The 55,850-nt window shown below is 67.7% G+C and carries 52 protein-coding genes (2 of these 52 only partly in view); 22 read left to right on the top strand and 30 right to left on the bottom strand.

Annotated features, from left to right (window positions below):
- The 3 genes in view from GGR43_RS05670 to lepA are tightly spaced (at most 7 nt apart) and all read right to left on the bottom strand, a layout consistent with a single transcriptional unit that may run on beyond the window.
- A protein-coding gene (locus tag GGR43_RS05670) for an asparaginase domain-containing protein (protein WP_188070987.1) crosses the window boundary here: on the bottom strand, positions 1-55 show its start. It extends 446 nt beyond the left edge of the window; the window shows 55 of its 501 coding nt (coding positions 1-55); the start codon lies at positions 53-55; its stop codon lies beyond the left edge, outside the window.
- Between the two features lie 7 nt (positions 56-62).
- The gene (locus tag GGR43_RS05665) at positions 63-368 is read right to left on the bottom strand and encodes an alkylphosphonate utilization protein (protein ID WP_188070986.1); all 306 of its coding nucleotides are present in this window, start codon (positions 366-368) and stop codon (positions 63-65) included.
- A complete protein-coding gene (gene lepA, locus GGR43_RS05660; RefSeq protein WP_188070985.1) occupies positions 368-2,173 on the bottom strand; it encodes a translation elongation factor 4 in 1,806 nt (601 codons plus the stop codon). The genes GGR43_RS05665 and lepA overlap by 1 nt, the downstream gene beginning before the upstream one ends.
- A 176-nt stretch (positions 2,174-2,349) precedes the next feature.
- On the opposite strand from lepA, the gene GGR43_RS05655 reads away from it, so the two are divergent.
- Entirely contained in the window at positions 2,350-3,123 is a 774-nt protein-coding gene (locus GGR43_RS05655; protein WP_246343363.1) for a CsgG/HfaB family protein, read from the top strand.
- 85 nt (positions 3,124-3,208) lie between these two features.
- Here GGR43_RS05655 and GGR43_RS05650 read toward each other — a convergent pair whose 3' ends face one another.
- On the bottom strand, positions 3,209-3,628 hold the full coding sequence (locus tag GGR43_RS05650) for a YbaY family lipoprotein (RefSeq protein ID WP_246343362.1): 420 nt from the start codon (positions 3,626-3,628) through the stop codon (positions 3,209-3,211).
- A gap of 137 nt (positions 3,629-3,765) precedes the next feature.
- Here GGR43_RS05650 and GGR43_RS05645 point away from each other — a divergent pair, with 137 nt between their 5' ends.
- From GGR43_RS05645 to GGR43_RS05620, 6 genes are all read left to right on the top strand, one after another.
- The gene (locus tag GGR43_RS05645) at positions 3,766-4,413 is read left to right on the top strand and encodes a phosphoribosylanthranilate isomerase (protein WP_188070982.1); all 648 of its coding nucleotides are present in this window, start codon (positions 3,766-3,768) and stop codon (positions 4,411-4,413) included.
- Positions 4,414-4,514: 101 nt separating this feature from the next.
- Positions 4,515-5,738, top strand: coding sequence for a tryptophan synthase subunit beta (gene trpB / locus GGR43_RS05640; protein ID WP_188070981.1), 1,224 nt, complete (start codon positions 4,515-4,517; stop codon positions 5,736-5,738).
- A gap of 2 nt (positions 5,739-5,740) precedes the next feature.
- The gene (gene trpA, locus GGR43_RS05635; protein WP_188070980.1) at positions 5,741-6,565 is read left to right on the top strand and encodes a tryptophan synthase subunit alpha; all 825 of its coding nucleotides are present in this window, start codon (positions 5,741-5,743) and stop codon (positions 6,563-6,565) included.
- Positions 6,562-7,416, top strand: coding sequence for an acetyl-CoA carboxylase, carboxyltransferase subunit beta (gene accD / locus GGR43_RS05630; protein WP_188070979.1), 855 nt, complete (start codon positions 6,562-6,564; stop codon positions 7,414-7,416). The genes trpA and accD overlap by 4 nt, the downstream gene beginning before the upstream one ends.
- Positions 7,417-7,455: 39 nt before the next feature.
- On the top strand, positions 7,456-8,784 hold the full coding sequence (locus GGR43_RS05625; RefSeq protein WP_188070978.1) for a bifunctional folylpolyglutamate synthase/dihydrofolate synthase: 1,329 nt from the start codon (positions 7,456-7,458) through the stop codon (positions 8,782-8,784).
- A 160-nt stretch (positions 8,785-8,944) separates the two neighbouring features.
- A complete protein-coding gene (locus GGR43_RS05620) occupies positions 8,945-9,394 on the top strand; it encodes a DUF6628 family protein (protein WP_246343360.1) in 450 nt (149 codons plus the stop codon).
- A gap of 10 nt (positions 9,395-9,404) precedes the next feature.
- Here the strand turns inward: GGR43_RS05620 and GGR43_RS05615 are convergent, their stop codons facing one another.
- A complete protein-coding gene (locus GGR43_RS05615) occupies positions 9,405-11,114 on the bottom strand; it encodes an AmpG family muropeptide MFS transporter (protein WP_246343359.1) in 1,710 nt (569 codons plus the stop codon).
- A 112-nt stretch (positions 11,115-11,226) separates the two neighbouring features.
- Here GGR43_RS05615 and GGR43_RS05610 point away from each other — a divergent pair, with 112 nt between their 5' ends.
- Together GGR43_RS05610 and rsmD are read left to right on the top strand one after the other, a co-directional pair.
- The gene (locus tag GGR43_RS05610; protein WP_188070977.1) at positions 11,227-12,348 is read left to right on the top strand and encodes a pseudouridine synthase; all 1,122 of its coding nucleotides are present in this window, start codon (positions 11,227-11,229) and stop codon (positions 12,346-12,348) included.
- Complete coding sequence (gene rsmD, locus GGR43_RS05605; RefSeq protein WP_188070976.1) at positions 12,348-12,896, top strand: 16S rRNA (guanine(966)-N(2))-methyltransferase RsmD; 549 nt, start codon at positions 12,348-12,350, stop codon at positions 12,894-12,896. Before GGR43_RS05610 ends, rsmD begins: the two co-directional genes overlap by 1 nt.
- Before the next feature lie 6 nt (positions 12,897-12,902).
- Here the strand turns inward: rsmD and GGR43_RS05600 are convergent, their stop codons facing one another.
- Complete coding sequence (locus GGR43_RS05600; RefSeq protein ID WP_188070975.1) at positions 12,903-13,283, bottom strand: Fe-S oxidoreductase; 381 nt, start codon at positions 13,281-13,283, stop codon at positions 12,903-12,905.
- 135 nt (positions 13,284-13,418) lie between these two features.
- Between GGR43_RS05600 and GGR43_RS05595 the strand changes: the two genes are divergently transcribed.
- The 4 genes from GGR43_RS05595 to GGR43_RS05580 all read left to right on the top strand — a co-directional run bounded on the left by GGR43_RS05595 (position 13,419) and on the right by GGR43_RS05580 (position 19,337).
- Complete coding sequence (locus tag GGR43_RS05595; protein WP_188070974.1) at positions 13,419-15,704, top strand: ATP-dependent helicase; 2,286 nt, start codon at positions 13,419-13,421, stop codon at positions 15,702-15,704.
- Between the two features lie 79 nt (positions 15,705-15,783).
- Complete coding sequence (locus GGR43_RS05590; protein WP_188070973.1) at positions 15,784-17,112, top strand: MFS transporter; 1,329 nt, start codon at positions 15,784-15,786, stop codon at positions 17,110-17,112.
- The gene (gene cysK / locus GGR43_RS05585) at positions 17,109-18,038 is read left to right on the top strand and encodes a cysteine synthase A (protein WP_188070972.1); all 930 of its coding nucleotides are present in this window, start codon (positions 17,109-17,111) and stop codon (positions 18,036-18,038) included. Before GGR43_RS05590 ends, cysK begins: the two co-directional genes overlap by 4 nt.
- A 15-nt stretch (positions 18,039-18,053) precedes the next feature.
- Positions 18,054-19,337 (top strand): cell wall hydrolase, encoded by a 1,284-nt coding sequence (locus tag GGR43_RS05580; RefSeq protein ID WP_188070971.1) that lies wholly within the window; start codon positions 18,054-18,056, stop codon positions 19,335-19,337.
- An 11-nt stretch (positions 19,338-19,348) separates the two neighbouring features.
- On the opposite strand, the gene GGR43_RS05575 is transcribed toward GGR43_RS05580, so the two are convergent.
- The 10 genes from GGR43_RS05575 to GGR43_RS05530 form a co-directional block, all read right to left on the bottom strand.
- Complete coding sequence (locus GGR43_RS05575; RefSeq protein WP_188070970.1) at positions 19,349-19,768, bottom strand: MerR family transcriptional regulator; 420 nt, start codon at positions 19,766-19,768, stop codon at positions 19,349-19,351.
- Between the two features lie 113 nt (positions 19,769-19,881).
- Positions 19,882-20,454, bottom strand: a complete 573-nt coding sequence (locus GGR43_RS05570) for a hypothetical protein (RefSeq protein WP_188070969.1) — start codon at positions 20,452-20,454, stop codon at positions 19,882-19,884.
- Between the two features lies 1 nt (position 20,455).
- On the bottom strand, positions 20,456-20,821 hold the full coding sequence (hisI, locus tag GGR43_RS05565) for a phosphoribosyl-AMP cyclohydrolase (RefSeq protein WP_188070968.1): 366 nt from the start codon (positions 20,819-20,821) through the stop codon (positions 20,456-20,458).
- A 36-nt stretch (positions 20,822-20,857) separates the two neighbouring features.
- Positions 20,858-22,072, bottom strand: a complete 1,215-nt coding sequence (locus tag GGR43_RS05560) for a class I SAM-dependent RNA methyltransferase (protein ID WP_188070967.1) — start codon at positions 22,070-22,072, stop codon at positions 20,858-20,860.
- The gene (locus GGR43_RS05555) at positions 22,069-23,466 is read right to left on the bottom strand and encodes an NAD(P)H-hydrate dehydratase (RefSeq protein WP_188070966.1); all 1,398 of its coding nucleotides are present in this window, start codon (positions 23,464-23,466) and stop codon (positions 22,069-22,071) included. Before GGR43_RS05555 ends, GGR43_RS05560 begins: the two co-directional genes overlap by 4 nt.
- The gene (locus GGR43_RS05550; protein WP_188070965.1) at positions 23,466-23,891 is read right to left on the bottom strand and encodes a hypothetical protein; all 426 of its coding nucleotides are present in this window, start codon (positions 23,889-23,891) and stop codon (positions 23,466-23,468) included. Before GGR43_RS05550 ends, GGR43_RS05555 begins: the two co-directional genes overlap by 1 nt.
- Before the next feature lie 43 nt (positions 23,892-23,934).
- Positions 23,935-24,651: an N-formylglutamate amidohydrolase gene (locus tag GGR43_RS05545; RefSeq protein ID WP_188070964.1), complete on the bottom strand. Its 717-nt coding sequence runs from the start codon at positions 24,649-24,651 to the stop codon at positions 23,935-23,937.
- The gene (locus tag GGR43_RS05540; RefSeq protein ID WP_188071185.1) at positions 24,648-25,484 is read right to left on the bottom strand and encodes a 4-(cytidine 5'-diphospho)-2-C-methyl-D-erythritol kinase; all 837 of its coding nucleotides are present in this window, start codon (positions 25,482-25,484) and stop codon (positions 24,648-24,650) included. The genes GGR43_RS05545 and GGR43_RS05540 overlap by 4 nt, the downstream gene beginning before the upstream one ends.
- A gap of 17 nt (positions 25,485-25,501) precedes the next feature.
- Entirely contained in the window at positions 25,502-27,277 is a 1,776-nt protein-coding gene (locus GGR43_RS05535; RefSeq protein ID WP_223177305.1) for a tetratricopeptide repeat protein, read from the bottom strand.
- A 31-nt stretch (positions 27,278-27,308) separates the two neighbouring features.
- Complete coding sequence (locus tag GGR43_RS05530; protein ID WP_188070962.1) at positions 27,309-28,961, bottom strand: electron transfer flavoprotein-ubiquinone oxidoreductase; 1,653 nt, start codon at positions 28,959-28,961, stop codon at positions 27,309-27,311.
- Between the two features lie 81 nt (positions 28,962-29,042).
- On the opposite strand from GGR43_RS05530, the gene GGR43_RS05525 reads away from it, so the two are divergent.
- The 5 genes from GGR43_RS05525 to GGR43_RS05505 all read left to right on the top strand — a co-directional run bounded on the left by GGR43_RS05525 (position 29,043) and on the right by GGR43_RS05505 (position 33,762).
- The gene (locus GGR43_RS05525) at positions 29,043-29,864 is read left to right on the top strand and encodes a uracil-DNA glycosylase family protein (RefSeq protein WP_188070961.1); all 822 of its coding nucleotides are present in this window, start codon (positions 29,043-29,045) and stop codon (positions 29,862-29,864) included.
- The gene (locus GGR43_RS05520; RefSeq protein ID WP_246343358.1) at positions 29,861-31,660 is read left to right on the top strand and encodes a lytic transglycosylase domain-containing protein; all 1,800 of its coding nucleotides are present in this window, start codon (positions 29,861-29,863) and stop codon (positions 31,658-31,660) included. The genes GGR43_RS05525 and GGR43_RS05520 overlap by 4 nt, the downstream gene beginning before the upstream one ends.
- A gap of 22 nt (positions 31,661-31,682) precedes the next feature.
- Entirely contained in the window at positions 31,683-32,210 is a 528-nt protein-coding gene (moaB, locus tag GGR43_RS05515) for a molybdenum cofactor biosynthesis protein B (RefSeq protein WP_188070960.1), read from the top strand.
- A gap of 116 nt (positions 32,211-32,326) precedes the next feature.
- A complete protein-coding gene (locus tag GGR43_RS05510; protein ID WP_188070959.1) occupies positions 32,327-33,145 on the top strand; it encodes a DODA-type extradiol aromatic ring-opening family dioxygenase in 819 nt (272 codons plus the stop codon).
- Positions 33,146-33,153: 8 nt separating this feature from the next.
- Positions 33,154-33,762, top strand: coding sequence for an alpha-ketoglutarate-dependent dioxygenase AlkB family protein (locus GGR43_RS05505; protein ID WP_188070958.1), 609 nt, complete (start codon positions 33,154-33,156; stop codon positions 33,760-33,762).
- Between the two features lie 268 nt (positions 33,763-34,030).
- On the opposite strand, the gene GGR43_RS05500 is transcribed toward GGR43_RS05505, so the two are convergent.
- From GGR43_RS05500 to pabB, 4 genes are all read right to left on the bottom strand, one after another.
- Entirely contained in the window at positions 34,031-34,180 is a 150-nt protein-coding gene (locus tag GGR43_RS05500; RefSeq protein WP_188070957.1) for a hypothetical protein, read from the bottom strand.
- A 171-nt stretch (positions 34,181-34,351) separates the two neighbouring features.
- The gene (locus GGR43_RS05495; RefSeq protein ID WP_188070956.1) at positions 34,352-35,554 is read right to left on the bottom strand and encodes a pyridoxal phosphate-dependent aminotransferase; all 1,203 of its coding nucleotides are present in this window, start codon (positions 35,552-35,554) and stop codon (positions 34,352-34,354) included.
- 102 nt (positions 35,555-35,656) lie between these two features.
- Positions 35,657-36,283, bottom strand: a complete 627-nt coding sequence (locus GGR43_RS05490) for an aminotransferase class IV (protein WP_188070955.1) — start codon at positions 36,281-36,283, stop codon at positions 35,657-35,659.
- A complete protein-coding gene (gene pabB, locus GGR43_RS05485) occupies positions 36,270-37,463 on the bottom strand; it encodes an aminodeoxychorismate synthase component I (protein WP_188070954.1) in 1,194 nt (397 codons plus the stop codon). Before pabB ends, GGR43_RS05490 begins: the two co-directional genes overlap by 14 nt.
- A gap of 408 nt (positions 37,464-37,871) precedes the next feature.
- On the opposite strand from pabB, the gene GGR43_RS05480 reads away from it, so the two are divergent.
- Positions 37,872-38,306 (top strand): DUF983 domain-containing protein, encoded by a 435-nt coding sequence (locus tag GGR43_RS05480; protein ID WP_188070953.1) that lies wholly within the window; start codon positions 37,872-37,874, stop codon positions 38,304-38,306.
- A 164-nt stretch (positions 38,307-38,470) separates the two neighbouring features.
- Positions 38,471-41,050: an ATP-dependent chaperone ClpB gene (gene clpB / locus GGR43_RS05475; protein WP_188070952.1), complete on the top strand. Its 2,580-nt coding sequence runs from the start codon at positions 38,471-38,473 to the stop codon at positions 41,048-41,050.
- Between the two features lie 113 nt (positions 41,051-41,163).
- Here clpB and GGR43_RS05470 read toward each other — a convergent pair whose 3' ends face one another.
- The 4 genes from GGR43_RS05470 to xseA all read right to left on the bottom strand — a co-directional run bounded on the left by GGR43_RS05470 (position 41,164) and on the right by xseA (position 47,014).
- Positions 41,164-44,061, bottom strand: a complete 2,898-nt coding sequence (locus GGR43_RS05470; protein ID WP_188070951.1) for a TonB-dependent receptor domain-containing protein — start codon at positions 44,059-44,061, stop codon at positions 41,164-41,166.
- Positions 44,062-44,349: 288 nt separating this feature from the next.
- Positions 44,350-45,300 carry a M23 family metallopeptidase gene (locus tag GGR43_RS05465; RefSeq protein ID WP_284278598.1) on the bottom strand — a complete coding sequence of 317 codons (951 nt, stop codon included), beginning with the start codon at positions 45,298-45,300 and terminating at the stop codon, positions 44,350-44,352.
- Complete coding sequence (locus GGR43_RS05460) at positions 45,270-45,494, bottom strand: DUF2093 domain-containing protein (RefSeq protein WP_188071182.1); 225 nt, start codon at positions 45,492-45,494, stop codon at positions 45,270-45,272. The genes GGR43_RS05465 and GGR43_RS05460 overlap by 31 nt, the downstream gene beginning before the upstream one ends.
- Positions 45,494-47,014 carry an exodeoxyribonuclease VII large subunit gene (gene xseA, locus GGR43_RS05455; RefSeq protein ID WP_188070950.1) on the bottom strand — a complete coding sequence of 507 codons (1,521 nt, stop codon included), beginning with the start codon at positions 47,012-47,014 and terminating at the stop codon, positions 45,494-45,496. The genes GGR43_RS05460 and xseA overlap by 1 nt, the downstream gene beginning before the upstream one ends.
- A gap of 6 nt (positions 47,015-47,020) precedes the next feature.
- On the opposite strand from xseA, the gene purD reads away from it, so the two are divergent.
- Complete coding sequence (gene purD / locus GGR43_RS05450; RefSeq protein ID WP_188070949.1) at positions 47,021-48,301, top strand: phosphoribosylamine--glycine ligase; 1,281 nt, start codon at positions 47,021-47,023, stop codon at positions 48,299-48,301.
- A 420-nt stretch (positions 48,302-48,721) separates the two neighbouring features.
- On the opposite strand, the gene sdhA is transcribed toward purD, so the two are convergent.
- From sdhA to sdhC, 3 genes are read right to left on the bottom strand one after another with little or no spacing between them, the layout of a single operon-like run.
- A complete protein-coding gene (gene sdhA / locus GGR43_RS05445; RefSeq protein WP_188070948.1) occupies positions 48,722-50,539 on the bottom strand; it encodes a succinate dehydrogenase flavoprotein subunit in 1,818 nt (605 codons plus the stop codon).
- Positions 50,539-50,928: a succinate dehydrogenase, hydrophobic membrane anchor protein gene (gene sdhD / locus GGR43_RS05440; RefSeq protein WP_188070947.1), complete on the bottom strand. Its 390-nt coding sequence runs from the start codon at positions 50,926-50,928 to the stop codon at positions 50,539-50,541. The genes sdhA and sdhD overlap by 1 nt, the downstream gene beginning before the upstream one ends.
- Positions 50,928-51,335, bottom strand: a complete 408-nt coding sequence (sdhC, locus tag GGR43_RS05435; protein WP_188070946.1) for a succinate dehydrogenase, cytochrome b556 subunit — start codon at positions 51,333-51,335, stop codon at positions 50,928-50,930. Before sdhC ends, sdhD begins: the two co-directional genes overlap by 1 nt.
- Before the next feature lie 204 nt (positions 51,336-51,539).
- Between sdhC and GGR43_RS05430 the strand changes: the two genes are divergently transcribed.
- A complete protein-coding gene (locus tag GGR43_RS05430; RefSeq protein WP_188070945.1) occupies positions 51,540-52,949 on the top strand; it encodes a methyl-accepting chemotaxis protein in 1,410 nt (469 codons plus the stop codon).
- Between the two features lie 465 nt (positions 52,950-53,414).
- Here GGR43_RS05430 and clpX read toward each other — a convergent pair whose 3' ends face one another.
- The 3 genes from clpX to GGR43_RS05415 form a co-directional block, all read right to left on the bottom strand.
- A complete protein-coding gene (clpX, locus tag GGR43_RS05425; protein WP_188070944.1) occupies positions 53,415-54,683 on the bottom strand; it encodes an ATP-dependent Clp protease ATP-binding subunit ClpX in 1,269 nt (422 codons plus the stop codon).
- Positions 54,684-54,838: 155 nt separating this feature from the next.
- Positions 54,839-55,474 carry an ATP-dependent Clp endopeptidase proteolytic subunit ClpP gene (gene clpP / locus GGR43_RS05420; RefSeq protein WP_188070943.1) on the bottom strand — a complete coding sequence of 212 codons (636 nt, stop codon included), beginning with the start codon at positions 55,472-55,474 and terminating at the stop codon, positions 54,839-54,841.
- 105 nt (positions 55,475-55,579) lie between these two features.
- On the bottom strand, positions 55,580-55,850 hold the end of the coding sequence (locus GGR43_RS05415; RefSeq protein ID WP_284278342.1) for a glycosyltransferase family 2 protein. It continues 689 nt past the right edge of the window; the window shows 271 of its 960 coding nt (coding positions 690-960); the start codon falls outside the window, past its right edge — the gene reads right to left on this strand; it ends in the stop codon at positions 55,580-55,582.

Raw genomic sequence — 55,850 nt, 5'->3', positions numbered from 1 at the left:
TGTCGATGGTGCCGCCGGTGGTCAGCACCAGGATTTTCGCGCCGCCATCGGCCATGGCCGCCTCAGCGCTTCTTCACGAACTCGGCGCGCAGCACGAGGCCCTTGATGCCCTCATGGCGGCAGTCGATCTCCTGCGGGTCGCCGGTCAGACGGATCGACTTGATGAGCGTGCCGCGCTTGAGCGTCTGGCCCGCGCCCTTCACCTCCAGGTCCTTGATCAGCGTCACCTGATCGCCATCGGCCAGCAGATTGCCGACCGCGTCGCGCACCTCGACGCTGTCGGCCGCCGCCTGCTTCGCCGCCAGTTCGGAGGCGGGGAGCCATTCGCCCGTTTCCTCGTCGAACACATAATCCTCGTCGCCGCTCATCAGCCTTCATCCCCCATGCGCAGCGCGGCGATGAATGCCTCCTGCGGAATCTGCACGCTGCCATATTCGCGCATGCGCTTCTTGCCCTCTTTCTGCTTTTCCAGCAGCTTCTTCTTGCGGGTGATGTCGCCGCCATAGCATTTGGCGGTCACGTCCTTGCGCAGCGCGGCGATGGTTTCGCGCGCGATCACCTTGCCGCCGATCGCCGCCTGGATCGGGATCTTGAACAGATGGCGGGGGATCAGGTCCTTCAGCCGCTCGCACATATGCCGCCCGCGCGCCTCGGCGGCGCCGCGATGGACGATCATCGACAGCGCATCGACCGGCTCGTTGTTGACGAGGATGTTCATCTTCACCAGATCGCCCTCGCGCATGCCGATCTGGTGATAGTCGAAGCTCGCATAGCCGCGGGAAATCGACTTCAGCCGGTCGTAGAAATCGAACACCACTTCATTGAGCGGCAGCTCATATTTGATCTGCGCCCGCCCGCCGACATAGGTCAGATCCTTCTGGATGCCGCGCCGGTCCTGGCACAGTTTCAGCAGCGCGCCGAGATATTCGTCGGGCACATAGATGGTCGCCTCGATCCACGGCTCGTCGATATGGTCGATATGGTTGGCATCCGGCATGTCGGCCGGATTGTGGAGCTGGCGCAGTTCGCCGTTGTTCATGTGGATATCGTACACCACCGACGGCGCGGTGGTGATGAGGTCGAGATCATATTCGCGGCTGAGGCGTTCCTGAATGATCTCCAGATGCAGCAGGCCGAGGAAACCGCAGCGGAAGCCGAAACCCAGCGCCGCGCTCGTCTCCATCTCGAAGCTGAACGAAGCGTCGTTGAGGCGCAGCTTGTGGATCGAATCGCGCAGCTTCTCGAAATCATTGGCGTCGACCGGGAACAGGCCGCAGAACACCACCGGCTGCACTTCCTTGAAGCCGGGCAGCGGTTCGGCGGCGGGGTTCTTCACCGTGGTGATGGTGTCGCCGACGCGGGTCTGCGCGATTTCCTTGATCTGCGCGGTGATGAAGCCGATTTCGCCCGGCCCAAGCTCCGGCAGCTGCTCGATCTTCGGGCGCATGCAGCCCACGCGGTCCACCAGATGCTCGGTGCCGCCGATCATGAACTTGATCTGCTGCCCCTTCTTCAGCACGCCGTTGATGACGCGCACGAGGATGACGACGCCGAGATAGGGGTCGTACCATGAATCGACCAGCATCGCCTTCAACGGCGCATCGCGGTCGCCCTTCGGCGCCGGTATCTTGGTGACGATGGCTTCCAGTATCTCGTCGATGCCGATCCCCGCCTTGGCGCTCGCCAGCACGGCTTCGGACGCGTCGAGGCCGATCACCTCCTCGATCTCCGCCTTCACCTTTTCCGGCTCGGCGGCGGGCAGGTCGATCTTGTTGATGACGGGCACGATCTCATGGTCATGCTCGATCGACTGATAGACGTTCGCCAGCGTCTGCGCCTCCACGCCCTGCGCGGCGTCCACCACCAGCAGCGCACCCTCGCAGGCGGCGAGGCTGCGCGACACCTCATAGGCGAAGTCGACATGGCCCGGCGTGTCCATCAGGTTCAGCTCATAGGTCTGGCCGTCCTTCGCGGTGTAATCCAGCCGGACGGTCTGCGCCTTGATCGTGATGCCGCGTTCCTTCTCGATGTCCATATTGTCGAGAACCTGCGCGGTCATCTCCCGCTCGGTCAGGCCGCCGCAGCGCTGGATGAGGCGGTCGGCCAGCGTCGACTTGCCATGGTCGATATGGGCGATGATCGAGAAATTGCGGATATGGGTGAGGTCTGCCATGGGGCGCCGATAGCAGGGGCGGCGGCTTATGTCACGAGGCGTCAAAACATACGCGCGGATCATGGTGAACCGGCTTGAGATTGCAACATCATGGCGATACGGTCACGGTCAGAACGGGGTCGTCCAGACATTGCTGACATCATCTTTCACATATTGACCTGATAGGGGGTATGACCATGAACAAGGCACAATTCCTGGCTGGGGCCTTCTCCGCCATCGCGCTGCTCGCGACGCCCGCCGTGGCGGCGGACAAGAAGGGATCCTCCGCGCGGCAGGCGCAGACCAAGGCGACGACGGAGATTCCGCGCTGCACCCGCAAGCTGGGCACGGTGGCGATCGTGGAGCCGGACACCCAGTGGTGGCGCGAACTGAGCCTCGGCAGCCCCGAGGCGATCCTGCGGGTGTTCATCCAGCAGTCGGGCTGCTTCACGCTGGTCAATCGCGGCCGCTCGATGGCCAGCCGCAACATGGAACGCGCGATGGCGGATTCCGGTGAATTGCAGGCCGGTTCCAACCTCGGCAAGGGGCAGGTGAAGGCGGCGGACTATTTCCTCCAGCCCGATATCGTCACCACCAACAGCAACAGCGGCGGCAATGCGCTGGGCGGCCTTGTCGGCGGTTTCCTGGGCGGGCGCACGCTGGGCGCACTGGCGGGCGGCATCTCGGTGAAGAAGAAGGAGGCGAACGTCACCCTGTCGATCGTCAACGCCCGCACCACCGAGGAAGAGGCGCTGGTCGAGGGCTATTTCCGCAAGTCGGACCTGAGCTTCGGCGCGGGCGGCGGCATGGGCTGGATGAGCGGCGTCGCGGCGGCCGGCGGCGGCGGCTATCAGAACACCGAGATCGGCCAGGTGATCGTGCTCGCCTATCTCGACGCCTACACCAAGCTGGTGACGCAGCTGGGTGGCCTGCCCGAAAACGCGGCGGCGGCGGCCCCGCAGGCGAAGTAACGCCCTGTTCCGCGGAAAATGAAGAGCAGCGCCCGGCCGGCTGACCGGGCGTTTGCTTTTTGGCGCACGGTATAGGCGGCAGCGTTCAGCCGGACACGCGCACCAGAAGCAAATCCACCCCCTGCCCCGGAGACGGCAGGTCGACATGCGTGTCGGTGATCCAGATCAGCCGTCCGCCGCCGTCGGTGATCCGGGCGGAAACGGCATAGCGGCCCCGCGCCTCGATCCGCGCGGGATCATAGTCGAGCGAGAAGGCGATCGGCACCTGCCGCCCGCCGGTGGCAAGCTCCGTCTCCGCGATCACCGGCGCGGCCACGTCCATCAGGCTGACATCGCTGATCCTGACCGTCACGCGCGCATCGGGCGGAAGGGCGATACGCTCGCGATAGAAAACGGTGCCGGACAGCGTGACGAGTCCGGGTGAAGCGGGTTGCACGGCGGCGCTCTCCCCCGGCGGTGTCGGCGCGCAGGCGGAAAGCGCGGCGATGGTCGAAATCAGGGCCATGACGTATCTCATTGCATCCTCCTTGCGTGACCATGAAAGGGACATTCGCGGGTTATGGCGGCAATCAGAGGCTGTTCGGGAGGTTTCGTCAATCTTGTCCCATGCATCTTCCCGCCCGATGGTCTAGAAGCCGCCCCATGTCCCGAATCGCGATCAAGATATGCGGCCTGTCGACGCCGGAGACGCTCGACGCCGCCATCGGCGCAGGGGCGAGCCATGTCGGTTTCGTCCATTTCGCCAAAAGCCCGCGCCATGTCGAGGCGGAGCAGCTCGCCGCGCTGGCCCGGCGCGTGCCCGGCCATGTGGCGAAGGTCGGCGTCATGGTGGAGCCGGAGGACGCGCTGCTCGACCTGATCCTGCGCGCAGGCAGCCTCGACGCGGTGCAACTGCACGGCAAGGAGCCGCCCGAGCGCGTCGCCGCACTGCGCGCGCGTTTCCCGCAGATCCGTTTCTGGAAGGCGGTGCCGGTCAAGACCGCCGCCGATATCGCCGCCGCCGACCGCTATCGCGATGCCGCCGACCTCATCCTGTTCGACGCCAGGACGCCCGACGGCGCGGACCTGCCGGGCGGCATGGGCCTGCGCTTCGACTGGACGCTGTTGCAGGGCCGCCCGCCCGCCGGGCCATGGGGGCTTTCCGGCGGGCTCGACCCCGCCAATGTGGGGCAGGCGATCCGCCTCACCGGCGCGCCGCTGGTCGATATCTCGTCCGGCGTCGAAAGCGCGCCGGGCATCAAGGATGTGGACAAGATCGTCGCCTTCTGCAATGCGGTGTTGCAATGTTGACGCCGGCTCTTCACCCCGCCCGTGCCCAGACACGATGGCGCTGACCGCTTCCCCCGACAGCGAAGCGATGCCCTCCATTTGTCTGCGAGACTGAAACGACCATGACCGATATTTCCAACGCCCCCAACAGCTTGCGCACCCAACCGGACGAGCGCGGACATTTCGGCCAATTCGGCGGCCGTTATGTCGCCGAAACGCTGATGCCGCTGATCCTCGACCTCGAAAAGGAATATCGCAAGGCGAAAGCCGACCCGGAATTCCAGCGCGAATTCGACTATCTGCTGCGCCATTATGTCGGCCGTCCCAACCCGCTTTATTATGCGCAGCGGCTGACCGAGGAACTGGGCGGCGCGAAAATCTATCTGAAGCGCGAGGAGCTGAACCACACCGGCGCGCACAAGATCAACAACTGCATCGGCCAGATCCTGCTGGCCAAGCGCATGGGCAAGACGCGGATTATCGCGGAAACCGGCGCGGGCCAGCATGGCGTGGCGACCGCGACGGTCGCGGCGTTGTTCAACATTCCCTGCACCATCTTCATGGGCGCGCTCGACGTGGAGCGGCAGCAGCCCAATGTATTCCGCATGAAGCTGTTGGGCGCGGAAGTGCGCGCGGTGGAAAGCGGCGCGCGCACGCTCAAGGACGCGATGAACGAGGCGCTGCGCGACTGGGTGGCGAACGTCCACGACACCTTCTACATCATCGGCACCGCCGCCGGACCCCATCCCTACCCGGAACTGGTGCGCGACTTCCAGAGCGTGATCGGTCGCGAGACGCGCGAGCAGATCATGGAAGCCGAAGGCCGCCTGCCCGACATGCTGATCGCGGCGGTCGGCGGCGGGTCCAACGCCATCGGCATGTTCCACCCGTTCCTCGACGACAAGGAGGTGGAGCTGGTCGGCGTCGAGGCGGCGGGCTACGGGCTGGAGTCAGGCCAGCACGCGGCCAGCCTCGCGGGCGGCTTCCCCGGCATCCTCCACGGCAACAAGACCTATTTGTTGCAGGATGAGGACGGCCAGATCGCCGAGGCGCACAGCATTTCGGCGGGGCTCGACTATCCCGGCATCGGGCCGGAGCACAGCTGGCTGCACGAGATCGGCCGCGCCCGCTACGAGCCGATCACCGATGACGAGGCGCTCGCCTCCTTCCAGCACCTCTGCCGCCTCGAAGGGATCATCCCGGCGCTCGAATCCTCGCACGCACTGGCCGCGGTGGAGAAGATCGCGCCGACGCTGGGCAAGGACAGGATCATCGTCGTCAACCTGTCCGGGCGCGGCGACAAGGATATCTTCACCGTCGCCAAGGCGCTGGGGGTGGAGATCTGACCATGACCGCCCATAAAGACGACCGCACCGCATCCGCCTTCGCCAGGGCCCGCGCGCAGGGGCGCGCTGCGCTCTCCATCTTCATCACCGGCGGCGACCCGACCCCGGCCCATACCGGCGCGGTCCTCGACGCGCTGGTCGAAGGGGGCGCGGACCTGATCGAACTGGGCATGCCGTTCACCGATCCGATGGCGGACGGCCCGGCCATTCAGGCGGCGAACCTGCGCGCGCTGAGCGCGGGGACGAAAACCACCGATATCCTCGCCATCGCGACCGCGTTTCGCACACGCCACCCCGACGTGCCGCTGATCCTGATGGGCTATGCCAATCCGATGATCCGGCGCGGGGCGGACTGGTTCGCGCAGGCGATCAAGGCGGCGGGCGTCGACGGCGTGATCTGCGTCGACATTCCGACCGAGGAGGATGACGAGCTCGGCCCGGCGCTGCGCGCGGCGGGCGTGCACTTCATCCGCCTCGCCACGCCGACCACCGACGCGGCGCGCCTGCCGGCCGTGCTGCAGGGCAGCGGCGGCTTTCTCTATTATGTCTCGGTCGCGGGCATCACCGGCAAGCAGCAGGCGGCGCAGGCCAGCATCGAGGCCGCCGTCGCGCATCTCAAATCCGGCACCGACCTGCCGATCGCGGTCGGCTTCGGCGTGCGCACGCCGGAACAGGCCGCCGCCATCGGCAAGGTTGCCGACGGGGTGGTCGTCGGATCGGCCATCGTCGACCTGATCGGCCGGTATGGCGCGGACGCCCCACCCCATGTGAAGGATTATGTCGCCTCGCTCCGCGCGGCGCTGGAACAGAAGGAACTCGCCCGATGAGCTGGATCAACCGGGTCCGCAAGGCCATTCCCTTCATCGCGAAGAAGGAGCAGAGCCCCGACAATCTGTGGCACAAATGCTCCGGCTGCGGCCAGATGATCTTCACCCGCGAATGGGAGGAGAATCTCTCCGTCTGCCCGAAATGCAACCATCATGGCCGCATCGGCCCGGCCGAGCGGTTCGCGCAGATATTGGACGAGGGCAGCGCCAGCCTGCTGCCCGTGCCGCAGGTGAAGGAAGACCCGCTCAAGTTCCGCGACACCAAGAAATATGCCGACCGCATCCGCGCCGCCCGCGCCGCCACCGGCGATCAGGACGCGCTGATCAACGCCAGCGGCACGATCGAGGGCGCGCCGGTGGTAATCGGCGTGCAGAATTTCGCCTATATGGGCGGGTCGATGGGCGTGGCGGTCGGCGCGGCCTTCGTGCAGGGCATCGAGGAAGCGATCGCGCGCAATTGCCCCTATATCATCTTTACCGCGGCAGGCGGCGCGCGCATGCAGGAAGGCATACTCTCGCTGATGCAGATGCCGCGCGCCACCGTCGCCATCCGCCAGCTGCATGACGCGGGCCTGCCCTATATCGTCGTGCTGACCGACCCCACCACCGGCGGCGTGACGGCGAGCTATGCGATGCTGGGCGATATCCAGATCGCCGAGCCCAATGCGCTGATCGGCTTCGCGGGCCAGCGCGTGATCGAGAACACGATCCGCGAGAAGCTGCCCGAAGGGTTCCAGCGCGCCGAATATCTGCTGGCGCACGGGATGCTCGACATGGTGGTGGACCGCAAGGACATGAAGCAGCGGCTGGCCCAGATCACCGCCTATCTGATGCCCCGCAAGGCGGCCTGACCCCGCCCCCTTTCCTTCCGACAGCCGGACCCATAGCCGATGGCCGATCACGCGGTTTCCGACGACCCCGACGTTCAGACCCAGCTCGACCGGCTCGACGCGCTGTCGCCCGGCGCGGACATATTGGGGCTGGATCGGATCAGCCGCCTGATGGAGCGCCTCGGCGACCCGCATCTGGCGCTGCCGCCGGTGTTCCATGTCGCGGGCACCAACGGCAAGGGATCGACCTGCGCCTTCCTGCGCGCCGCGCTGGAGGCGGAGGGGCGCAGCGTCCACATGTTCACCTCGCCCCATCTGGTGCGCTTCAACGAGCGCATCCGGCTGGGCGGCGCGCTGATCGGCGATGCCGACCTCGCCCGCTATCTCTCCCGCGTGCTGGACGTCGCCGGGGATGTCGGCGCCAGTTTCTTCGAGGTGACGACCGCCGCCGCCTTCCTCGCCTTTGCCGAGCATCCGGCCGACGCCTGCATCATCGAGGTCGGGCTGGGCGGCAGGCTGGACGCGACCAATGTGATCCGCACCCCCCTCGTCTGCGGCATCGCCCAGCTGGGCATGGACCATCAGGCGTTCCTGGGCGAGGGCATCACGCAGATCGCGGCGGAGAAGGCCGGCATCGCCAAGCCGGGCGTGCCGCTCGTCACCATGGATTATGAGCCGCATGTCGCCGCCGTCATCGCCGCGAAGGCGGCCGACGCGGGCGCGCGCTGGCACCCGATGAAGACCGCGTGGGACGCCGCCGTCTATCGCGACAGGCTGCATTATCGCGACGGCAAGGGGCGGATCGAAACCCCGCTGCCGCGCCTGCCCGGCCCCCACCAGCCGATGAACGCCGCGCTCGCCATCGCGATGCTGCGCCACCAGAACAGGCTGGAGGTCGGCGAGGCCGCGATCAAGGCCGCGCCGCTCTGGGCGACATGGCCCGCGCGGCTGCAACGGCTGGACAAGGGACCGCTGGTCGATCGCCTCAACGCCCATGCGCCGGGGCGGACGATCTGGCTCGACGGCGGCCATAATCCGGCGGCGGGCGAGGTCATCGCCCGCCATTTCGCCGCCAGCCTTGCGCCCGGCGAAAAGCTGGTGCTGCTGATCGGGATGCTCGCCAACAAGGAGATGGAGGGCTTTCTGGAGCCGCTGCGCGATCATATCGGCATGATCCACAGCCTGCCCATCCCCGGCCATGCCTGCCACCCGGTGGACGCCTTCGCCGCGCTGGCCGCGCGCTGGGGCATCGCCCATCGCGCCCATGACGATCTGGCCGAGGCGGCCGCCGCGATCGGGACCGGAAAGGGTGCGGAACCTCTGCTGATCGGCGGCTCCCTCTATCTTGCCGGGCAGGTGTTGCGCGCCAATGAGCAATATCCCGACTAGAGCCTTTTCAAGTCTAACGGCTGCATCTGGCGGATCGTAAGACATGGAAAACAAAGGATAATAGAGCCGATCCGATTCAATCCAGTCGGAACGGGCTTCATGATTATTGCAAATCATTATCATTTGTGTAGCATGGCTGTTCCACGCAAGGGAGCACAGCATGACCGCGCCTTTTCCCACCCCGCTCGCCGATTCCCGCGCCGCCGACCTGCGCCTGTCCTGCCCGGCCCGCACGGACGGGCCGCGCCTCCTGTTCCTGAAGACGGCGCGGCTGATGGCGATCGGCGGCGCCAACGACGCCCGCGCCGCGTCGGTGATGATGGGCTGGTTCGGCCGCAATTACCGCCGCCCGCTCATCCTCATCCGCGCGCTGATGCTGGAGATGGCGCGCATATCCGAACGGCGCATCCAGCTCGCCCCGCCGTGCAGCAATCGCCTGACCCGCGACGAGGCCACCATGCTGCGCGCGCTGGGCCGCCCGGAATGGCAGATCGACCGCTGCCATGACGATGCCTGCGCGCTGCTGTCGGTGGACAATGCGCTGGGCGCGGCGACCTGCTTTCAGGCAGTGGCGTCCTGCTTCGAGGATCTGGGCGCGCCCGTGCGCTGAACGGCGAGGCTCACTCCGCTGCCGCCCCGACCGCCGGGGACGGCGCTGCCGCCCGCCCGGCCCGCACGGTGCGCGCCCATTCGAGCAGGCACAGCACCACCGCGATGCCGCCCAGCGCGGTGGTGAACAGGAACACCGGATAATAGCCGTCCGTCTCGATCATCTGGCCGAGCGCGCCGCGCCCCAGCGTGCCGACGAGGAAGGTCAGCGACGACAGCAGCGCATATTGCACCGCGCTATAGCCCTTGGACGTGATCGACGAGAGATAGGCGACCAGCGCCGCCCCGGCGATGCCGCCCGCGATATTCTCGCCCCCGATCGCGACCATCAGCCGGGCGAGCCGCTCGTCCCCGCCCAGATGCTCGACCAGCCAGCTGAAGCCGGTATAGCGCGACACCGCGCTCATCCCCGCGCCGCCCAGCGACAGGTCCGCATAGAGCAGGTTGGTGAGCGCGGCGGTCAGCGCGCCGATGGTCATCGTCGCCATCCGCCCGATCGTCGCGAACAGCACGCCGCCCAGCGTCACGCCGAGCATCAGCGCGCCGACGCCGAAGAATTTCGACGCGACCGCGACCTCGCTCTTCGTATAGGCCAGCTCGCCCAGATAGAAGGGATAGGCGAAGGTGCCCCAGATGGTGTCGGTGATGCGGTAGGACAGCACCAGCGTCAGCACGAGGATCGCCGCCCAGCCCAGCCGGCCCATGATGTCGGTCAGCGGCAGGATGAGCGCGCGATAGCCATGGTCGAGCGCGGCGTCGGCCCAATGGCTGCGCGCCACGGCGGTGTCCAGCGTGCCCCGGCCGTTGCGCTGCATCCACGCCAGCACCGCCGCGATGATCGACGGGATGACGACCGTGGCGATGACGATGATCGGCCCCTGCACGCTGACGAACTCGACCGAGTCGGGCCGCGCCGCCGGGTCCGACCCCAGCGACAGGATCATGAAGCGCACCACGTCGCCCAGCGCCCACAGCCACAACAGGCCGACAACGCCCAGCGCGATCGCGCGGATCTTCGGGCGCAGCTCACCCGGCTCGCGCAATTGCTCGACGCTTTCGGTCATCGCCTCGGCGCGCGGATTTTCCGGCGCGAACAGGCTGACGACGCCCAGCCCGACGAGGATCGCGCCCATCAGCGCATAGACCGGCGGCCAGCCGAAGCCGTCGGCCAGGAACAGCGCCAGCGCGCCGCCGACCAGCACGGCGGCGCGATAGCCCAGCTGATAGACGGTCGACAATATCTCGACCGTCGCCGTCTCGTCGGCGACGTCGACGCGCCACGCGTCGATCACCACGTCCTGAGTCGCCGACGCGAAGGCGCCGATCCCGGCGAGCAGCGAGAACAGGCCGATCGCCCCGCGCGGGTCGAGCGTCGAGAGGATCAGCATGATCCCGCCCAGCAGCAGCTGCGCCAGCACGATCCATTGCTTGCGGCGGCCGAGCCGCTTCAGCACCGGCAGGGAAATGCGGTCGATCAGCGGCGACCAGAGGAATTTGAACGCATAGGTGAGGCCGATGAGCGAGAAAACGCCCATGGTTTCAAGGTCCACCTGCGCGTCGGAAAGCCACGCATAGAGCGTGCCGAGCAGCAACGCATAGGGCAGGCCGGAGGAAAAGCCGAACAGCACCATATAGGCGGTCTTGGGCTGGCGTATCGACCGTCCGAAGCGCGCCAGACCGCCGCCGATGCCCCGCCGCGCTGCGCTGCTTCCTTCCGTCAAACCCGTTCCCCTGAACTGAAACCGTCCTGCGACATCCTTGCGCTTGTAGCGAAAATCGGGACGCCCGCCAGCCCCGGTTGCGATCAGGCGCGGAGTCGGGCATGGGACGGGCATGAGACCGCCCCGCAAGCCCCCTTCTTCCCCCGGCCGCACGCCGCGCCCCAAAAAGGCGGAGCAGGGTCGCGCCACCTCCCGCCCCTCGCCGTCCGAGCAGGCGCGGCGCGTGGCGGAAAGCTGGGGCGTCGCCCCTGAGAACAAGCCCGCGCGCAAGAGCGGCAGCGGTCGCCCCGCCGCCGCTGGGACCAAGGCCGCCGCGTCGCGCCGGGACGGCAAGGCTCCGGCTGCCGCGCCCGCCCGCAGCAAAAATCGCACTGCCCGACCTGAAGCGCCCGCGCGCGCGCAGGCCCGGACCCGGCCCGGCGGCCAGCCCGGTCCAGCCACGCCCCGCCCTGTCCGCGCCCCGCGCTCGCCCGATCCCGCGCCGGTCCATCGCATCAAGGCGGCCAGCGAGCCGCAGCGCATCGCCAAGCTGCTGGCGCGTGCGGGCGTCGCCTCGCGACGGGAGATCGAGCGGATGATCGCGGAGGGGCGCATCGCCCTCGACGGCGTGCCGGTCGAAACGCCCGCGACGCTGCTCACCAGCCTGCGCGGCGTCAGCGTCGACGGCCAGCCGGTGGCGGACGCGGAGGCCGCGCGCCTGTTCCTGTTCCACAAGCCGTCCGGCTGCCTGACGACCGAGCGCGACCCGGCGGGTCGCCCGACCATCTACGACCGCCTGCCCGCGGGCCTGCCGCGCCTGATGCCGGTCGGGCGGCTCGACATGACCACCGAGGGCCTGTTGCTCCTCACCAATGACGGCGGGCTGAAACGCAGGCTGGAGCTGCCCTCCAGCGGGGTGGAGCGCACCTATCGCGCCCGCGCCTTCGGCGACATCAGCCAGGCGCAGCTGGAGGAGCTGATCGAGGGCATAGAGGTGGACGGCATCCGCTATGGCCGGATCGACGCCAATCTGGAACGGCGCACCGGGCGCAACCAGTGGATCGAGATGACGCTGACCGAGGGGAAGAATCGCGAGGTCCGCCGCGTGCTCGAACATCTGGGGCTGACGGTCAACCGGCTGATCCGCGTCCGCTACGGTCCGTTCGATCTCGCCGATTCGGCGCCGGGCGATCTGGTGGAGATCAAGCGCGGCGACCTCGACCGCTTCCTGCATCAGTTGAAGGAACGCGGCTGATGCGGATCATCGCCGGGAAATGGCGCGGCCGCCCGCTGGTCGCGCCGAAGGGCGATACCACCCGCCCCACGGCGGACCGCACGCGCGAGACGCTGTTCTCGATGCTGACGAGCCGCATCGGCGATCTGGAGGGGCTGGCCGTGGCGGACCTGTTCGCCGGGTCCGGCGCGCTGGGGCTGGAGGCGCTGTCGCGCGGCGCGGCGAACTGCCTGTTCGTCGAGCAGGATCGCGCCGCGCTCGACGCCCTGCGCGCCAATGCGGCGAAGCTCGGCCTCGACCGCCCGGATATCCGCGCGACCTCGGTGCTGACGCTGGGCAGCGCGCCGCGCCCGCTCGACCTCATCCTGATGGACCCGCCCTATGGCACTGGCGCGGGCGCGGTGGCGCTGGACAAGCTGAACCGGCAGGGCTGGATCGGCCCCGCCAGCTGGATCAGCATCGAAACCGACCGGCGCGAGGACGTGGCGGTCAAGGGCTTCGAGGTGGAAGCGGTGCGCGACATCGGCAAGGCCCGGCTGCACATCCTGCGCCCTGCTGCCCCTGCCTGAGGCGCGTCAACGCGCGCGCTTGCGAGTCGCTTTCTTAGCGGCCTTCGGACCTTCGCCGGGGTTGACGCAGCGGTCCTGCACATCGCCCTTGCAAACGGGATAATCGGCCTGCGGCGGCGGGGGCGGCGTCACATTGCCGCCGACCGTCACCGGATTGGCCGGGGAACCGGGCGTGGCCGCCGGATCGCGCGGCACGGCGGGGTCGGCGGGCTGGGCGTTGGGCGGCATGGTCACGGTGCCGGTCGGAACATTCGCATTGGGGTCGGGCGGCTGCTGCGCCGGATCGGGCGGTTGCTGCATCGGGTTCGGGGTCTGTTGCGGCGGCTGGGCGACGGCGGCGGAGCCGAGGCAAAGCGCAAAGGCGCCCATCAGCATCTTGATCTTCACTGCTTCTCTCCTCTTTTCTTTCCCCGCTTTTGAAGTGATTTGGGAACAGGGGGTTCAGCGCATCATAGCCCGATAGGTTCCCCCCGCGCCGAATCCGCCCTTGCCCCGCCTCTTCCTGTTCCCTAAATGTTCGGCATGACTCTTCCCGTTGCGCCCGCCCCCGATCCCGAACCGCCCTATCTCGCCGGGCTGAACGAGCCGCAGCGCAAGGCGGTGCTGACGACCGAAGGCCCGCTGCTGGTGCTTGCCGGGGCAGGCACCGGCAAGACGGCGGCGCTGACCGCGCGCCTCGCCCATCTCATCGCGACGCGGCGCGCTTGGCCGTCGGAGATTCTCGCCGTCACCTTCACCAACAAGGCCGCGCGCGAGATGAAGGAGCGCGTCGGCCGCCTGATTGGCGAGGCGGTGGAGGGGATGCCGTGGCTCGGCACCTTCCATTCCATCGGCGCGAAGATGCTGCGCCGCCATGCCGAGCTGGTGGGGTTGCAGAGCAATTTCACCATCCTCGACACCGACGACCAGTTGCGGCTGCTGAAACAGCTGATCCAGGCCGAGGGGATAGACGAGAAGCGCTGGCCCGCGCGGCAGCTGGCGGGCCTGATCGACCAGTGGAAGAACCGGGGCCTGACCCCGGCGGAGATCGACGCGGGCGAGGCGGAACCCTATGCCAATGGCGCCGGGCAGAAGATGTACGCCGCCTATCAGGCACGGCTGCTCGCATTGAACGCCTGCGATTTCGGCGACCTGCTGCTCCACCCGCTGACGCTGCTCCGCAAGGACCGGGAAGTGCTGGAGCTGTACCAGCGCCGCTTCCGCTACATCATGGTGGACGAATATCAGGACACCAACTCCAGCCAGTATCTCTGGCTGCGGCTGCTGGCGCAGACGCGCAAGAATATCTGCTGCGTGGGCGACGACGATCAGTCCATCTATTCGTGGCGCGGCGCGGAGGTCGCCAATATCCTGCGGTTCGAGCGGGATTTCCCCGGCGCGAAGATCGTCCGCCTCGAACAGAATTACCGCTCCACCCCGCATATCCTCGGCGCGGCGTCGGGCGTGATCGAGGGCAATTCGCAACGGCTCGGCAAGACCTTGTGGACCGAGATGGACGCGGGCGAGAAAGTCCGCGTCGTCGGCGTGTGGGACGGGCCGGAGGAAGCCCGCACCGTCAGCGACACGATAGAGGGGCTGCACCGCGCGGGCGAGGCGTTCGACGATTTCGCCATCCTCGTGCGCGCGCAGTTCCAGACTCGCGAATTCGAGGACCGCTTCATCCAGATCGGCCTGCCCTATCGCATCGTCGGCGGCTTCCGCTTCTACGAGCGGGCGGAGATTCGCGACGCGCTCGCCTATCTGCGGCTGGTCGCGCAACCGGCGGACGATCTGGCGTTCGAGCGCATCGTCAACGTGCCCAAGCGCGGTCTGGGCGACAAGGCGGTCGAGAAGATCCACCGCCTCGCCCGCGCCGAGGGGGTGCCGCTGCTCGCCGCTGCCGCGCATATCCTCGACACCGACGAGCTGACGCCGCAGGCCCGGCGCGCGCTCGCCAATTTCATCGCCAACATCGCCCGCTGGCGCGACATGGCGAGCCAGCTGCCCCATGCCGAACTGGCCCGCATCCTGCTCGACGAAAGCGGCTATACCGCGATGTTGCAGGCCGAGCGCACCGCCGAGGCGAGCGGGCGGCTGGAGAACCTCAACGAACTGGCGCGCGCGATGGAGGATTATGAAACCCTCGGCGCGTTTCTGGAGCATGTCAGCCTCGTCATGGACAATGACGCGGCGGAGGACGACCGCAAGGTCACGATCATGACCATCCACGCCGCCAAGGGGCTGGAGTTCAACCGGGTGTTCCTGCCCGGCTGGGAGGAAGGCGTGTTCCCCTCGCAGCGCGCGCTCGACGAAGGCGGGCTTTCCGCGCTGGAGGAGGAACGCCGCCTCGCCTATGTCGCGATCACCCGCGCGCGGCATCATTGCACCATCCTTCACGCCGCCAACCGCCGCATCTACGGGCAATGGACCAGCTCCATCCCGTCCCGCTTCATCGGCGAGCTGCCGGAGGAGCATATCGAGGAGGAGAGCAATGTCGGTGGCGGCGCGAGCCTGTGGCGCGCCAACTGGGCCGACCAGCCCGACCCGTTCCGCAATGTCGAGCGCGGCTCCGGGCGCGGCCCCGGATGGCAGCGCGCCCAGCGGACCAGCGGCATCGGCAGCATGGCCGTCGCCTCGCCGAAGGAGGCCTACAGCCCGGCGATATCGATGGCGGCCAGGCCGCGCGACGACATCGGCCTCGGCCAGCGCGTCTTCCACCAGAAATTCGGCTACGGCACCATCGCCACCATCGACGGCAACAAGCTGGAGATCGATTTCGAGCAATCGGGGCGCAAGCGGGTGATAGACAGTTTCGTGACGCCCGCATGACGCGGAAAACGAGCCTTTTTCAGGCACTGCCCGCAACAAGTCGGTTGATGCCGCCCGATCGCGGGTGCAAAGGGGCCGCATGACCAGCGTTTCCGCATCGTCCCCTGCCCCGGCGGCGTCCGCCCATCCGCTCCGCTATCGCGATTTCCGATATTATATATTGGCGCGGCTGTTCACGACGCTGGGCCAGTTTTCGATGATGATCGTCATCGGCTGGCAGACCTATTCGACCGCGCGGCTGACCATGGGCACCCACGCCGCCGCCGCGCAGCTCGGCTTCATCGGCCTTGCCCAGTTCGTCCCGGTCTTCCTGCTCTCGCCCGCCACCGGCTGGATCGCCGACCATTATGACCGGCGGCGCATCGTCATCCTCGCGGTGCTGCTGCAATTGCTGAGCGCGGCCATCCTCGCCTGGGCGACATGGGAGGAGAATATCTCGCTGCCGCTGCTGTTCGGGGTCGCCGCGCTGCTCGGCGTCGCGCGCTGCTTCAGCGGCCCGGCCTTCGGGTCGATGGTGCCGCGCCTCGTGCCGATGGAGGCGATGCCGCGCGCGCTCGCCTTCAGTTCGATGATCTGGCAGTTCGGCATGATCATCGGCCCGGCGCTGGGCGGCTATATCTTCGCCGCGTTCGCCGCCGGCCCCTATCTGCTGGCCGCGACGCTGTTCGCGATCGGCACCGCCGCCATGACCCTGATCCCGCCGCAGCCGCCGTCCGAAGCGGCGTCGGTCGACCGCCGCCCGTTGCGCCAGATACTGGAAGGCATCGCCTATGTGCGCGGCAACCGGCTGGTGCTGGGCGCGATCACGCTGGACCTGATGGCGGTGCTGCTCGCCGGGTCGACCGCGCTGCTGCCCGTCTATGCGCGCGACATCTTCCATGTCGGCGCGCAGGGGCTGGGCGAACTGGCCGCCGCGCCCGGCATCGGCGCGGCCTTCACCGCGCTGATCTTCGGCCTGCGCCCGCCCGAGCATAATGTCGGCAACAAGATGCTGATCGGCGTCGCCTTTTTCGGCGCGGCGACGGTGGTGTTCGGCCTTACCGCCTTCATGCCGTCCGGCATCGCCCGCTGGGTGGCGATGGGCGCGCTGTTCACCTGCGGCGTGGCCGACATGTTCTCAGTCTTCGTGCGCCAGACGCTGATCCAGATCTACACGCCCGACGAGATGCGCGGCCGCGTCGCCAGCTTCTCGCTCATCGCCATTTCCGCCTCCAACGAGCTGGGCGAAGCCGAATCCGGCTTCCTCGCCGCGTTGATCGGCCCCGTCAGCGCGGTTGTTGCGGGCGGGCTGGGTGCTATAGTGACCGTCGCGATCTGGGCGAAACTTTTCCCCGAAATCGGCAGGGCCAGACGCTTCGATGCCGTGGTGGACGATGGCCCCGCGACCGGACAGGAGAAAGAGCGATGAAGGCAGCAACTATCCTCGAAACCGTCGGCAACACGCCGCATATCCGCTTGAACCGCCTTTACGGGGATTTGCCTGCGGGCAGCGAGGTGTGGATCAAGTCGGAGCGGAGCAATCCGGGCGGATCGATCAAGGACCGGATCGCGCTGTCGATGATCGAGGCGGCAGAGATATCGGGCGCGCTCCGGCCGGGCGGCACGATCATCGAGCCGACCTCGGGCAATACCGGCATCGGCCTGGCGATGGTGGCGGCGGTCAAGGGCTACCGGCTGGTGCTGGTGATGCCCGAGAGCATGTCGGTCGAGCGGCGGCGGCTGATGCTCGCCTATGGCGCCAGCTTCGATCTGACGCCCAGGGAGCGCGGCATGAAGGGCGCGATCGAGCGCGCGCTCGAACTGGTCGAGCAGACGCCGGGCGCCTGGATGCCGCAGCAGTTCGAGAACCCGGCCAATGTCGAGGTGCATGTGCGCGCCACCGCGCAGGAGATCCTCGCCGATTTCGCCAATGATCCGATCGACGTGCTGATCACCGGCGTGGGCACCGGGGGACACCTCACCGGCGTCGCCGGCGTGCTCAAGCAGCGCTGGCCGCATCTCAAGGCCTATGCGGTCGAGCCCACCCTCTCTCCGGTGATCAGCGGCGGCGCGCCCGGTCCCCATCCCATCCAGGGCATCGGCGCGGGCTTCATCCCCGCCAATCTCGACACCCGGCTGCTCGATGGCGTGATCCAGGTCGATCCCGCCGACGCCAAGGAGTTCGCCCGCAAGGCCGCCCGTCTCGAAGGCATGCTGGTCGGCATCTCCTCAGGCGCCACCCTCGCCGCCATCGCCCAGAAGCTTCCCGACCTCGATCCCGGCTCCCGCGTCCTCGGCTTCAACTACGACACCGGCGAACGCTATCTCTCCGTCCCCGACTTCCTCCCCGAATAGGCAAAGGAAAACAGCGTGAGCGGCGGCGGTCAGGACGGAACCGGGACAGGCGGCCCGACCCGGCCCGCCGTCCGGCCGATGGAGGTGCTGGCGGCCTTGTGCCTGCTCCTCCTCCCGCTGCTGGGAAGCTGGTTCGCGCAGGGCCTTGCGCCCGGTCAGCCGGTAGAGGCGAGCGCGCCAGTCGCAGGCGTCCCATCCGCGCCGCTGCCGCCGCCGGTAGAGCCTGCGATCGTCCGCGATGTACCGCCAGACACCGCGCGTGCGATCAACGCGAAAATTCCCTTTTCGACCGCCCCCAATCCGGCGGCCCGCCCGTTCTTCTTTCAGGGCGCGCCTTTGGACCGGGAGCGCGCGATCGACTGCCTCGCCGCTGCGCAATATTATGAGGCGGGCAACGACCCGGCAGGCCAGCGCGCGGTCGCGCAGGTGGTGCTCAACCGGCTGCGCCACCCGGCCTTTCCCAAAAGCGTCTGCGCGGTCGTCTTTCAGGGGGCGGAGCGGATCACCGGCTGCCAGTTCACCTTTACCTGCGACGGCGCGCTGGCGCGCACGCCCTCGCCCGCCGCATGGGCCGATGCCCGGCGGCTGGCCGCGCGCATGCTGTCGGGCGAGGTGGAGCCGCGCGTCGGCCACGCCACCCATTATCACACCGACTGGGTGGTCCCCTATTGGAGCGCGAGCCTGGAAAAGATCACCGAGGTGCACAGCCATCTCTTCTTCCGCTGGCCCGGCTGGTGGGGCACGCCCGGCGCGTTCCTGCGCCGCGTGGAAACGCGGGAGCCGGGCATCGCCCTGATCGCCGCGCTGTCCCCCGCCCATGCGGGCGGCGGCGGCGTCGCGCCATCATCCTCCGATCCCCCGCCGCCCCGCATGCTGGCCGAGGATGCCCGCACCCTCGCCACTATCCGCCCGCTCTTCGCCGCGCAGGATACAGCATCTGCCACCGCCCCGGTGCGCCTGATCGCCGCCTCGCCCGCGCAGGACGCGTTCATCGTCGAACTGCCCGACCGGATGGCCGATAGCGACTATCCGGCGGCCGCGCGCACCTTCTGCGCCGGTCGCGCCCGCTGCCGGGTGATGGGCTGGCGCGCCGGGGCCTCGCCGCCCCGCGCCTTCCCGGTGCCCCGGACGACGCTGGCGTCGATGCTGTTCAGCTATATCCACGATGCGGAAAGCGGGCTGCAACGGCTGTTGTGGAATTGCGACCTGATGCCGCAGGCCAACCCCCGCAACTGCATGCGCGAGCGTATTCCCGTCGGGCAACTGAGCCGCAGCCTCGATGACGCCTCCGTCCGCTGAGGCAGAATGGGTCAGCCGGGCCGTTCCAGCTTCATCGTCGCCTCGACCAGCCCGATAAAGCCCACCAGTTCCTCGATCGCGCCGTCGATATCGGCGCGCTGCCGCTCCAGCAGCGCGACCCGCTCGCGGCATTTGCGCAGCGTCACCTCCCGCTGGGTGACCCGCCCGTCGTCCAGGTCGTAGAGGTCGATCATCTCGCGAATGTCCGTCAGGCTGAACCCGACGCGCTTGGCCCGCAAGATCCACGCCAGCCGCGCCCGGTCGCGCAGGCTGTAGAGGCGCGCCGCGCCCTTGCGCCGGGGCGAGAGCAGCCCTTCATCCTCGTAAAAGCGCAGCGCCCGAGGCGTCACGCCGAATTCGGCCGCCAGCTCCGAAATGCTGTAGGCGTCCTGCCGATTGCCGCCCGGCAGATCGACTCGCCCAAGGTCCATGCCATTCTGATCCATGGCCTCTAGCTAGAGCATTCTGAAGGCGGCTGGAACAGCCGACGGCTCGCAGAATGCGGAAACAGGACCATCTGGAAAGCCCACGCGCCGCGTCGATTTCATGCCGCCGGGCAGAGCGCCCCGCCGCCGCGCGCCTCGGCCGCCGCCGCGACCGATGCCTCCCGCGACACGCGCGGGAAGGACACGCCCTCCAGCGATCCGCGCTCCGAGCAGAGCTTGCGGCAGGCGCTGTCGAGCGTGCCGGGCAGCAGGATGCGGTCGCCCTCATAGCGCGCAACGATCAGGCAGGCGGAGCGGGAGAAGTTCAGGATCAGCTTGTCGCCGGAGGGCTTGGCATCGCCCTGCCCGTGGCATTCGATATTCTCGCCGAAGCTCGCCTCCAGCCCGAAGCGCATCGGCTCGCCCTCCTTTCCCTTGGGCGGCGGGAGGATGCACAGGCTGTCGCGCCCGGCCTCATGACGCTGGCGGTAGAGGCCGACCGGCGAAAGCTCCTGACCGTCGGCGACCACGCCTGCCGCGAGCGCCGCCCGCTCCAGCGGATTGACACCCGTCGCCGGGGCCGGGGCCGCCCCTTGCCGCGCGGCCGGGGGCGTGCGATCGCCCTCGCCCTGCCCCTGCGGCCCGCAGGCCGTCAGCAGCCCGGCGAGCAGGAGGAGCAGCGCGCGCCGCATCTCAATCCGCGATCCGTTCCAGCCCGTCCGCGCCGACGCGGCGGTAGAAGCAGCTGCGCTCGCCGGTATGGCAGGCGGGGCCGGCCGGGCGCGCGATCACCCACAAGGCGTCCTGATCGCAATCGATCCGCATTTCCTGCACGGCGAGCACATGGCTGGAGCTTTCGCCCTTCTTCCACAGCCTGCCCCGGCTGCGCGACCAGAAATGGGCGAAGCCGCTTTCCCGCGTCATCGCCAGCGCCTGCGCATTCATATGGGCGAGCATCAGCACCTCGCCGCTGTCGGCATCGGTCACCACTGCGGTGATGAGGCCGTTGGCGTCATATTTCGGATCGAGGGCGAGGCCGGTTTCGCGTTCGTCGGACATGGGTTTCTCTTAGGATGGATGGGCGAAAGGGACAAGTTACCGCCGGAAAATCGCCGCCAGTTCGACATGGGTGGACCAGCGGAACTGGCCCACCGGCTGTACGCTGTCGAGGCGATAGCCGCCCTCGGCCAGCATCTTCGCGTCGCGCGCGAAGCTGCCCGGATTGCACGAGATATAGGCGATGGCGGGCACCTGCGAGGCGGCGAGCTGCGCCGCCTGCTCGCGCGCGCCCGCGCGCGGCGGGTCGAGCAATATCGCGTCGAAGCGGTTCAGTTCCTCCACCGTCAGCGGGCGGCGGAACAGGTCGCGATGGTCGGCGGCGACCTGCCGCTGCGCGCGGTTGGCAGCGGCCTTGAGCGAAAGGACGAGGCCGCGCGCCGCTTCCGCCGCATAGACGCGCTTGCCCTCGCCCAGCGTCAGCGCGAAAGTGCCCATGCCGCAGAACAGGTCCGCCCACACCGCCGCATCGGCCAGCGCCGGGCGCACCGCCTCGGCCAGCGCGCGCTCGCCGTCCTTTGTCGCCTGAAGGAACGCATAGGGCGGGCTGGCGACCGCGATGCCGCCGAAGCTGATCGTCACCGGCTCCGGTTCGTAGCGGGTCTGCGGCCCATAGCCGTCATCGACGGACAGCCGGGCGAGGCCGTGCCGCTGCGCGAAGCCGGTCAGCGCCTCGGCCAGTTCCAGCCCATCGGCCTCCACGCCCTCGATCAGCAGGTCGACGCCCTGATCGGCCAGCGTCATCTTCGCCTGCACCGCGCGCCGGTCGCCCAGCATCGGCGCGAGCAGCGTGCGCAGCGGCGCCAGCAGCGCGAACAGCGCCGGATCCAGCGTCTCGCACATGCTGAGGTCGACGATGCGGTGGCTGTTCTCGCTGGAAAAGCCGAGCGCCACCTTGCGCCCGAACCGCCCCGCGCGCAGCGCCGCCCGGCGGCGGGAACGCGGCGGCGAGACGATGGCGGGCAGCACGACGCCGGCCTCCACCCCCTGCCCCACCAGCGCCCCGGCGACGCGGTCGCGCACATAGGCGGCATAGCTTTCATCGTCGAGATGCTGGAGCTGGCAACCGCCGCACAGCGGATAATGGCGGCAGGGCGGGTCGGCATGATGCGGCCCGAAATCGAGGCCGCCATCGATGCGCAGCCGGTCGCCGGGCGCGCTCATCGGCACATGGCGGCCATCGGCGGTGACGCCGTCGCCCTTGGCGGCGATGCGGATGATGGTCGGCCCGTCTGCTGTGGAGATATCTGTCATAGACAGGCCTTTATCGCCGATCCGATCCCATGCAACAGATCATCGGCGATAAAGGCGGGACCGGCGCGGCGCGCGGCCTCGCCGTGCAGCCAGACGGCCTCGCAAGCGGCGCCGAACGGATCGCCCGTCACCGCCAGCCGCCCCGCGCACAGCCCGGCCAGCACGTCGCCGGTCCCGGCGGTCGAAAGCCAGCTCGGCGCGCGGTCGGCGATGGCGGCGCGGCCATCAGGCGCGGCGATCACGCTGACCGGGCCTTTCAGCACAACGACCGCGCCGGAGCGCGCGGCGGCGGCCAGCGCCCGGTCGATGGGCGTGCCTTCGGCCAGATCGGGGAAGAGGCGGACGAACTCGCCCTCATGCGGCGTCAGGATCGCGCGCGGCGGCAATGCGGGCCATGCTCCCTCGCCCAGATGCCAGAGCGCGTCGGCGTCGACCGCCATCGCCTGCCCGGCTTCCAGCGCGGCGCGCAGCTTCTGCGCCGCCGCCTCCGTCCGGCCCAGCCCCGGCCCGACCAGCAGCGCGGCGATGCGCGGATCGGTGAGCGCGTCCTCGTCGCGGGAAGAGACGCGGACGATCGCATGGGGCGCATCGACGATCGCCTGCGCGCCGACCAGCCGCACATAGCCCGCGCCCGCCCGCGCCGCCGCCTCGGCCGAGAGCGCCGCCGCCCCCGCCATAGCGCCCGCGACCACGGCGACCAGCCCGCGCCTGTATTTATGCGCGTCGTCCGCCGGGGCCGACAGGCGCGGTTTTTCGAGGCGACGGACCGCCGCGCCGGGCGTCGCCATGCCGATATCGAGGCCGATATCGAGGCAGGCCATCTGATCCCAGCACAAGGCCGCCGGGCGCAGCATATGCGCCCTTTTCCACGCGCCGAGCGACAGGCAGAGATGATAATGCGGCACCGGCGACAGGATCGCGCCGTCATCGGTGGCGATGCCGCTCGGCAGGTCCACCGCATAGACATGGTTCGCCTGTTTCGCGAGATCGCACAGCCGCCCGGCAAGCGACGCGTCCAGCTCCCGCGTCAGGCCGGTGCCGAACAGCGCATCGACCAGCTGATGGGCAGGCGCGCAGGCCATGATGTCCTCGACCGGCCCGCCCCAATCGTCCCGCGCCCGCTTCGCGCTCTCCGTCGCCGGGTCCGCCATCGCCGCCACCCGCACCGGCACGCCATGCTCGCGCAGGCGGCGGGCGATCACATAGCCGTCGCCGCCATTATTGCCCGGCCCGCACAGCACCAGCACATCGCGCTTCGCGCCGACGCGCCACACCATCTCCGCCACCGCCCGCCCGGCGCGGACCATCACGTCATATTCGGGGATGCCGGTCGCGAACAGCGCCTGTTCCGCCGCGCGCATCTCCGCCGCGGTCAGGATCGCGCCGCCGCTCATCACCGTTTCAGCGTCGCTATGGACAGGCGATAGGCGTCGCGGCCGACGCGGAAGGTCAGCATGTCGCTCGTCTGCTCGGTCACCACGAAAGGCTCGGCGCCGTCGGCGATATCCACCCGGTTGCCGTCCGCCGAAATAGCGAAGCGGCGGAAACCGCCATCGGCCTGATGGATCAGGAAAGGACGCTCTTCCCCGGCCTTGGCGGGCAGCCATTCAAGCCAGCATTTGCCCGACAGCACATCCTTCCCATGCAGGCCGCAAGGCAGGGTGATAAGGTCGTCGCGCTTTTCCAGCACCTTGGCCGGGGCCTGTTCCTGCCCGCCGCCGCCGGTCCCGCCCGCGCCGTCGCCGCCGCAGGCGGCCAGCGCCAGCGACGCGACGATCGTCAGGGCGAAACCCGAAAAAGGCCTGTGGTGCGTCATCATTCCGCCTTCCGCTGCTGCGTCGGCTCTACCCCGCCCGCAATCCTCACGCAAGCAGCGCCCGGCACCGTTCCAGCACCGGTGCGAGGATATCGGCGAAGCGTTGCTGCCCCTCCGCCGTGCCCGCTATGTCCTGACGCAGCTCTATACCGAGATAGGGGTGCCCGCCGCCCTCGGCATGGCGGTTCATCGTCGCGTTCAATAGCCGGCCCGAATAGGGCTGCTGGTCGCCGACGACCAGCCCCGCCTCCTCCAGCATCGGGATGGCGAGGCGGGCGGCGCGGTCGTCCTCATTGTAGAGCACGCCGATCTCCCACGGCCGCTGCTGCTCCGGCGCGCTTTTGAGATGCGGCGTGAAGCTGTGCAGCGACAGGAGGAACGGGCGGCCCATCGCCGAAAGATGCTGCGTCAGCGCGTCATGATAGGGGTGGTAGAAGCGGTCGATGCGGGCCTGCCGGTCGGCATTCTCATTGCCCGCGATCACATGGCCGTCGCTGTGATGGGGGATCAGCCCGCGCGCATCCTCTTCCCGGTTGAGGTCGATGACGAGCCGCGACACCCCGCCCAGTATCGCGCTGCACGACAGCCGCTCGACCAGCAGCGCCGCGACCTCCGCCACGCCGATGTCGATCGCGATATGCGTGCCCAGCAACGCCCGGTCGATGCCGAGGTCGATATCGGCGGGCACATGGGCGGACGCATGATCCGCGACGATCAGGATCGGCGCCGTGCCGCGCGACAGCAGGGTGAAGGCCTCGCTCATCGCAGCGCCCCCGTCATCGCCCACCAGCCGGGATGGGCGCGGGCGATCGCCCGCTCCGCGCCGTCGCGCGCGGCCGCATCGCCGAACAGCGCGAAGCAGGTCGCCCCCGACCCGGACATGCGGACCATCTCCGCCCCCGCCATGCCCCGCAGCGCCTCCAGCACCGCCGCGATCGGCGGGACGAGGGCAAGCGCGCCCGGTTCCAGGTCGTTGCGCCAGTTCGCCGCGTCCTCGCCCAGCGGCCCGCGATCGACGCCGTCCCACTGACGGTAGACCGGCCCCGTCGGGCACGCGATGCGCGGGTTGACCAGCAGCACCGGCCGCCCCGTCAGCGCGGCGGCACCGGCATGGGGCGCCATCTCGTCGCCAATGCCGCGCCCGATCAGCGTGCGCGAGGTGAGGCAGGCAGGCACGTCCGCGCCCAGCGCACCGATCGCGGCGGTCAGCGCCGCCTCGTCCGCGTCCAGACACCACAGCCGATTGAGCGCCCGCGCGGCGGCGGCGGCATCGGCCGATCCGCCGCCCAGCCCCGCCGCCACCGGCAGGCGCTTGTCGAGCAGGATCGCCGCGCCCTTGCCGACGCCGAAATGCGCCTGCATCGCGCGGGCGGCGCGCAGCACCAGATTGTCCCCGCCCCCATCCAGTTCCCCCGCGAACGGGCCGGTCAGGCGCAGGCTCAGCTCCGATGCGGGCGCGGCCTCCACCCGGTCGCCATCGTCGACGAAGGCGAACAGGCTTTCGATCAGATGATAGCCGTCCGCCCGGCGGGAGCGGACATGCAGCGCCAGATTGATCTTCGCAAAAGCGGTTTCGGTGGCGGTTTGGGTCGTCATGATCTCGGCGGGCGCGGTCACGGCCGGGCGGCGGCGTCCGGTCCCTTTCCGTCGAGCTTGTCGGTCAGGCGCGCGCGCATGCGCGGTGTCCGCTGATCGTCCTCGTCCAGCCCGACCAGCGCCGCCTGCCAGGCGTAGCGCGCCTCGAACCGCCGCCCCATCGCCCACAGCACGTCGCCCAGATGCTCGTTGAGTTCCGGGTTGCCCGGCTCCATCTCGACCGCATTCTGCAGCAGCGGCAGCGCCCTGGCATGCCTGCCCGCGCGGAAATAGGCCCAGCCGAGGCTGTCGATATAGGCCGGTTCGCGCGGACGGATGCGGTTCGCCTTTTCCAGCAGCTCGATCGCGCGCGGCAGGTCCTCGCCCCGGTCCGCCAGCGCATAGCCCAGATGGTTGAGCGCCACCGCGCTGTCGGGCGCCAGCTCGACCACCCGTTCCAGCAGCGGCCGCGCCTCCGCCCATTGCCCCGCCTGTTCCAGCGCGCCGCCCAGTTGCAGCAGCAGCGAGGCATCCTCCCGTCCGCCCAACGCGTCGCGCGCCCTGCCATAGGCCTGCGCCGCGCCTGCAAAATCGTCCCGCTGGGCCATCAGGTCGCCCAGCAAACGCCAGCCGCGCGCATTGCCCTCATTCTGCGCGACGAGTTGCTGCGCCCGCGCGACCGCCTCGGCCTCGCGATCCTGCGCGACCAGCGCGCGCAGCCGCATCGCCTCGGCGTCGAACCAGGCCGGGGAGGACGGCGCCACCTTCGCCGCCTCGGCTTCGGCGATCTGCGGATAATCGGCCATCAGCGCGGCGCGGGCGACGGTCACGCGCACATCGTCGCTCTGCGGGTCGGCGAAACCGGCCATGCGCGCGATGCTGAGCGTCGCAATCCCCTCGCCCTGCCCGCGCAGATCGTCCACCAGCCGGGTCAGCAGCACGCCCAGCGCATATTGGGGGGTGAAGGCGCGCTTGCGGTACAGCTTGCCCACGCGCTTCAGCGCGGCGGCGGCATCGGGTCCGGCCCATGTCGCCTCGCCTTCGGCCAGCAGCCTTTCGGCAAGGTCGCGACGGCCCAGCTTCACCAGCCGGGCGGCGATCATCGCCTGTTCTTCTGCGCCCATGTCCTCGATGCCGTCGGCGGCATCGGCATAGGCCTGATCCAGCCCGTCCCTGTCGCCGCGCGCCAGGGCCAGCAACAGCAGCTGCTCCGCCCGGTAGCGGTTGCCGAACGCGGCCGACGCATCGTCGGGCACCGGCTCCGGCGGGCTGTAGCGCTTTTGCGCCAGCGACAGCCAGCCCCGCATGAACGGCGCGAGAAAGGCGAGATTGCCCTCCGTCTCCAGCCGGTCGATCCGCGCGGCGGCCTCGTTCCATTGGCGCCGGTCGAGCGCATCGGCCAGCAGCAGCACCGACCCGTCGCGCGACAATTGCTCCGCCGCGTCGAGGAGCCGCGCCGCCGCCAGCGCGAGCGGCCGGTCCCCCGCCAGCACCGCCTGGCGATAGCCGCGCCGCGCGACGTCCACGCTGCCGGGATCGGCGGCCAACGCCTCGCGGTAGGCGGCGACCGCCCGTGGCATCGCCCGGTCGATCTCGGCCAGCCGCGCCTGCGCATAGGGATGGAGGCGCAGGATCGGGCCTTCCTCGCCATCTGCGCCATCCGCATCGTTCGCCCCATCGGCGCCAGTGTCGGAACCGGCGTCGATCCCCGTTTCGGACCGGATGTCCGCATCCGGGGCGGCTTGCCCTTCCTGCGCGAACGCCGGGGCAGGCAGCATGAACGCACCCCAGAGCAGGGCGAGACAGGCCGCCATGTCCATCACCGCGCCGGGCGCGCGAGGGCGTTTACATATTGGGATAATTGGGCCCTCCGCCGCCTTCAGGGGTGACCCAGTTGATGTTCTGGGTCGGATCCTTGATATCGCAGGTCTTGCAGTGGACGCAATTCTGGGCGTTGATCTGGAAGCGGGGCGTGCCCTCCTCCTGCCCGACCACCTCATAGACGCCCGCCGGGCAATAGCGCTGCGCCGGTTCGTCGTAGAGCGGCAGGTTGTAGCTGATCGGAATGTCCGGGTCCTTCAGCTGGAGATGGCAGGGCTGGTCCTCCTCATGATTGGTGTTCGACAGGAACACCGAGGACAGCCGGTCGAAGCTGATGACGCCGTCGGGCTTCGGATAGTCGATCTTGCGGCAATGCTCCTTGCGCCACAGCTTGGTGTGGTCGGGCTTGTGCTTCATCGTGATCGGCAGGCCGATCTTCAGCACCCGCATCCACATGTCGATGCCCGCCAGCAGCGTGCCGAGCGTCGCGCCATATTTGGACACCGCCGGTTCGGCATTCTTGACCAGCTTCAGCTCGTCGGCAATCCAGCTCGACCGCACCGCCGCGCCATAGTCGCTCAGCTCATCCCCGGCCCGGTCGGCCACGATCGCCGCGAAGGCCGCGTCGGCCGCCAGCATGCCGGATTTCATCGCCGTATGCGTGCCCTTGATGCGCGGCACGTTGACGAAGCCCGCCGAGCAGCCGATCAGCGCGCCGCCGGGGAATTCCAGCTTCGGCACCGACTGCCAGCCGCCCTCGTTGATCGCCCGCGCGCCATAGGAGACGCGGCGGCCGCCTTCGAGATATTTGCGGATTTCCGGGTGCTGCTTCCAGCGCTGGAATTCCTCGAACGGGAAAAGATAGGGGTTCTTGTAGGAAAGCCCCACGACGAAGCCCAGCGCCACCTGCCCATTGGCCTGATGATAGAGGAAGCCGCCGCCATAGGCATCGGTCAGCGGCCAGCCCTGGGTGTGGATGACGAGGCCCGGCTGATGCAGGGCCGGGTCGATGTCCCACAGCTCCTTCATGCCCAGGCCATAGACCTGCGGCTCGCAATCCGCCTCCAGATCGTAGCGGGCCTTGAGCTGCTTGGTCAGGTGGCCGCGCGCGCCCTCGGCGAAGAAGGTATAGCGCGCGTGCAGCTCCATGCCCGGCTGATAGTCGCCCTTGTGGCTGCCGTCGCGGGCGACGCCCATGTCGCCGGTCGCCACGCCCTTGACCGAGCCGTCCTCGTTATACAGCACCTCGGCCGCCGGGAAGCCGGGGAAGATTTCCACGCCCAGCCCCTCGGCCTGCTCGGCCAGCCAGCGGCACAGATTGCCCAGCGAGCCGGTATAGGTGCCCTTGTTGTGCATGAAGCCGGGGGTGAAGAGATGGGGCATCGGGAATTTGCCCTTCTCGCTCAATATCCAGTGCTGGTTGTCGGTCACCGGAACCTCGGCGAGGCTGCATCCCATGTCGCGCCAGTCGGGCAGCAGCTCGTCCAGCGCGCGCGGATCGATCACCGCGCCGGACAGGATGTGCGCGCCGATTTCCGACCCCTTTTCCAATATGCACACCGAAAGCTCGCGCCCGGCCGTCTCGGCCAGCTGTTTCAGGCGAATCGCCGCCGACAGGCCGGATGGCCCCCCGCCGACTATGACGACATCATAGGTCATGGATTCGCGTGCGGTCATGTTCTTCTCCCACCGGTCATGCGCATAGTGTTTCTAGTGCTCCGGTTGGCGTGCAGTTCCAACGTTTCGACAATTGGCGCGATGACCCGTCTTGACGGCTTCGTCAAGACGTGGCCCAAGCATTTGATGCACGAGGGGCAATTCACCGATACCGGATTCGTTCGGGCGCAGCTTGACGGGCTGCTTTCCTGGTGGGCGACCGCCGGGGTCGACGGCGCGGTGAGCGAGGACAGCGTCGACTGGCTGCGCCCGCCGCCTCCGCGCGCGGCGCGCGCAATGCCGCAGGAACGCGCCTCTCCGCCGCAGGGCGCCGCCCGTCCCGAGGGCGTCGCGACGCCGCCGATGCCTGCCGCCGTGTGGCCGGACAACATGGCCGATTTCCGCGCCTGGCTGGCGCAGGCGCCCGATCTGCCCGAAGGCCGCTGGCCGGGGCGCCGCTTCCTGCCCATCGGGTCGGACGCCGCGCCGCGCCTGATGATCGTGCTCGCCGCGCCCGAAGCCGACGACGCGCCGGTGGAGGCGCAGCATATGCGCCTGCTCGACGCCATGCTGCGCGCGGCCGGGCTCCGCCTTGACGATTGCCACATCGCCACGCTCAGCCTGACCGCGCCGCCCGGCGGCAGGCTGGAGGCCGATGTGATCGCGCCGCTGCTGCGGCGGATGCGGCATCATATCGGGCTGGTCGCGCCGCAGCGGCTGATGCTGGTCGGCGATCAGACGAACCGTGCCTTTGCACCGACGAACGGTATGGAAAATAACGAGAATTTACCCTTTGTTAACCATATGGGCGGCATTGTGCCCTGTATTTCGATTCTTCATCCACGCCTGATCGTGGGGCAGCCGTCCGCCAAGGCGGAGGTCTGGAAATCATTGCGAAGCTTGTTCGGGGGCCGGGAACTTTGAGACATTTTCTGTTTGCTGTCAGCGCCGGTGCCCTTGCCCTGCACGCGGGCGGCGCGCGCGCGGAAGGCCCCTCCCTCACGCTCGACCTTTCGACGGACGGCACCAGCCCCACCGCCGCCCAACCCACACGCGCGCCCGACACGGCGAGCGCGCAGCAGGCCGTCCAGCCGCTGCGCGGCAAGGATGCCTATCGCGCCTTTTTCGGCGCGCTGCGCGCCTCCAACTGGACGGAGGCAAGGGCCCGCGCGATGCAGATGGACAGGGACGATCCCGTCCGCGCCGTCGCCCTTTCCGAACTCTATACCGCGAAGGATTCGCCGAAGGTCGAGCTGTTCGAACTGCTGGACCTGCTCAACCGCGCCAACTGGCTGCCCGATGCCGACCAGCTCGGCAAGCTGGCGAAGAAGCGCGGGGCGGAAATCCTGCCCGAAGGCCCGCAGGTGCAGAAGCTCGTCTATCTGGGCTCCGCGCCGCGCCGCCGCTATCTGCCCACGACGAAGCAGGATGCCGCCGCGCAGATGCTGGTCGGGCAGATCCAGCCCTATATCAACCGCGACGACCCGGCGGGCGCGGAATCGCTGATCGGCTCCGCCGAATCGCAGCTGTCGCCCGACGGCCTCGCCGAGGCGCGCCAGCGCGTCGCCTGGTCCTATTATATCGAGAATGACGACGCCAACGCCCGCCGCCTCGCGACGCGGGTGCTGGAAACCGGATCGACCAACGACTGGTCGGTGCAGGCATATTGGACGATCGGCCTGGCCGCATGGCGCCAGAACGACCCCGCCGCCGCCGCTCCGGCGTTCGAGCAGGTATCCCGCCGCGCCTCCAATGACGATATGCGCGCCGCCGGTGCCTATTGGGCGGCGCGCGCATGGATGAACGCGGGCCAGCCCGTGAAGGTCGCCGCGCTGATGAAGATGGCCGCCGCCCGCACCGACACTTTCTACGGCATGCTGGCGCGCGAGACGCTCGGCATGGCCGACACGCGCCCGGCCGCGCCCGCCCCCGGCGCCGAGGCCGCCGTCAAGAAGCTGGGCCGCGCGCCGACCATCCGCGCCGCGCTGGCGCTGCACGAGATCGGCGAGGACGGGCTGGCCGACGAACTGCTGCGCCGTCAGGCGGAACTGGGCGGCGCGGAGGATTATGACGCGCTGCTTGCGCTGTCCGAATCGCTCGACCTGCCGGCGACCCAGCTGTGGCTGGCGCAGCGCGGCCCGGCGGGCAGGCAGGCGGACCGCTACGCCCATTTCCCGCGCCCGAACTGGAAACCCGACGGCGGCTGGCGCGTCGACCCGGCGCTGGTCTTCGCCCATGCGTTGCAGGAATCGAACTTCCGCACCGACGCGGTCAGCCCGGCGGGCGCCCGCGGGCTGATGCAGGTGATGCCCGGCACCGCGCGCGACATGGCGGGCGGCGCGGTCAGCGCGAGCCAGCTCTCCACCCCCTCGACCAACATGGAATATGGCCAGCGCTATCTGGAGCAATTGCGCGACATGAGCGCGACCGGCGGCCTGCTGCCCAAGGTGATGGCCGCCTATAATGCCGGGCCCGCCCCGGTCGCGCGCTGGAACAGCGAAGTGAGGGACGGCGGCGACCCGCTGCTGTTCATCGAATCGCTGCCCTATTACGAAACCCGCGCCTATGTGAACATCGTGATGCGCAACTACTGGGTCTACCAGCAGCGCGACACCGGCAAGGCGGAGGCGCTGACGGCGATGGCACAGGGCCGCTGGCCGGTCTTCCCCACCATGCGCGGCGGCAAGACGGTGCAGATGAGCTACCGGATCGAACGCTGACCGTCCGCGCGGCCGCCCCCTCATGCCGATAGACGAGAGCATCCCCTTCACCCCGGTCCAGATCGCGATCCTGACCGTGTCGGACAGCCGCACGCCCGCGACCGACAAGTCCGGCGACGCGCTGGCGGAGCGGATCGTCGCGGCCGGCCACATTCTCGCCGCCCGCGCGATCGAGATCGACGAGCGCGAGCATATCGTCGCCCGCCTGCACGGCTGGATCGACGACCCGGCGATCGACTGCATCATCACCACCGGCGGCACCGGGGTGACCGGGCGCGACGTGACGCCCGAGGCGCTGGCGCAGGTGCAGGACAAGGAGATTCCCGGCTTCGGCGAGCTGTTCCGCTGGCTCAGCTATGCGACGATCGGCACCTCGACCATCCAGTCGCGCGCCTGCGCCTGCGTTGCGCGCGGCACCTATATCTTCGCGCTGCCGGGCAGCACCGGCGCGGTGAAGGACGGCTGGGACGGCATCCTCGCCACCCAGCTCGACAATCGCCATCGCCCCTGCAATTTCGTCGAACTGATGCCGCGCCTGCGGGAAGGGTGAGCGGGCGCAGGCGGTCGTCATCCATGCGGCGATGCATGGCCGTCATGCGCGGATAGGCGCCTTTCGGCCGCCCGGTCTCTCTGGACCCAGCCGGGGCCAGCCCCTATCTTGCGGGCATGAAACAACCGGCATTCTATATTCCGCATGGCGGCGGCCCCTGCTTCTTCCTCAACCCGGACGGCAGTTGCCCACCGATGTGGGAGGCGATGCGCGATTTTCTGGCGGGGATTATCCCGTCCCTGCCCGAACGCCCGCGCGCGATCCTCATCCTTTCCGCCCACTGGATCGCGCCGCGCTTTTCGGTGCTGACGGCGCCGCAGCCCGATCTGCTGTTCGACTATTACGGCTTCCCGCCGCACACCTATGAACTGCGCTGGGACGCGCCCAATGATCTGGCGCTGGCCCATCGCGCCGCCGCGCTGCTGCAAGCGGCGGGGTTCGAAACCGGGGAGGACGCGGCGCGCGGCTGGGACCATGGGGTTTTCGTGCCGATGAAGGTCGCCGTGCCCGGCGCTGACATTCCGGTCGCGCAGCTTTCGCTGCTCGCGCCGGATCGCGGCGAGGATTTCGACGCCGCGCTCCATACCCGCGCCGGGCAGGCGCTCGCCCCGTTGCGCGAGGAAGGCGTGCTGATCGTCGGATCGGGCATGAGCTTCCACAATATGCGCCTGCGCGACGGATCGGCGCTGGCCCATGCCGAAGCCTTCGACGCGGCGCTGGCCGAGGCGGTGAGCGATCCCGACCCCGGCCGCCGCGACGCCGCGCTCGCTTCATGGGCCGATTTGCCGATGGCGCGCATCGCCCATCCGCCGGGTGGTGAAGAGCATCTGATCCCGCTGATGGTCGCGGCCGGGGCGGCGGGCGGCGACCGGGGCGTCCCGGTGTTTCGCGACAAGGTGATCGGCTGGACGGTCTCCGCCTTCCGCTTCGGCTGAAGTCCGGCATGGCCGCCGCCTCACCGGTCCCGCTGGCGATCCCGTTACCTGGGGCCGACCTGCTCTATTGGCCCGATCCCGATCCGGGGGAGGACGAGCAACGCCTGTTCGCCCGGCTGCGCGACGGCATAGGCTGGCGGCAGGAAAGCATCACGCTGTTCGGCAAGACGCATTTGCAGCCGCGCCTCATCTGCTGGATGGGCGACCCCGGCTGCCGCTATCGCTATTCGGGCACGCTCTGGGATCCGCAACCATGGCATCCACTGGTCGCGGCACTGCGCGACCGCATCGAGGCGCTGAGCGGCGCGCGCTTCAACAGCGTGCTGCTCAATCTCTATCGCGACGGGCGGGACGGCATGGGCTTTCATGCCGACGACGAGCCGGAACTGGGCCCGCGCCCGGTCATCGCTTCGCTCAGCCTCGGCGCCGAGCGCGTGATGCACTTCCGCCATCGCCACGATCGCGGCGCACCGACCTTCCGCCTGCCGCTCGCGGGCGGCAGCCTGCTGCTGATGCGCGGGGACACGCAGGCGAACTGGAAACATGCGATCCCGAAACGGGGGCGCCCGACAGGGCCGCGCATCAACCTGACCTTCCGGCGGATCAGGCAGGCTTGAGGCGGCTGAGGGTTTGAAAGCCTTGCGAGCAGGTTAGGTAGACGTCCGCGCTTGGCTGATGGAAAACATCAGAAATCCGTTCGGGCTGAGCCTGTCGACCCGTTGGGCTTTGCCCGCCCTACGGGTCGACAAGCTCAGGACAAAAGGAGGTTAGAAGCCACTCTCAACCTTTTCTTCCCCGCCATGCCAGCACAGGCTGGCATCTGCGGAGATGGCGTGCGACACGGCCTGCGACCCCGGCCTGCGCTGGGGGGAGAAAGTCGGTTCTCTAAAAAGAAGCGGCCTCGCCGACCGCCACGACCGGCGGCGCGGACGGCGCGGTTTCGGCCCGCACGCCGCCGGAGGACAGCGCCACCGTCGCCGCCAGTCCGACGGCAAAGCCCGCCAGAAAGCGGCGGAACCAGTCCGCGGTCAGCATTTTTCCGATAGCCTTGATTCTCAACGTCCGTCTCTTCGCTGCCCCGACTCCCGGAACTGGGAAAGGGGATGCCGCGCTTATCCCGCGCAGCTGCTTACCAGAGCATGAATATGCACGGTTTCGGCGCACAAGCTGCCCCGAAACCGCGATGAAACGCCCGGCAAATGCCGCTTATTTGAGGGCGGCGCAGGCTTCCTGGATGCGGGTGCACGCCTTGCGCAGCACTTCCTCCGACGTCGCATAGCTGATGCGGAACGCAGGCGAGAGGCCGAAGGCGCCGCCATGCACGGCCGCGACGCCGTAATCGTCGAGGAAATAGTTGATGAGGTCCTCGTCGGTCACGATTTTCTGCCCCTTGGGGGTGGTCTTGCCCATCACGCCGCTGGCGTCGGGATAGACGTAGAACGCGCCCTCCGGCACCGGGCAATCGAGGCCCGGCGCGTCGTTCAGCATCGCGACGACCATGTCGCGGCGCTTCTTGAACGCAACGTTGCGCTCTTCGAGGAAGCTCTGGTCGCCGTTCAGCGCGGCCACAGCCGCCGCCTGGCTGATCGAGCAGGGGTTGGAGGTCGACTGCGACTGCAACTTGCGCATCGCGTTGATAATCCACACCGGGCCGCCCGCAAAGCCGATGCGCCAGCCGGTCATCGCGAACGCCTTCGAACAGCCGTTGACCGTCAGCGTGCGATCGTACAGGTCCGGGCACACCTGCGCGATGGTCGCGAAGGGCGTCGGCGCGTACCAGACATGCTCATACATGTCGTCGGTCAGCACCAGCACATGCGGATGGCGCAGCAGCACCTCGCCCAGCTCCTTCAGCTCGTCGGCGCTATAGGCCGCGCCCGAAGGGTTGGAGGGCGAGTTCAGCAGCACCCATTTGGTGCGCGGGGTGATCGCCGCCTCCAGCTGCGCGGCGGTGATCTTGTAGCCCTGGCTCGCCGGGCCTTCGATGAACACCGGCGTGCCGCCCGCGAAGTTGACGATATCGGGATAGCTGACCCAATAGGGCGCGGGAATGATCACCTCGTCGCCCTGCTCGACCGTCGCCACCAGCGCGTTGAACAGCGTGTGCTTGCCGCCCGCGTTGATGCTGATCTGGCTGCGCTCATAGACGAGGCCGTTGTCGCGCTTGAACTTGCCCGCGACCGCTTCCTTCAGTTCGGCTGTGCCGTCGACGTCGGTATATTTGGTCTGCCCCGCGCGGATCGCGGCGATCGCGGCTTCCTTGACGAAATCGGGCGTGTCGAAATCCGGCTCGCCCGCCGACAGGCCGATCACGTCCACCCCCTGACGTTTCAGCTCGATCACCCGACCGGTCATCGCCAGGGTGGCGGACGGCTGGATGCGGCCCAATGCGGCAGAGGTCTTGGTCATGAGGAACTTTCCTTACGAGTCCGGTGGAGAATCATGGGCGCCTTAGCCCAGCCCAATGCCAAGAGCAACCGCGCACCGGCCCGGCGACGGGGAAGCGACCGATCAGCGCAACAGCCGTGCCGCCGTCATCCCGCGTGCCGCATTGCCGATGAAAAAGCCGTGGTCGAGATCAAACGGGCGCAGGTCCCCTTCCACCGCCTCGCCGCAGGCGAGCAGGCTGGCGCGGAGCACGCCCGGCAACAGGCCGCGCGACAGCGGCGGCGTCACCAGCTTGTCGCCGCGCTCCACGAAGATGTTGGAAAAGCAGCCCTCGGTCAGGAACCCCGCCTCGTCGGTCATCACCACCTCGAAGGTGCCGCCTTGCGCCAGCGCGTCGCGATAGAATTGGCGGTCGGTGGTCTTGTGGCGCAGCCGCCAGTCGTCGGCGGGCACGGGGCGCGGCACCGCGCGCACCTTCATCACCGCATCGGGCCAGCTTTCATGCGGCCGCAGCTCGATCGCCAGCGCGCCCGAACGCGACACCATCATCCGCACCTTCGCCCGGTGCCGCACATGAAAGGTCGCCGCCTGCAATTCGTTGCGCGCGCCGTGCCGGTCGAACGCGAAGCCCAGCGCGTCCGCGCTGCCCTTCAGCCGCTCAAGATGGAATTCGAGCAGCGGCATGCCCTCGGACGGATCGAAGGATATGGTTTCGATGAGGTCGAACCCCGCCATCTCACCTTCGCTCATCGGCCCTCCCTGCCTGCGGGGAGGAGAGGAAACGTCCCTTGTCCAGACATTCATGCCATTCGTCCGCCGCCACCGAATCCGCAACCAGCCCGGAACCGAGGCCGATCACACCGTCATCCTCGCCATTTTTCACGGAAATGGTGCGTATGGCAACATTGAACAGCGCATCCCCCCGCGCATCGATATAGCCGATCGATCCGGTATAGGGCCCGCGCGGATGGCCTTCGGTCGCGTGGATGATCTCCATCGCCCGGATTTTCGGCGCGCCGGTGATGGAGCCGCAGGGAAACAGCGCCTCCAGCGCGTCCACCGCATCCAGCCCCCCGGCCAGCCGCCCGGTGACGGTCGACACCATCTGGTGCACCGTCGGATAGCTTTCCACGGTGAAGAGATGCGGCACCTGCACGCTGCCCGGCTCGGCGATGCGCGAGAGGTCGTTGCGCAGCAGGTCGACGATCATCAGGTTCTCCGCCCGCTGCTTGGGGTCGCCCGCCAGCTCCCGCGCCTGGGCGGCATCCCGCGCCGGGTCCGGATCGCGCAGCGCGGTGCCCTTCATCGGCCGCGTCGTCAGATCCCGCCCGTCGAGCGCGAAGAACAGTTCGGGCGAGAAACTGAGCAGCCAATGGTCGCCGGTAAAGACCAGCGCCCCGTGCCCGGCCGCCGCCCTCGGCCGGATCGTGCGATAGAAGGACAGCGGATCGCCGCCCACCCTGACCGTGCAGGGAAAGGTGAAATTGGCCTGATAAATGTCCCCGGCGACGATCGCCTCGCGCACCGCCGCGAAGGCGGCCTCATAGTCGGACCGGGCGATGACCGGCTCCGGCGTCGCGAAAGCCGTCTCGCGCCCGCCCGCCGCCTCCAGCAGTTCACCAGCGTCCACCTGCTCGCCGCGTGCGAACAGCCCGAACCAGAGCAGCGGGGGGTCGCCTGCGCGCCGGCGCGGATCGATGCGCCGCAGCCTTTCCTCCAGCGCCAGCCCGGCCTCGTAGGAGAGAAAGCCGGCCACGTGCAGCCCTTCCGCCCGCGCGGTGCGCAGCCGCAGGAGCGCGGGCCGCACCTCGTCCATCGTCCGCGCGACGACCTGTCCGACCGGATCATGGTAGAGCATCGCCCGACGCCCGCCCCCCGGCCGGGCATCGTCGATCAGCACGAACGGAACGGACCCTGTCAGACGACTCATGGCCGCCCTATCGCAGCAAGCCGCGCCAAGGGCCACTTTTTTGTTGGGGCTATGGGGCCGAAGCCGACGCGGCCAGCCAGGCAGAGATGATTACGCGGAGGCGTGGAGATAAGGCTCGCGAAGCATTGTTCCTCATGCGGGCGGCAGGGCCGAGGCGAAACGGGCACAAGGAGCCTGCGGCTCGATCCCTCTCCCCGTCTCCGCGCCTCCGCGTGAACTTATTTGCTCCCTGCGTCATGCCAGCGCAGGCTGGCATCTGGGAAGGCGGCGCGTGACATCGCCTGCGCCCCCAGCCTGCGCTGGGGTGACGGCAAAAACCCGCCTTCCTCCACCCCGATCCGCCACTTAGCGCCTCAACAGGACGCAAGCCGATTGCGCCGGACGTCCTCCCATCCTACATGCACGGACATGACGGAACAGCCTCTATCCCACAACCACGACGACACCACCCGCCCGCTGCGCCCGGCGATCCTGTCCGGCCTGCGCGGCAAATGCCCCGCCTGCGAGAAGGGGCCGCTGTTCGCGCGCTTCCTGAAGCCGGCGAAAAGCTGCGCCGGGTGCGGCGAGGCGCTGGACGGGCATGAGGCCGACGATTTCCCAGCCTATATCGTCATCCTGCTGCTGGGCCATATTCTCGTGCCGGTGATGATCGAGGTCAATCACGCGTTCGACATCCCCCTGCTATGGCAGAGCATCATCTGGCCGGTGATGGCGCTGCTGCTGGCGGTGGCGATGATCCAGCCGACCAAGGGCGCGGTCATCGGCCTGCAATGGGCGCGGCGGATGCACGGCTTCGCGGCGGCGCTGCCGGAGGAAAAGGACGCCGCCCCCCTGCGGCGCTGAACGGCGCGGCGGGAACGGTTCGAAACGAAGAGAGGGTTTGGGGAGTTAAGGAGAGGTCCGGCCCGGACCATGTGCAGGGCGATATCGGGAAGAAAATCGGGTGCTCCCCTTGTGTGGTAAAATTGCCACATTACCTTTGATGTCGAAAGGAACAGGGCAATCGCATGAACCTCGAAAAATTCACCGATCGCGCCAAGGGTTTTCTCCAGTCGGCGCAAACCGTCGCCATCCGCATGAACCATCAGCGGATCAGCCCCGACCATATCCTCAAGGCCTTGCTGGAGGACAGTGAGGGCATGGCGGCCGGCCTCATCAAGGCGGCCGGGGGCGATGCCGCCGCCGCGACGCGGGAAGCCGACGCCGCGCTGGCCAAAATCCCCGCCGTGTCCGGCTCCGGCGCGCAAAGCTCGCCCGGCCTCGACAATGACGCGGTGCGCCTGCTCGATTCCGCCGAGCAGATCGCGCAGAAGGCGGGCGACAGCTTCGTCACCGTGGAGCGGCTGCTGCTCGCCCTCACCCTCGCCTCCACCACCGCGGCGGGCAAGGCGCTCGCCAATGCGGGCGTGCGGGCCGAGGCGCTGAACGGCGCGATCAACAGCCTGCGCGGCGGGCGCACCGCCGACACCGCGACGGCGGAGGATCGCTATGACGCGCTCAAGAAATTCGCGCGCGACCTCACCGCCGACGCCCGTGCGGGCAAGCTCGATCCGGTGATCGGCCGCGACGAGGAAATCCGCCGCACCATCCAGATCCTCGCCCGCCGCACCAAGAACAACCCGGTGCTGATCGGCGAACCCGGCGTCGGCAAAACCGCCATCGCCGAAGGGCTGGCGCTGCGCATTTCCCATGGCGACGTGCCCGATACGCTGAAGGACCGCACGCTGATGGCGCTCGACATGGGCAGCCTGATCGCGGGCGCCAAATATCGCGGCGAGTTCGAGGAGCGCCTGAAGGGCGTGCTCGACGAGGTGAAGGGCGCGGAAGGCCACATCATCCTCTTCATCGACGAGATGCACACGCTGATCGGCGCGGGCAAATCCGAAGGCGCGATGGACGCGGGCAACCTGCTGAAACCGGCGCTGGCGCGCGGCGAGCTGCATTGCATCGGCGCGACCACGCTCGACGAATATCAGAAATATGTCGAGAAGGACGCGGCGCTGCAACGCCGCTTCCAGCCGGTGTTCGTCGGCGAGCCCACGGTCGAGGACACCATCTCGATCCTGCGCGGCATCAAGGAGAAGTACGAGCTGCACCATGGCGTGCGGATCACCGACGGGGCGATCGTCTCGGCGGCGACCCTCTCCAACCGCTATATCACCGACCGTTTCCTGCCGGACAAGGCGATCGACCTGATGGACGAGGCCGCCAGCCGCCTGCGCATGGAGGTGGAGAGCAAGCCGGAGGAGATCGAAAATCTCGACCGGCGCATCATCCAGCTCAAGATCGAGCGCGAGGCACTGAAGAAGGAAAGCGATCAGGCGTCGAAGGATCGCCTCGCCGCGCTGGAGGAGGATCTGGCGAACCTCGAACAGCAAAGCTCCGAACTCACGCAGAAATGGCAGGCGGACAAGGAGAAGATCGCGGGCGAGGCGAAGCTGAAGGAAGCGCTGGACCAAGCGCGCGCCGAGCTGGATCAGGCGCAGCGCGCAGGCGACCTCGCCAAGGCGGGCGAGCTGGCCTATGGCCGCATCCCCGACCTGGAGCGCCAGCTTGCCGAAGCGCAGGGCGCGACGCAAAGCGCGATGCTGCGCGAGGAAGTGACCGCCGAGGACATCGCCTCGGTCGTCTCGCGCTGGACCGGCATTCCCGTCGACAAGATGATGGAAGGCGAGCGCGAGAAGCTGCTGCACATGGAGCAGGAACTGGGCAAGCGCGTCATCGGGCAGGAGCAGGCGGTGCGCGCCGTCTCCACCGCCGTGCGCCGCAGCCGCGCGGGCTTGCAGGATCCGAACCGGCCGCTGGGCAGCTTCCTGTTCCTCGGCCCCACCGGCGTCGGCAAGACGGAGCTGACCAAGGCGCTCGCCGGCTTCCTGTTCGACGACGACAATGCGATGGTGCGCATCGACATGAGCGAATTCATGGAGAAGCACAGTGTCGCCCGGCTGATCGGCGCGCCTCCGGGCTATGTCGGCTATGAGGAAGGCGGCGTCCTGACCGAGGCGGTGCGGCGGCGGCCCTATCAGGTCGTGCTGTTCGACGAGGTGGAAAAGGCGCACAGCGACGTGTTCAACGTGCTGTTGCAGGTGCTGGACGACGGCCGCCTGACCGACGGGCAGGGCCGCACGGTCGATTTTTCGAACACGATCATCGTGTTGACGTCAAACCTCGGCAGCCAGTATCTCGCCAACATGGCCGACGGGCAGAAGGTCGAGGATGTCGAGCCGCAGGTGATGGACGTGGTGCGCTCGCACTTCCGCCCCGAATTCCTGAACCGGCTTGATGAGATCATCCTGTTCCATCGCCTGGGCGTGGAGCATATGGCGCCGATCGTCGACATTCAGGTCGGCCGCGTCGCCAGGCTGCTGAAGGACCGCAAGGTGAAGCTGGACCTGACCGAGGGCGCGCGGGCGTGGCTGGGCCGGGTGGGCTACGACCCGGTCTATGGCGCCCGGCCGCTGAAGCGCGCGGTGCAGAAATATCTGCAGGACCCGCTCGCCGAGATGATCCTGTCGGGACAGGTGCCCGATGGATCGACGGTGAAGGTCGGCGAAGGGGACGGGCAACTGGCGCTGGCGGTGGAATAATCGGCCTGTTGCGGTGGGGCAGACGTCCCCGCCTCCATTCGCCCAGAACTCATAACCACCAAAGAAAACGGGGCAGCGGATAGTGCGCTGCCCCGTTTCAGATTGGGAACCGGTCAGAATTTGACCGATGCGCCGATGAAGAAATACCGACCCAGCGGATCATAGGTGGCGGGGAAGGTGTTGCCGCTGTTCTCCGCCGTGCCGCCATAGTCGTTGCCGACGATCGGCGGCTTCTTGTCGAACAGATTGTTGATCCCGCCGCGAAGCTGGAAACCGCCCTCGATATCGAAGGTGCTGCTGAGGTCGAAATAGCTGCGCGCCTTGATGACCGGGACCACATAATCGGCCGGGTCGGCGCCGTTCAGCACGATGTCGTCCTTCGTCAGCTTGCCGATATAGCGCCAGCGCAGCAGCACGCTGAGTGGGCCGTAATCGAGTTGGCTGTTCTGGATGAACTGCCATTTGGGCTGCGGGCGCAGGCAGGTCTTGCCGACCAGCCCGACGCAGTCATAGGACGGGAAGATGTCCGCAGGCTGATCGACCGCCTTGATCGTCCGCGTCGCGTTGATGCCGAATTGCAGGCGGACATCCTGGCCGACGGTGAACTGATAGGCCGCCGCGAAGTCGATGCCGGTCCGCTTCAGCGAGGCCGCGTTCAGCGTGCTGGCGTCGACGCCCGTTTCCGTGCCGCCGCTGAGCGAACCGTTCAGCGGATTGCGGTTGATGAGCTGGCAGAAGAAGCCGTTGGGGTCCATCTCCTGCTCATAACAGGCATCGACGATCACCTGTTCGGAGAACTGGGTGATCGCATTCTTCACCTTGATGTTGAAATAGTCGACCGACGCGCTGAAGCCGGGCAGCTGGCGCGGCTGCACGACGAAGCCGATGCTGTAGGTGTCCGACTTTTCCGGCGTCAGCGTGGGGTTGCCGCCGGAATAATTGTTGATCTGGCCCGCGATCGGCCCGTTGACGGTGCCGATGCGGCCCGCCGGAACGCCGGTGTCGTAGCAGAGCTGCGTCAGCGCGGCATTGCCGACCGGATTGGCGCCCGCGCAGGGATCGGTTTCCAGATCGCCCGTGCCCGGCGTGCGGGGCTCGCCCAGTTCGCCCAGATTGGGTGCGCGGACGGCGCGCTGGTACAGGCCGCGAACGCGGAAGCCCTCCACCGGCATCCACTCGCCGCCGGCCTTGTAGGTCCAGTTGGAGAAGCCGTTGCCGAAGCTGCCGCCGGTCACCAGATTGTCGACGGTGCTGGAATATTTGGAGTAGCGCAGGCCGCCTTCGAACACCAGCGACTCGGCGAAGGCCACGCCTTCGAGCAGCGGGATGCTGACCTCGGCATAGACTTCCTTCACATTATATTTCGCGTCGACCGGCGATTGCGAGCCGAAGCCGGGCGCATTGCCCGCGATCAGGTTCGCGTCGGGCCGCGAAATGCTCTTTTCCCGGCGATATTCCACGCCCACCGCGAAGCCGGCGGCGGTCGAGGCGGTCGGCAGGGTGAACATCTCGCCCGCCAGCGACGCGCCGGTCACGAACTGCGTGGTCTTGTCGTTCGCTTCGAGATCGAGGCGGATGAAATCCCCCATCTCGGGCGTCAGATTGCCGGCGCCGAACAGGTTGACCGGAACGCAGCCGTTGCTGGGATCGATGCAGGTCGGCACGCCGCCAACGCTGCGCACCAGCATGCCCTGCTGGGTCTTGGCGAAATCGATATCGTTCAGATATTGCTGGCGGCGCTTGACCTGGCCATATTGCGCGAAGACCTCATAGTTGAGCCCGCCGCCCAGATCGCCCCGGAAACCGCCGACGAACTGCATCAGCTTGTTGCGATAGATGGAATCGCGCGTGCCGATCTCGGTGGTGCGGCGGCCGAACGCGACGTCCACATTGCCGTCGCCATCGGTATCCAGCGGTCCCAGCACGCCGCGCGCCTGATCGGACAGGAACGGGTTGTCGAGGTTGATCGTGAACGGATAGAAAAAGGTGCCGGACGGCGCCAATATGGTCTGCACCTTGGTGTCGACATAGGAGGCGCGGCCGAAGAAGGTCACCGCATCGGAAAATTCATATTTGAACAGCGCATGCGCCTGATAGCGCTCCTGCGGCACCTGGAACAGGTTGTAGGGGTTGAAGTTGAATGACCCCGCCACCGGCCCGAGGTCGCCATTGGGCGAGAACTGGGCATAGCAATTGCCGTCATCGATATCCGCCTGCGAGCAGATGGTCGGGAAAGTGTCGGCGATATTGCCAGGCGTGTCCGTCAGGCTGCCCGACGGCTGGAGGTCGGCCTGGCCGAGGGCGAATTCGGAAAAGCTGCGGCGGCCCTGATATAGCGCCTTCTGCTTCGTATAGCCGCCGTTCACGATAAAATGGCCGCGCCCTTCGGAAAAGCTGGTGCCATAGGTGAGGCTGCCGTCGAAGGTCCGCGCGTCGCCCCGGCTGGTGAGGCCATATTGCGCGTCCGCCTTGAAGCCGCTGAATTCGTCGTCCAGAATGAAGTTGACGACGCCCGCAACCGCATCGGAACCATAGACCGCCGAAGCGCCGCCGGTCACGACATCGACCCGCTTGATGAGGGCGGTCGGGATCATGTTGACGTCGACGATGCCGTCCTTGTCATAGGGGGTGAAGCGCTTGCCGTCGACCAGCACCAGCGTCCGCTGTTCGGTCAGGTTGCGCAGGTCGATCGTCGCGACGCCGGGGTTGCCGTTGTTAGTCTGGCCGCCGATGCCGGGCACGGCCTGCGGAATGTCGCGCAGCACGTCCTCGACCGACGCCGCGCCGGAGCGGTTGATCGATTCCGCCGACACGATCGAGATGGGCGAGTTGGACGTAAGATCCGGCCGCGCAATGCGCGAGCCGGTGACAACGATCACCTGTTCCACACCCGGATCCGCGCCTTGCGGTTCGTCCTGGGCGATCGCGATGGAAGGGGAGAGCATCGCCGACGCCAGGATGACAGGCGCGACTCCGCAACGCAGCCGAGCTGCAATATCGATTTTCTTCACTTTCCAGTCCCTTGCTCTGGACGGGAGCGGATAGACACCACCCCCTTTGCTTCACAAGGATACGAAAAGCCGTTTCAACCCGTCATCTTGCAATGAAGAGCCGAAAAGTGCCCGACAGCGACAGGCCCTTCGTATCACTGTCGTTCATTAGGCGTTCATCCCCCTGATCTGTAAAGGGGTAGTGAGACGGACTGCGTTCATTTTGATCCGCCCTTGTGGCTAAAAGGCCACAGAGTTGTAAAAAATTTCCATGGCCTTGCTGGGCGGCAGGGCTGGACCGCATGCCCCTCAATTGGCGGGCATTTCCCCGGCGATGCGCTGCGGGTCGAGGCGGGCGCCGTTCCACATCATGCCCCAGTGCATGTGCGGGCCGCTGGCCCGTCCGGTCGCGCCGACCGCGCCGAGCAACTGCCCCTGCCGCACCCTCTCCCCTTCCGCCACCGCGAGGCTGGAGCAATGGAGAAAGGCGCTGCTGAGGCCCATGCCATGATCGATGATCAGCAAATGGCCCTCCAGCGTGAAGGGCGTCCGCGCGGCCAGCACCACCACACCGTCGGCGGGCGCGCGGATCGGCGTGCCGGTCGGCGCCGCGACATCGACGCCGCTATGATAGCTGCCCGGCTGGCCGCGATAGATGCGCTGCGCGCCGAACAGGCCGGAAATGCGCCCCGTCACCGGCCAGCGGAAATCCTGCCGCCAGCCGTCCGACTGCACCCGCATCGCCCGCGCGGCGCGTATCCGCTCCAGCTCCGGCTTGCGCCGTTCGAGGAATTCGGCGCTCGGCACGCCGCCGGTGGGGGAAGCATTGACCCGCTCGATCCGCCAGTTGCCCGGCCGCACCGTCAGTCTCTGCTCGATCGGCGCGCCGCCTTCCACCTCCGCGCGCAGCAGCGCCGAGGCGGCGGCATCGCGATCGAAGGCGATGAGGAAGCGGCCGTCATCGGCCAGCGGAACGGCGGCGCCGTCCAGCGTCAGGCCGCGCGTGCAGCGCGGCGCCATGCCCCGGATCATGCCGCCCTGAACCGCCTCCCCGACCAGCACGAAATCGTCGGCCCGGCCCGCCTGCGCGGCGCAGGCGGGAAGCACGGGCGGCGCGGCCGGCGGCGACGGAGGAGGCGCGCCCGGATCGGACGCGACGCAACCCGCCACTATCAACGCCGGCGCCAGCAGGCAAAGCGCCCCCGGCCCCTGCCGCCCTGCCCGCACGATCAGGCCGGCAACCCCTGTTCCTTGCGCCACCGCACCTCGGCGGCGGTGGACGCCTCGGCGCTGGCATAGGGCTCCTGCCGCTCGATCGACCAATAGCGCAGGTCGTCGAGGGCGATTTTCTGCCCCGTCACCGCGCACAGCACATGATCGCCGGGGCTGAGCACCCGGAAGCTGTAGGCCATATAGTGCAGCCGCGCGGGCTGGTCCTTGCCGGACATCAACATCATTCGTCTCTCTCTTCTCCGGCGGCGAACAGATCCTGCTGCCCCTTATCCCCCGCATCGGGCCGAGGCGCGCGCCGCGCCGGCTTCGCCGGGGATGATAGCCCCTTTGCGGGGGCGGGCTCAACCCCGTTGCCGGTGGAAACGGCAAGCGCGCCGTCATGAAAGGTCAGCGTCATGTGCCCGGCCGCCCGCGCCGCGTCGGCCGAGGTCAGCACCCGGTCGCCCGCCGTCACCAGCGCAAAGCCCTTGGAGAGCGGCCTGCGCGGGTCGAGCGAGAGGGCGAGACGCCATGTCGCCTCCAGCCGCTCGCGCCGCTGGGCGATGCCGCGCGTGACGAGATCGGGGCGCAGGCGCACCCCGTCCAGCCGCATGCGGTTCTGCCCCAGCCGCTGCCGCAACAAACCGGGGCGCAGCGCCGCCCCCGCGTCGGAAAGCGTCCGCCACGCCATGGTGACGCGATGCCGCAGGCCCCGCCCCAGCCGCTCGCCCAGATCATCGACGCGCTGGCGCTGGGTGCTCAGCAGATTCTCCGGCGTCGGCAGCAGCCGGGCCGTCATCGCCAGCCGCTCGCGCCGCAACTCGACCGCCCGGCGCGCGCAGCGCCCGACGCGCAGACCCAGTTCCGTCAGCCCGGCCATCAGGTCCACCCGCACCGGCACCGCCATCTCGGCGGCGGCGGTCGGCGTGGGCGCGCGCACGTCCGCCGCATAATCGCACAGCGTCGTGTCCGTCTCATGCCCCACGGCGGAGATGATCGGGATGGTGCATTCCGCCACCGCGCGCACCACGGCTTCCTCGTTGAACGCCCAGAGGTCCTCGATCGACCCGCCACCGCGCGCGACGATCACCAGGTCCGGGCGCGGCACCGGCCCGCCGCTTTCGGGCAGCGCGGAAAAGCCGCGCACCGCCGCCGCGACCTGCGCCGCCGCGCTCTCCCCCTGCACCAGCACCGGCCAGAGCAGCACATGGGTGGGGCAGCGATCCTCCAGCCGGTGCAATATGTCGCGAATCACCGCACCCGTGGGCGAGGTCACCACGCCGATGGTGCGCGGCAGCACCGGCAGCGGCTTTTTCCGCTCCCGGTCGAACAGCCCCTCGGCGGCAAGCTGCTTCTTCAACCGTTCGAGCAGCTGCATCAGCGCGCCCTCGCCCGCCAGCTCCATCCGCTCGACCACCATCTGATATTTGGACCGGCCCGGATAGGTGGTGATCTTGCCGGTCGCGATCACCTCGATCCCGTCCTGCGGCTGGAAGGCGAGGCGCTGGGCCGTGCCCTTCCACATCACCGCGTCAATCACCGCATTCTCGTCCTTCAGGCAGAGATAGACATGGCCCGACGCCGCGCGCTTGTATCCCGAAATCTCGCCGCGCAGGCGCACATGGCCGAAGCGGTCCTCGACCATGCGCTTCAACACCGCCGATAATTCGGAGACGGACAGCGCCGGTGCGTTGTCCCCGCTGCGCTCTTCGGCTAACAGGCGGCCCGAAGCATCAGTGGCGGCATTATAATCCGGGGACATAGAGAGATGAATATCCTGTTGTTGGGATCGGGCGGACGGGAACATGCACTGGCGTGGAAGCTGGCGCAATCGCCCCGCGTCGATACACTCTATGCCGCGCCCGGCAACCCCGGAATAGCGCAAAGCGCGCGCCTCGTCACCCTCGACGCGACGGACCATGGCGCGGTCGCGGCCTTCTGCGCGGAAAAGGCGATCGATCTGGTCGTCATCGGGCCGGAAGCGCCGCTGGTCGATGGCCTCGGCGACAGCCTGCGGGCAAAGGGCATTGCGGTGTTCGGGCCGGACAAGGCGCCCGCGCAGCTCGAAGGCTCCAAGGGCTTCACCAAGGATCTGTGCGCCCGCGCGAACATCCCGACCGCAGGCTATGTGCGCACCACCTCGCTGGAGCAGGCGCGGGCCGCGCTGCCGAAATTCGGCCTGCCGGTCGTCATCAAGGCCGATGGCCTCGCGGCGGGCAAGGGCGTGATCATCGCGGAGACGGCGGAGCAGGCCGACGCGGCGCTGGCCGACATGTTCGGCGGCGGCTTCGGCGCGGCGGGCGCGGAGGTGGTGCTGGAAGAGTTTATGACCGGCGAGGAAGCGAGCTTTTTCGCGCTGACCGACGGCCACGCGATCCTGCCCTTCGGCAGCGCGCAGGATCATAAGCGGGTGAGCGACGGCGACACCGGCCCCAATACCGGCGGCATGGGCGCCTATTCTCCGGCCCGCGTGCTGACGCCGGAGCTGGAAGCGCAGGTGATGGACCGCATCGTCCGCCCGACCGTGGAGACGCTCGCCGCCGAGGGCATTCCCTATAGCGGCGTGCTCTATGCCGGGCTGATGCTGACCGCCGAGGGGCCGAAGCTGATCGAATATAATGCGCGCTTCGGCGACCCGGAATGCCAGGTACTGATGATGCGTTTTGCAGGCGACCTTGCGGAATTGCTGCTGGCGGTGGCGACCGGGCGACTGGCCGATTGCGGGTCGGTCGCGCTGGCGGACGAGTGCGCGCTGACCGTGGTGATGGCGGCGAACGGCTATCCCGGCACGCCGGAAAAGGGCGGCACGATCGAGGGGATAGAGGCGGTATCGGGCGCGCATGTGCAGATTTTCCACGCGGGCACGGCGGAACAGGACGGCAGACTCGTCGCCAATGGCGGACGCGTGCTGAACGTGACGGCGACCGGCTCCTCCATCGCGGAAGCGCAGGCGCGCGCCTATGCGGCGGTGGACGGGATCGACTTTCCTACCGGCTTCTGCCGCCGCGACATCGGCTGGCGCGAGGTGGAGCGGGAGGGACGGGGATAGCGGTTGCCGGTTCCCAAGCTAACATAAACAACCGTTCGGGCTGAGCATGTCGAAGCCCTGTCTTTCTTGCCTCAAAAGAAAACGGCCGTTCGCTTCGTCCATCATCCGGATCGACCAGCCTGCCCTGAGCCCTTCGACAAGCTCAGGACAGGCTTGTCGAAGGGCTCAGCCCGAACGGGGATAGCAGACTAGACACCCCAATTCCGCCACTCCTCCGCGTCGTGCCAACGCATATCGCGTCATGCCAGCGCAGGCTGGCATCTCAGGAGGCGGCGCGCGATACGGCCTGAGGCCCCAGCCTGCGCTGGGGTGACGAATGGGGCTGGAAGTCCACTCCATCCCAAAGCGGGCCTCTTCACCAACGAAAAAAGGGCGGACCGCCCGGCCCGCCCCCCTTTCTCTCGCCAACAGCGCGTCGGCTCAGTAAACGCGCGCCTTTGGCTTGATATAGTCGACCTCGTCGGTCAGCGTGTAGTCGTGCACCGGGCGGTAATCCAGCGTCACCTTGCCGCCGGTGCCGCCCCAGCCCTCGAACCACGAGACGGTGTGCTTCATCCAGTTCTCGTCGTCGCGGTTGGGGAAATCCTCGTGTGCATGGGCGCCGCGCGATTCCTTGCGCGCATGGGCGCCTTCCATCGTGCAGATCGCCTGCGCCATCAGATTGTCCAGTTCCAGCGTCTCGATCAGGTCGGTGTTCCAGATCAGGCTGCGGTCGGCGATCGTCACGTCCTGCAGGCGCTTGTTCACCTTCTGCATCATGTCGACGCCCTCGGCGAGCAGCGCGCTGTCGCGGAACACGGCGGCGTGCTTCTGCATCGTCTGCTGCATGTCGAGGCGGATGTCCGCCGTCGGCGTGCCGCCCTTCGCATTGCGATAATGGTCGAGACGCGACAGCGCCAGATCGGCCGAGTCGGCGGGCAGCGGCTTGTGCTTGCTGTTCGGCTTGATCGTTTCCTTGAGGTGCAGGCCGGTCGCGCGGCCGAACACCACAAGGTCGATCAGCGAGTTGGAGCCGAGGCGGTTCGCCCCGTGCACCGACACGCAGGCCGCCTCGCCCACCGCATAGAGGCCGTCCACGATCACTTCGGGATCCTCGCCGATCTTCGTCACCACCTGGCCATGATAGTTGCAGGGGATGCCGCCCATATTGTAATGCACGGTCGGGCAGACCGGCAGCGGCTGGCGGGTCAGGTCGACGCCCGCGAAAATCTTGCCGCTCTCGGTGATGCCCGGCAGGCGCTCGGCCAGCACCTTCGGGTCGATATGGTCGAGGTGCAGGTAGATGTGGTCCTTGTTCGGGCCGACGCCGCGCCCTTCGCGGATCTCCATCGCCATGGAACGGGACACCACGTCGCGCGAGGCGAGATCCTTGGCGGACGGCGCATAGCGCTCCATGAAGCGCTCGCCCTCGGAGTTGGTGAGGTAGCCGCCCTCGCCGCGCGCGCCCTCGGTGATGAGCACGCCCGCGCCGTAGATGCCGGTCGGGTGGAACTGCACGAATTCCAGATCCTGCAACGGCAGCCCCGCGCGCAGCACCATGCCGCCGCCGTCGCCGGTGCAGCTGTGCGCCGATGTCGCGGAGAAATAGGCGCGGCCATAGCCGCCCGTCGCCAGCACCACCGCATGGCTGCGGAAGCGGTGGATCGAGCCGTCCTCCATGCAGATCGCGATCACGCCCCGGCATTCGGGCACGCCATTGGCGCCCTTTTCCATGATCAGGTCGATCGCGAAATATTCGATGAAGAAGTCCGCGTCATATTTCAGCGACTGCTGATAAAGCGCGTGCAGCATCGCATGGCCGGTGCGGTCGGCCGCCGCGCAGGTGCGCTGCACCGGCGGGCCTTCGCCCATATTCTGCATATGGCCGCCGAACGGGCGCTGATAGATGGTGCCGTCGGCATTGCGGCTGAACGGCACGCCGGCATGCTCCAGCTCATAGACCGCCGCCGGGGCCTCGCGCACCATATATTCGATCGCGTCCTGGTCGCCCAGCCAGTCCGACCCCTTGACGGTGTCGTACATGTGCCAGGTCCAGTGGTCCGGCGTGTTGTTGCACAGCGAGGCCGCGATGCCGCCCTGCGCGGCGACGGTGTGGCTGCGCGTCGGGAACAGCTTGGTGATGCACGCGGTCTTGAGGCCCGCCTCGGCGCTGCCCATGGTGGCGCGCAGGCCCGAACCGCCGGCACCCACGACGACCGTGTCATAGGTGTGGTCGATGATCTTGTATGAGTCCGTCATTATGCGACGCCCCCCGTGAATGCGATTTTGGCAACGGCGAAGATGCCCAGCGCAGCCCCGCCCAGGGCGTAGAAATTCAGCAGCATCAGCACGACGAATTTCAGCCCGTCATCATGGACATAGTCCTCGACAAGCACCTGCAGGCCCAGCTTCAGGTGCCAGAAGATGCTAAGCAGCATCAGCATCATCGGCACCGCGACCAGCGGCTGCGCGATCCAGCTCGTCACGCTGACATAATCGAGGCCGGGCATCTGGAGGACCGAAAAGATCAGCCACAGCACCAGCAACAGGTTGCCGACCGCGGTGAAGCGCTGGAGAATCCAGTGATGCGTCCCCGACTTGGCCGAACCGAGGCCGCGCACGCGGCCGATAGGCGTTCCGTTCCCCATCAGAGCTTCTCCACCAGCAGCCAGCACCAGATCGCCGCCGTGACGACGACCGCGAGCACGAACACCAGGATCGAAAAGGTGCGGTTCGTCTTCAGCTCATAACCCGCGCCGATATCCAGCACGAGGTGGCGCAGCCCGGAGAACAGGTGCTGGAAAAAGGCCCAGGTCAACCCGATCATGATGAGATAGCCGATGGGGCTGACGGCCCAGCTCTGGAAATAGGCGTAATGGGCCGGGCCGGATGCCGCCGCGACCAGCCACCACACCAGCGCCAGCGCACCGACGATCGCCAACCCGTCCCCGGCGACGCGATGCGCGATGGAAACCGCCATATGCGGCCCCCAGCGCCATATGGAAAGATGCGGCGATAGGGGTCTGTTCTGCCCCTTTTTCTGTGGATGAGCCATACTGGTCCCGTTCTCTCAGTTGAACCTGAATCGGCCCCCTTTAGCGCGTGGGTCTGCCGCACGCAAATCATCATGGGCACATGATTGCCCACCCCTGTCATTTTTGTTCGCTATTGCGAAAGATAATCAAAGATTAACCTCCTTTCCCTAGGATTTGCCTCGATTCAGACAAAGCAAACCAGCAACACAGGGTCAGGAACAGCAATGCCGCACGATCTGGCGATCGGGGACCATATCAACATTCGCGAACGGCTGGAGGATTTCGACGCCGACGGATCGCTGGCCGATGCCGCCCGCGAAATCTGGACGATGATCGAGCAGGACGGCAGGCCCGCCGATAATTTCTATCACGCCTATGCCGTGCGCAGCGGGCTGCACGACCGCTGCCCGGCCGAATCCCTTCGCGTCGTCCGCGCCGAGATCGACCGCTATCTCCGCCAGAAATTCTCCGCCTTCTCGTCCGACGGCTGGGTCCATTCGATGAACCAGTGCGTCCGCCACGCGCGCGAGAACGGCGTGGCGCTGCGCACCGTGCTGGTCGCGGTCAACGCCTCCAGCGAGGCGATTACCGACATCGTCCGGCGCGAGGTGGTCGACGGCGATGCGCGCCACCGGCTGATGCGGGCCCTGCTGCGGATGACGATGATCGAGGCCGAAACCATGTGCGCGATCGTCGCGGAGGAGAATGTCCGCCGCGACACGCAGGAGCGCAAGCGCAACAGCGAGATGTTCGAGCAGAGGATCGCGAGCGAGGTGGACGACGCGTCCCGCTTCGGCGTCAGCCTGCGCGACCAGGCCAAGCATGCGTCGCACGCGACGCGCGGCATGCTCGACCAGGTATCCGAAGTCGCCGCCGCCGCCGAGCAATCGGCGCTGGCGATGCGGGAGGCCGCGCATATTTCCGCCGGCCTCATCCGCGCGATCGAGGAAACCCGCGCGCAGGTGGAAAATTCGGCGGAGGTCGCGCAGCGCGCCTCGATCCAGGCGGGCGAGGCGGTGTCGATGTCGGCCACCCTTTCCGACCATGCGCAGGCGATCGAGTCGATCCTCGGCCTCATCCGCGACATTGCCGGGCAGACCAACCTGCTCGCGCTCAACGCGACGATCGAGGCCGCGCGCGCGGGCGATGCCGGGCGCGGCTTCGCCGTCGTCGCGCAGGAGGTGAAATCGCTGGCGAGCCAGACCGCCCGCGCCACCGACGACATCGCGGGCAAGATCGCCGCGATCCAGAATAGCACCCGCCAGTCGGTCGACACCAACCAGCGCATCCGCGACACGGTGAGCGACGTGCAGGAAAGCTCCGAGCGCATCCGCCACGCGATGGAGCAGCAGGCGCAGACCGTGACGATGATCACCGCAGCGGTGGACGAAACCGCGCTGGCCGCCGATTCCATGTCCACCACCGTCGACACCATCCGCCGGGACACCGAGGTGGTAGCCTCGGAGATCGACGCGCTGGAACAGGGCCTCGGCACGGTCGAGACGATGCTGAACAATCTGCGCGACGCCTCGGCGGAATTCGGCCGCCGCGTCCGGTCCGACAGCGCCTCCGGCGAAAAGGCGCAGGGCAAGGACTGGACGCCTTTTCCGAGGGTCGCGTCGCTGGCATTTTAGGGCCGGACCAGCGGGTGGTGGCGGGATTGCGCTGCCGCCGTGGTGCGTTGCGGCTTTCGGCCAGAAGCGAACCTCCACCTTCATCGTCACCCTGAACGTGGTTAGCTGCGCTGGTTTTCGGCTCAGGGGCCATTGCGCCAGATTGAGCGGAGGAGCGTGGGGCTTGATGGACGCTGAAACAAGTTCAGCATGACGATTGGGCTATGGCGGCCAACCGCCATCCCTATACCGTCATGCCAGCGCAGGCTGGCATCTCAGGAGGCAGCGCGCGACGTGGCCTGCGACCCCAGCGTTGCCCTTCGGTCGCCCTTCGGGTCGCTGGGGTGACGCATATGGAAAGGGCGTCCGATCACCCCAAACCAGCCCATCCCAGATAGATACAGCCACCAAAGAAAAGGACGCCCGCAGATCGCAGGCGCCCTCTTGTTTCCATCCCGCCCGCCACATCGGCGCGGCGGCGGTATCTCAGGCCGCGTCCTCGGCCTTCTTGTCCTTGTCGGTGAAGACGCGCACCGGTTCCTTGCGGCCTTCGACCACATCCTTGTCGACCACCACCTCGCTGACGCCTTCCATCGACGGCAGGTCGAACATGGTGTCGAGCAGGATCGCCTCGATGATCGAGCGCAGGCCACGCGCGCCGGTCTTGCGTTCGATCGCCTTCTTCGCGATCGCGGTCAGCGCCTCGTCGGTGAAGGTGAGGTCGACCTCCTCCATCTCGAACAGCTTGCGATACTGCTTCACCAGCGCATTCTTCGGCTCGACCAGGATCTGCACCAGCGCGGGCACATCCAGATCCTCCAGCGTCGCGATCACCGGCAGACGGCCGACAAATTCGGGGATCAGGCCGAATTTCAGCAGGTCCTCCGGCTCGCTCTGGCGCAGCAGCTCGCCGGTGCGGCGTTCCTCCGGCGCGGCGACATGGGCGCCGAAGCCGATGGACTTCGCCTCCAGCCGGTCGCCGATGATCTTTTCGAGGCCCGCGAACGCGCCGCCGCAGATGAACAGGATGTTGGTCGTATCCACCTGCAGGAATTCCTGCTGCGGATGCTTGCGCCCGCCCTGCGGCGGAACGGAGGCGGTGGTGCCCTCCATCAGCTTCAGCAGCGCCTGCTGCACGCCCTCGCCCGACACGTCGCGGGTGATCGAGGGGTTCTCGGCCTTGCGGCTGATCTTGTCGATCTCGTCGATATAGACGATGCCGCGCTGCGCCTTTTCGACATTATAGTCGGACGCCTGCAACAGCTTGAGGATGATGTTCTCCACATCCTCGCCGACATAACCCGCCTCGGTCAGCGTCGTCGCATCGGCCATGGTGAAGGGCACGTCGAAGGTCTTGGCCAGCGTCTGCGCCAGCAACGTCTTGCCGCAGCCCGTGGGGCCGACGAGCAGGATGTTCGACTTGGCGAGCTCGACGTCGCCCGTCTTGGTCCCGTGGTTGAGGCGCTTGTAGTGGTTGTGCACCGCGACCGACAGCACCCGCTTCGCCCGCGCCTGCCCGATCACATAATCGTTGAGGACATCGCAGATTTCCTGCGGCGTCGGCACCCCGCCATCCTTCTTTCCGACGAGGCCGCTCTTGGTTTCCTCGCGGATGATGTCGTTGCACAGCTCGACGCATTCGTCGCAGATGAAAACGGTCGGTCCGGCGATCAGCTTGCGCACCTCATGCTGCGACTTGCCGCAGAAGGAGCAATAGAGCGTGCTTTTCGAATCGGAACCTGTAAGCTTGGTCATTCCTGCTCTTTCCTCGCCCGGCCGGGATCGCGAGAGGCGATCGGCTCCGGCCTGGCATATGCGGTCATCCTAGACCGCCCTTTCCCTGTTTCACAAGCCCTGTTTAGGGGGCCTGTCCGAGGAGAGACGGTAGCCGCCCTCCCCTTAACGGCGCCTTACGCCTCTGCCGCGTCGGCCGGAACCGGGCGCTTTTCGAAGACCTGATCGACGATGCCGAACGCCTTGGCCTCCTCGGCTTCGAGGAAGGTGTCGCGATCCATCGCCGCCTCGATCTTCTCCAGCGGCTGGCCGGTGAACTGGGCGTAGAGATTGTTCATCCGCGCGCGGATACGCAGGATTTCCTTGGCCTGGATCTCGATGTCGGAGGCCATGCCCTGCGCGCCGCCGGACGGCTGGTGCACCATGATGCGCGAATTGGCGAGCGCGATGCGCATGCCCGGCTCGCCCGCCGCCAGCAGGAAGCTGCCCATGCTGGCCGCCTGGCCGATGCACACCGTGCCCACCTTCGGGCGGATATATTGCATCGTGTCGAAAATGGAGAGGCCCGCCGTGACCACGCCGCCCGGCGAGTTGATGTACATGTAGATGTCCTTCTTCGGATTTTCCGATTCGAGGAACAGAAGCTGGGCGACGATGATCGACGCCATATGATCCTCGATCTGGCCGGTCACGAAGATGATGCGCTCGCGCAGCAGGCGGGAATAGATGTCGAAGCTGCGTTCGCCCCGATTCGACTGCTCGATGACGACGGGGACCAGTGCGGCCATGGGATCGAAAGTGCTGTTGTGCATGGGATCGAGATTCTTTCAGCGTCTTGAGGTTGCCCGGACCCTACATCGGGGCAAAATGATGCGGGTTCAAGGGGGGATGTGCCTCCCTTCCCTAACCGGCGGGGATTAACGGCTGTTTGACGCCGGGCCGGGACGCGCCAGATCGGCGGGCGCGGCATGGGCGAGATAGGCGAGCCGCTTCACCTCGCGCCGGCCGCGCACCACCGTGTCGAGGATGAGGCCGCACATGAAGCTGAGGCCCGCGACGATGGTCATGCCGGTGACGAGGATCGCGGTCGGGAAGCGCGGGACGAGGCCGGTTTCGAGCCAGGTGAACAGCAACGGCAGCGCCAGCGCCAGCGCGACCAGCAGCAGCAGCGCGGCGATGCCGCCATAG

Source organism: Sphingobium jiangsuense (genome assembly GCF_014196495.1).
Lineage (GTDB): Bacteria > Pseudomonadota > Alphaproteobacteria > Sphingomonadales > Sphingomonadaceae > Sphingobium > Sphingobium jiangsuense.
This window is presented reverse-complemented; position numbering and strand designations above follow the sequence as displayed.

Coding starts and splice junctions, on each gene's coding strand:
- GGR43_RS05665 (WP_188070986.1), bottom strand. CDS start 368: ATGAGCGGCGACGAGGATTATGTGTTCGACGAGGAAACGGGCGAATGG.
- lepA (WP_188070985.1), bottom strand. CDS start 2,173: ATGGCAGACCTCACCCATATCCGCAATTTCTCGATCATCGCCCATATC.
- GGR43_RS05655 (WP_246343363.1), top strand. CDS start 2,350: ATGAACAAGGCACAATTCCTGGCTGGGGCCTTCTCCGCCATCGCGCTG.
- GGR43_RS05650 (WP_246343362.1), bottom strand. CDS start 3,628: ATGGCCCTGATTTCGACCATCGCCGCGCTTTCCGCCTGCGCGCCGACA.
- GGR43_RS05645 (WP_188070982.1), top strand. CDS start 3,766: ATGTCCCGAATCGCGATCAAGATATGCGGCCTGTCGACGCCGGAGACG.
- trpB (WP_188070981.1), top strand. CDS start 4,515: ATGACCGATATTTCCAACGCCCCCAACAGCTTGCGCACCCAACCGGAC.
- trpA (WP_188070980.1), top strand. CDS start 5,741: ATGACCGCCCATAAAGACGACCGCACCGCATCCGCCTTCGCCAGGGCC.
- accD (WP_188070979.1), top strand. CDS start 6,562: ATGAGCTGGATCAACCGGGTCCGCAAGGCCATTCCCTTCATCGCGAAG.
- GGR43_RS05625 (WP_188070978.1), top strand. CDS start 7,456: ATGGCCGATCACGCGGTTTCCGACGACCCCGACGTTCAGACCCAGCTC.
- GGR43_RS05620 (WP_246343360.1), top strand. CDS start 8,945: ATGACCGCGCCTTTTCCCACCCCGCTCGCCGATTCCCGCGCCGCCGAC.
- GGR43_RS05610 (WP_188070977.1), top strand. CDS start 11,227: ATGAGACCGCCCCGCAAGCCCCCTTCTTCCCCCGGCCGCACGCCGCGC.
- rsmD (WP_188070976.1), top strand. CDS start 12,348: ATGCGGATCATCGCCGGGAAATGGCGCGGCCGCCCGCTGGTCGCGCCG.
- GGR43_RS05595 (WP_188070974.1), top strand. CDS start 13,419: ATGACTCTTCCCGTTGCGCCCGCCCCCGATCCCGAACCGCCCTATCTC.
- GGR43_RS05590 (WP_188070973.1), top strand. CDS start 15,784: ATGACCAGCGTTTCCGCATCGTCCCCTGCCCCGGCGGCGTCCGCCCAT.
- cysK (WP_188070972.1), top strand. CDS start 17,109: ATGAAGGCAGCAACTATCCTCGAAACCGTCGGCAACACGCCGCATATC.
- GGR43_RS05575 (WP_188070970.1), bottom strand. CDS start 19,768: ATGGACCTTGGGCGAGTCGATCTGCCGGGCGGCAATCGGCAGGACGCC.
- GGR43_RS05570 (WP_188070969.1), bottom strand. CDS start 20,454: ATGCGGCGCGCGCTGCTCCTCCTGCTCGCCGGGCTGCTGACGGCCTGC.
- hisI (WP_188070968.1), bottom strand. CDS start 20,821: ATGTCCGACGAACGCGAAACCGGCCTCGCCCTCGATCCGAAATATGAC.
- GGR43_RS05560 (WP_188070967.1), bottom strand. CDS start 22,072: ATGACAGATATCTCCACAGCAGACGGGCCGACCATCATCCGCATCGCC.
- GGR43_RS05555 (WP_188070966.1), bottom strand. CDS start 23,466: ATGAGCGGCGGCGCGATCCTGACCGCGGCGGAGATGCGCGCGGCGGAA.
- GGR43_RS05550 (WP_188070965.1), bottom strand. CDS start 23,891: ATGATGACGCACCACAGGCCTTTTTCGGGTTTCGCCCTGACGATCGTC.
- GGR43_RS05545 (WP_188070964.1), bottom strand. CDS start 24,651: ATGAGCGAGGCCTTCACCCTGCTGTCGCGCGGCACGGCGCCGATCCTG.
- GGR43_RS05540 (WP_188071185.1), bottom strand. CDS start 25,484: ATGACGACCCAAACCGCCACCGAAACCGCTTTTGCGAAGATCAATCTG.
- GGR43_RS05535 (WP_223177305.1), bottom strand. CDS start 27,277: ATGGCGGCCTGTCTCGCCCTGCTCTGGGGTGCGTTCATGCTGCCTGCC.
- GGR43_RS05530 (WP_188070962.1), bottom strand. CDS start 28,961: ATGACCGCACGCGAATCCATGACCTATGATGTCGTCATAGTCGGCGGG.
- GGR43_RS05525 (WP_188070961.1), top strand. CDS start 29,043: ATGACCCGTCTTGACGGCTTCGTCAAGACGTGGCCCAAGCATTTGATG.
- moaB (WP_188070960.1), top strand. CDS start 31,683: ATGCCGATAGACGAGAGCATCCCCTTCACCCCGGTCCAGATCGCGATC.
- GGR43_RS05510 (WP_188070959.1), top strand. CDS start 32,327: ATGAAACAACCGGCATTCTATATTCCGCATGGCGGCGGCCCCTGCTTC.
- GGR43_RS05505 (WP_188070958.1), top strand. CDS start 33,154: ATGGCCGCCGCCTCACCGGTCCCGCTGGCGATCCCGTTACCTGGGGCC.
- GGR43_RS05500 (WP_188070957.1), bottom strand. CDS start 34,180: ATGCTGACCGCGGACTGGTTCCGCCGCTTTCTGGCGGGCTTTGCCGTC.
- GGR43_RS05495 (WP_188070956.1), bottom strand. CDS start 35,554: ATGACCAAGACCTCTGCCGCATTGGGCCGCATCCAGCCGTCCGCCACC.
- GGR43_RS05490 (WP_188070955.1), bottom strand. CDS start 36,283: ATGAGCGAAGGTGAGATGGCGGGGTTCGACCTCATCGAAACCATATCC.
- pabB (WP_188070954.1), bottom strand. CDS start 37,463: ATGAGTCGTCTGACAGGGTCCGTTCCGTTCGTGCTGATCGACGATGCC.
- GGR43_RS05480 (WP_188070953.1), top strand. CDS start 37,872: ATGACGGAACAGCCTCTATCCCACAACCACGACGACACCACCCGCCCG.
- clpB (WP_188070952.1), top strand. CDS start 38,471: ATGAACCTCGAAAAATTCACCGATCGCGCCAAGGGTTTTCTCCAGTCG.
- GGR43_RS05460 (WP_188071182.1), bottom strand. CDS start 45,494: ATGTTGATGTCCGGCAAGGACCAGCCCGCGCGGCTGCACTATATGGCC.
- xseA (WP_188070950.1), bottom strand. CDS start 47,014: ATGTCCCCGGATTATAATGCCGCCACTGATGCTTCGGGCCGCCTGTTA.
- purD (WP_188070949.1), top strand. CDS start 47,021: ATGAATATCCTGTTGTTGGGATCGGGCGGACGGGAACATGCACTGGCG.
- sdhA (WP_188070948.1), bottom strand. CDS start 50,539: ATGACGGACTCATACAAGATCATCGACCACACCTATGACACGGTCGTC.
- sdhD (WP_188070947.1), bottom strand. CDS start 50,928: ATGGGGAACGGAACGCCTATCGGCCGCGTGCGCGGCCTCGGTTCGGCC.
- sdhC (WP_188070946.1), bottom strand. CDS start 51,335: ATGGCTCATCCACAGAAAAAGGGGCAGAACAGACCCCTATCGCCGCAT.
- GGR43_RS05430 (WP_188070945.1), top strand. CDS start 51,540: ATGCCGCACGATCTGGCGATCGGGGACCATATCAACATTCGCGAACGG.
- clpX (WP_188070944.1), bottom strand. CDS start 54,683: ATGACCAAGCTTACAGGTTCCGATTCGAAAAGCACGCTCTATTGCTCC.
- clpP (WP_188070943.1), bottom strand. CDS start 55,474: ATGCACAACAGCACTTTCGATCCCATGGCCGCACTGGTCCCCGTCGTC.